The sequence below is a fragment of the Anabaena azotica FACHB-119 genome, from assembly GCF_014697625.1.
Taxonomy (GTDB): Bacteria; Cyanobacteriota; Cyanobacteriia; order Cyanobacteriales; family Nostocaceae; genus Trichormus; species Trichormus azoticus_A.
The window spans coordinates 1-57,671 of record NZ_JACJSG010000011.1 but is presented as its reverse complement, the minus strand read 5'-3'; the positions used below and the strand labels follow the sequence as shown (position 1 = coordinate 57,671).

At 41.6% G+C, this 57,671-nt stretch carries 42 protein-coding genes; 22 read left to right on the top strand and 20 right to left on the bottom strand.

The genetic code is table 11. From position 1 onward, the window contains the following. Positions 1–366 precede the first annotated feature (366 nt). From H6G83_RS09910 to H6G83_RS09875, 8 genes are all read left to right on the top strand, one after another. On the top strand, positions 367–912 hold the full coding sequence (locus H6G83_RS09910) for a hypothetical protein (protein ID WP_190470987.1): 546 nt from the start codon (positions 367–369) through the stop codon (positions 910–912). Positions 913–1,312: 400 nt separating this feature from the next. After that, on the top strand, positions 1,313–1,765 hold the full coding sequence (locus H6G83_RS09905; protein ID WP_190470676.1) for a hypothetical protein: 453 nt from the start codon (positions 1,313–1,315) through the stop codon (positions 1,763–1,765). Between the two features lie 328 nt (positions 1,766–2,093). After that, the gene (locus tag H6G83_RS09900; protein ID WP_190470673.1) at positions 2,094–2,417 is read left to right on the top strand and encodes a DUF6464 family protein; all 324 of its coding nucleotides are present in this window, start codon (positions 2,094–2,096) and stop codon (positions 2,415–2,417) included. A gap of 3 nt (positions 2,418–2,420) precedes the next feature. Beyond that, positions 2,421–2,564 (top strand): hypothetical protein, encoded by a 144-nt coding sequence (locus H6G83_RS09895; protein ID WP_190470670.1) that lies wholly within the window; start codon positions 2,421–2,423, stop codon positions 2,562–2,564. Between the two features lie 125 nt (positions 2,565–2,689). Next, positions 2,690–3,553: a Tab2/Atab2 family RNA-binding protein gene (locus H6G83_RS09890; protein ID WP_190470666.1), complete on the top strand. Its 864-nt coding sequence runs from the start codon at positions 2,690–2,692 to the stop codon at positions 3,551–3,553. 378 nt (positions 3,554–3,931) lie between these two features. Beyond that, positions 3,932–5,242: a TldD/PmbA family protein gene (locus H6G83_RS09885; protein ID WP_190470664.1), complete on the top strand. Its 1,311-nt coding sequence runs from the start codon at positions 3,932–3,934 to the stop codon at positions 5,240–5,242. A 175-nt stretch (positions 5,243–5,417) separates the two neighbouring features. Then, positions 5,418–8,138, top strand: a complete 2,721-nt coding sequence (locus H6G83_RS09880) for a chloride channel protein (RefSeq protein WP_190470662.1) — start codon at positions 5,418–5,420, stop codon at positions 8,136–8,138. A gap of 169 nt (positions 8,139–8,307) precedes the next feature. Continuing rightward, a complete protein-coding gene (locus H6G83_RS09875; RefSeq protein ID WP_190470656.1) occupies positions 8,308–8,955 on the top strand; it encodes a hypothetical protein in 648 nt (215 codons plus the stop codon). Between the two features lie 261 nt (positions 8,956–9,216). On the opposite strand, the gene H6G83_RS09870 is transcribed toward H6G83_RS09875, so the two are convergent. Both H6G83_RS09870 and H6G83_RS35255 read right to left on the bottom strand, forming a co-directional pair. Beyond that, positions 9,217–11,259: a serine/threonine-protein kinase gene (locus H6G83_RS09870; RefSeq protein ID WP_190470653.1), complete on the bottom strand. Its 2,043-nt coding sequence runs from the start codon at positions 11,257–11,259 to the stop codon at positions 9,217–9,219. 326 nt (positions 11,260–11,585) lie between these two features. Beyond that, positions 11,586–11,786: a zinc ribbon domain-containing protein gene (locus tag H6G83_RS35255; protein ID WP_313935700.1), complete on the bottom strand. Its 201-nt coding sequence runs from the start codon at positions 11,784–11,786 to the stop codon at positions 11,586–11,588. Between the two features lie 102 nt (positions 11,787–11,888). Here H6G83_RS35255 and H6G83_RS09860 point away from each other — a divergent pair, with 102 nt between their 5' ends. After that, on the top strand, positions 11,889–13,397 hold the full coding sequence (locus H6G83_RS09860; RefSeq protein WP_190470650.1) for an acyl-CoA synthetase: 1,509 nt from the start codon (positions 11,889–11,891) through the stop codon (positions 13,395–13,397). Between the two features lie 304 nt (positions 13,398–13,701). Here the strand turns inward: H6G83_RS09860 and H6G83_RS09855 are convergent, their stop codons facing one another. The 3 genes from H6G83_RS09855 to H6G83_RS09845 form a co-directional block, all read right to left on the bottom strand. Beyond that, the gene (locus H6G83_RS09855; protein ID WP_190470648.1) at positions 13,702–15,954 is read right to left on the bottom strand and encodes a DUF1796 family putative cysteine peptidase; all 2,253 of its coding nucleotides are present in this window, start codon (positions 15,952–15,954) and stop codon (positions 13,702–13,704) included. A gap of 720 nt (positions 15,955–16,674) precedes the next feature. Continuing rightward, entirely contained in the window at positions 16,675–17,397 is a 723-nt protein-coding gene (locus H6G83_RS09850; protein ID WP_190470645.1) for a molybdopterin-dependent oxidoreductase, read from the bottom strand. Between the two features lie 18 nt (positions 17,398–17,415). Beyond that, positions 17,416–18,003, bottom strand: a complete 588-nt coding sequence (locus H6G83_RS09845; RefSeq protein ID WP_190470643.1) for a cytochrome b/b6 domain-containing protein — start codon at positions 18,001–18,003, stop codon at positions 17,416–17,418. Between the two features lie 464 nt (positions 18,004–18,467). Here H6G83_RS09845 and H6G83_RS35245 point away from each other — a divergent pair, with 464 nt between their 5' ends. After that, complete coding sequence (locus H6G83_RS35245) at positions 18,468–21,347, top strand: hybrid sensor histidine kinase/response regulator (protein ID WP_242044516.1); 2,880 nt, start codon at positions 18,468–18,470, stop codon at positions 21,345–21,347. Positions 21,348–21,452: 105 nt separating this feature from the next. Here H6G83_RS35245 and H6G83_RS09820 read toward each other — a convergent pair whose 3' ends face one another. The 3 genes from H6G83_RS09820 to H6G83_RS09815 all read right to left on the bottom strand — a co-directional run bounded on the left by H6G83_RS09820 (position 21,453) and on the right by H6G83_RS09815 (position 24,039). Continuing rightward, on the bottom strand, positions 21,453–23,204 hold the full coding sequence (locus H6G83_RS09820; protein ID WP_242044515.1) for a sensor domain-containing diguanylate cyclase: 1,752 nt from the start codon (positions 23,202–23,204) through the stop codon (positions 21,453–21,455). A gap of 447 nt (positions 23,205–23,651) precedes the next feature. Further along, a complete protein-coding gene (locus H6G83_RS35865) occupies positions 23,652–23,777 on the bottom strand; it encodes a hypothetical protein (protein WP_277876302.1) in 126 nt (41 codons plus the stop codon). Between the two features lie 22 nt (positions 23,778–23,799). Continuing rightward, the gene (locus H6G83_RS09815; RefSeq protein ID WP_190470639.1) at positions 23,800–24,039 is read right to left on the bottom strand and encodes a hypothetical protein; all 240 of its coding nucleotides are present in this window, start codon (positions 24,037–24,039) and stop codon (positions 23,800–23,802) included. Between the two features lie 312 nt (positions 24,040–24,351). On the opposite strand from H6G83_RS09815, the gene H6G83_RS09810 reads away from it, so the two are divergent. Both H6G83_RS09810 and H6G83_RS09805 read left to right on the top strand, forming a co-directional pair. Beyond that, positions 24,352–25,665 carry an NAD(P)/FAD-dependent oxidoreductase gene (locus H6G83_RS09810; RefSeq protein WP_190470636.1) on the top strand — a complete coding sequence of 438 codons (1,314 nt, stop codon included), beginning with the start codon at positions 24,352–24,354 and terminating at the stop codon, positions 25,663–25,665. A 1,296-nt stretch (positions 25,666–26,961) separates the two neighbouring features. After that, entirely contained in the window at positions 26,962–30,129 is a 3,168-nt protein-coding gene (locus H6G83_RS09805) for a PAS domain S-box protein (RefSeq protein WP_190470633.1), read from the top strand. 148 nt (positions 30,130–30,277) lie between these two features. Here the strand turns inward: H6G83_RS09805 and H6G83_RS09800 are convergent, their stop codons facing one another. Next, complete coding sequence (locus H6G83_RS09800; protein ID WP_190470630.1) at positions 30,278–30,871, bottom strand: Uma2 family endonuclease; 594 nt, start codon at positions 30,869–30,871, stop codon at positions 30,278–30,280. A 590-nt stretch (positions 30,872–31,461) separates the two neighbouring features. Here H6G83_RS09800 and H6G83_RS09795 point away from each other — a divergent pair. Next, entirely contained in the window at positions 31,462–32,697 is a 1,236-nt protein-coding gene (locus tag H6G83_RS09795) for an LL-diaminopimelate aminotransferase (RefSeq protein ID WP_190470626.1), read from the top strand. Between the two features lie 444 nt (positions 32,698–33,141). Beyond that, positions 33,142–34,191 (top strand): histidinol-phosphate transaminase, encoded by a 1,050-nt coding sequence (hisC, locus tag H6G83_RS09790; protein ID WP_190470623.1) that lies wholly within the window; start codon positions 33,142–33,144, stop codon positions 34,189–34,191. Positions 34,192–34,419: 228 nt separating this feature from the next. Here hisC and acsF read toward each other — a convergent pair whose 3' ends face one another. Then, positions 34,420–35,496 (bottom strand): magnesium-protoporphyrin IX monomethyl ester (oxidative) cyclase, encoded by a 1,077-nt coding sequence (acsF, locus tag H6G83_RS09785; RefSeq protein WP_190470620.1) that lies wholly within the window; start codon positions 35,494–35,496, stop codon positions 34,420–34,422. Positions 35,497–35,858: 362 nt separating this feature from the next. Beyond that, positions 35,859–36,470, bottom strand: coding sequence for a DUF2996 domain-containing protein (locus tag H6G83_RS09780; RefSeq protein WP_190470617.1), 612 nt, complete (start codon positions 36,468–36,470; stop codon positions 35,859–35,861). Between the two features lie 566 nt (positions 36,471–37,036). On the opposite strand from H6G83_RS09780, the gene H6G83_RS09775 reads away from it, so the two are divergent. Continuing rightward, the gene (locus H6G83_RS09775) at positions 37,037–38,320 is read left to right on the top strand and encodes an ankyrin repeat domain-containing protein (RefSeq protein ID WP_190470613.1); all 1,284 of its coding nucleotides are present in this window, start codon (positions 37,037–37,039) and stop codon (positions 38,318–38,320) included. A 60-nt stretch (positions 38,321–38,380) separates the two neighbouring features. On the opposite strand, the gene H6G83_RS09770 is transcribed toward H6G83_RS09775, so the two are convergent. The 3 genes from H6G83_RS09770 to H6G83_RS09760 form a co-directional block, all read right to left on the bottom strand. Beyond that, entirely contained in the window at positions 38,381–39,382 is a 1,002-nt protein-coding gene (locus H6G83_RS09770; RefSeq protein WP_190470608.1) for an aspartate carbamoyltransferase catalytic subunit, read from the bottom strand. 159 nt (positions 39,383–39,541) lie between these two features. Continuing rightward, a complete protein-coding gene (gene mgtE / locus H6G83_RS09765; RefSeq protein ID WP_190470605.1) occupies positions 39,542–40,891 on the bottom strand; it encodes a magnesium transporter in 1,350 nt (449 codons plus the stop codon). A 568-nt stretch (positions 40,892–41,459) separates the two neighbouring features. Further along, on the bottom strand, positions 41,460–42,323 hold the full coding sequence (locus tag H6G83_RS09760) for a DUF6671 family protein (protein WP_190470602.1): 864 nt from the start codon (positions 42,321–42,323) through the stop codon (positions 41,460–41,462). A 352-nt stretch (positions 42,324–42,675) separates the two neighbouring features. Here H6G83_RS09760 and H6G83_RS09755 point away from each other — a divergent pair, with 352 nt between their 5' ends. The 5 genes from H6G83_RS09755 (at position 42,676) to H6G83_RS09740 (ending at position 46,507) form a co-directional block, all read left to right on the top strand. Then, complete coding sequence (locus H6G83_RS09755) at positions 42,676–43,476, top strand: SDR family oxidoreductase (protein ID WP_190470979.1); 801 nt, start codon at positions 42,676–42,678, stop codon at positions 43,474–43,476. A 97-nt stretch (positions 43,477–43,573) separates the two neighbouring features. Beyond that, positions 43,574–44,494: a TauD/TfdA dioxygenase family protein gene (locus H6G83_RS09750; protein WP_190470600.1), complete on the top strand. Its 921-nt coding sequence runs from the start codon at positions 43,574–43,576 to the stop codon at positions 44,492–44,494. Between the two features lie 167 nt (positions 44,495–44,661). Further along, on the top strand, positions 44,662–44,787 hold the full coding sequence (locus H6G83_RS35860) for a hypothetical protein (RefSeq protein WP_277876301.1): 126 nt from the start codon (positions 44,662–44,664) through the stop codon (positions 44,785–44,787). Positions 44,788–44,875: 88 nt separating this feature from the next. Further along, positions 44,876–45,838, top strand: a complete 963-nt coding sequence (locus H6G83_RS09745) for a DMT family transporter (protein ID WP_190470597.1) — start codon at positions 44,876–44,878, stop codon at positions 45,836–45,838. Between the two features lie 18 nt (positions 45,839–45,856). Further along, positions 45,857–46,507: an HAD family hydrolase gene (locus tag H6G83_RS09740; RefSeq protein WP_190470595.1), complete on the top strand. Its 651-nt coding sequence runs from the start codon at positions 45,857–45,859 to the stop codon at positions 46,505–46,507. Positions 46,508–47,133: 626 nt separating this feature from the next. Here the strand turns inward: H6G83_RS09740 and H6G83_RS09735 are convergent. The 6 genes from H6G83_RS09735 to H6G83_RS09710 form a co-directional block, all read right to left on the bottom strand. Then, positions 47,134–47,706, bottom strand: coding sequence for an ABC transporter permease subunit (locus H6G83_RS09735; RefSeq protein ID WP_190470593.1), 573 nt, complete (start codon positions 47,704–47,706; stop codon positions 47,134–47,136). A gap of 591 nt (positions 47,707–48,297) precedes the next feature. After that, positions 48,298–48,867, bottom strand: coding sequence for a TIGR04376 family protein (locus H6G83_RS09730; protein ID WP_190470590.1), 570 nt, complete (start codon positions 48,865–48,867; stop codon positions 48,298–48,300). A 283-nt stretch (positions 48,868–49,150) separates the two neighbouring features. Beyond that, complete coding sequence (locus H6G83_RS09725; protein ID WP_190470587.1) at positions 49,151–50,599, bottom strand: NYN domain-containing protein; 1,449 nt, start codon at positions 50,597–50,599, stop codon at positions 49,151–49,153. A gap of 63 nt (positions 50,600–50,662) precedes the next feature. Next, positions 50,663–51,505 (bottom strand): M15 family metallopeptidase, encoded by an 843-nt coding sequence (locus tag H6G83_RS09720; protein ID WP_190470584.1) that lies wholly within the window; start codon positions 51,503–51,505, stop codon positions 50,663–50,665. Positions 51,506–51,520: 15 nt separating this feature from the next. Beyond that, positions 51,521–52,204 carry a hypothetical protein gene (locus tag H6G83_RS09715; protein WP_190470581.1) on the bottom strand — a complete coding sequence of 228 codons (684 nt, stop codon included), beginning with the start codon at positions 52,202–52,204 and terminating at the stop codon, positions 51,521–51,523. Continuing rightward, a complete protein-coding gene (locus tag H6G83_RS09710; RefSeq protein ID WP_190470579.1) occupies positions 52,205–53,353 on the bottom strand; it encodes an AAA family ATPase in 1,149 nt (382 codons plus the stop codon). A 177-nt stretch (positions 53,354–53,530) separates the two neighbouring features. Between H6G83_RS09710 and mnmG the strand changes: the two genes are divergently transcribed. Continuing rightward, the gene (mnmG, locus tag H6G83_RS09705) at positions 53,531–55,453 is read left to right on the top strand and encodes a tRNA uridine-5-carboxymethylaminomethyl(34) synthesis enzyme MnmG (protein ID WP_190470577.1); all 1,923 of its coding nucleotides are present in this window, start codon (positions 53,531–53,533) and stop codon (positions 55,451–55,453) included. Positions 55,454–55,825: 372 nt separating this feature from the next. Continuing rightward, positions 55,826–57,208 (top strand): hypothetical protein, encoded by a 1,383-nt coding sequence (locus tag H6G83_RS09700; protein WP_190470574.1) that lies wholly within the window; start codon positions 55,826–55,828, stop codon positions 57,206–57,208. The last annotated feature ends 463 nt before the right edge of the window (positions 57,209–57,671 follow it).

Sequence of the window (57,671 nt, the reverse complement as noted above, 5' to 3'; positions counted from 1 at the left end):
TACTCACTGCTATATTAAAAACCTACACTTGTGAGGATGAGGACTGGGGGAGATGAGGGATCTAGGGGAGGTGGGGAGGAAATAATTACTCAGCATTGGCTCAACGCTCGGCTACCGCGCTTCAGCACTCAGAACTTACTAGTTAGCACTCAGCACTTCCTCATCCCCACCCATAGTAATTACCATGTATTAAATGTAACAGTTTTTCTCATTTATAATGCTACGTCAACAGTATATTACCGTAGCGATTCCTAAATTCCACAGTTTTTTTAGTTACTTATGCGGAGGATATTTTCCTGTAGTAAATGGTATCTTTTTATGCCATATGTTTTTCGGCAAGAGCTAGGGGAAGGAGTTAATACATTGATGATCGCTAATGATTTGAGTAAATTTGTTTCTTATTGCAAAAAAATTCAACCCCAGACTCAGGAGGACATCAAGCGGTTTTTTGAAGGGGTAATTGCTTTTCCTTATGATAAGGAACTTCTTTTGCAAGCTTACCTCTTTTTAAATATTAAAAGCTTGTTTCCCTCTTGTTATGAATTGCTTTTGTTTGAAAAGTCTCCAATTGCCGATTATACAGATTTAGGTAAGTGCGATTTCGTCTACCTGACATACCAAGGCAATTTGTTTTTAATTGAGACAAAGTTTATCGATACAGAAGCAACAGGAGCAACAGAAAGAAAACGCAGAAACAAGCACAGGAATAAGGTATTTGAACAGGTGATTACTTTAAAAAGTCGGTTTGGTGAATACTGGGATATACGCTCTGAACAGTTGGAATGCGGTGTTTTTACTACAGATTCAGAGATTGATTGGCGAGGTGATTGCGTCAATGTTGTGACTAAATCTATCTCTATAGATAATTTAGAAAGGTGGCGTAGAACTTATCAACGAAATAATCAATCTTAATGATTTTTAACTACTTGAGAAAAGATGGCGATGTTTACAACAAGGCTTGCGCCTACGCACCTGATTTTATCATACATAAACTTACTTTTGACAAAATTCTTCAACACAGACAAACACATCAATAGTGACCTGCGATCGCTCAAGTTTAAATATCTACCAGTCGTCTGATAGATTAAAATATCAATAAATCCTCAAACCTTGACTTTCAAAGGTTTTCAGCCTATCCCCTGTCTTGTGTTCCCTGTCCCCTGCCATATATGACTCGCTAGGTTTAGTATTTATAAAAATCTTCTGTCTGAATCACTGATTAGATGTACCAACTTTAACCTCCATAGTTTATAGTACAATTGTACTTGGTAGAGAAATGCCATTCAAACTAAGTAAGCTGGCGATAACATCTATGAAACAAATAGAACCTAGCTACAAGACTACCGTCTCCCTGCCATTAATGCTGCCGCAGGTAACAATGACGAACGCCATAGTACCGCTACAACCCCAGCCTGACAACTTGAACAGCCGTTGGGAGCGTTTAATTACCGTTGTGCAGCAAATCAATCAAATGGCAATAGAGTTAGAAGCCATGATGTTAGAACTCAAAACCATAGCCAGTACAATTAATAGTCAAGTTAATTCTTTAACTGATAATCAGCAGTCAGATATAAATATTTGTCAGTATTCACCTGTGAGCGTTCCTTTGGTGACACAAAAGCCGGATAAGACATTTATTTTAACAACAAGGAAAGTTGACTTATTCAAAGCAGAAAGAGAAGCCGCACAACTAGCACAACAACTGCGTCAGCTTACCCATAGGAAAAAGAATACATCAAAAAGAGCTAAAAAAATTAGACATTAGAAAAAAGTAGGAATTGGGTAGCTAGAGAGAAGAGGGAGAAAGGGGGAAAGGTTAAAGGGGAAAGGGAAGAATTTAAACTCTCTACCTCTTTCCTTTCCTGGGACTACTGACTATAAACTGTTGACTATGGACTAATGACAACTGACATACCAAGTGTAATCAACAAATCTTAAAGTTTTGTAGATTAAATGACAGTTTACCGCTAAAGCTGTAACAGTTATGCTGATGGAAGTCAGACCAGAAAACCCTTGCCATTCTCAGCAAGCAATAGGAAAAACTGCTGGTGGAGGCAAATAAGACGCAGCTTATAAAAAGAGGTTAACAGAAGGTGTTAAGAACACTTTTATTGATTGTCATTGGTTTGTTACCGTCCATGTACTCCTTGTGGGTAATGCGTAAAACCCAGTCACGGACAAGCTCACGCCTCAGACAAGCAGCCATAAATGTTTCTAGAGGGAGGCTACAGCAAAATCTCCGACCAGTAGAGAGCGATCGCTATTATTTAGAAGGGGTAGGCTATTTAATTGGCGACATCAGTTGTCAATTTAACGCTCGCTCCGGCTATCTCCGTTGTGCCGTTAATCCCAGCGGCCCTTGCCAGGGTTGCCGTTATTATGAACCCAAAGAGTTGGTAAGTAATGAGTGGGAGTAGGGAGTGAGGGGAGATGAGGGAGATGAGGGAGTGGGGGGAGATGAGGGAGATGAGGGAGATGAGGGAGATGAGGGAGTGGGGGGAGATGAGGGAGTGGGGGGAGATGAGGGAGATGAGGAGAAAAAACAACTGTCAACTGATAACTGATAACTGATAACTGACAACTGATAACTGATAACTGACAACTGATAACTGTCAACTGACTAATGACTAATCTTGGTAGAGTGAGAGTATAGACAAAAAATAAACTCGCCAGACATATACGGCAGAACATGGGCAGTATTTGGGAATTAGATTTTTACTCTCGTCCGATTTTGGACGCTAATCAGAAAAAAGTTTGGGAAGTTTTAATTTGTGAAAGTCCCTTAGATGTTCGTACAAACACGGATAACTTATTTCGCTTTGCAAAATATTGTCCTAGTACGGAGGTCAATTCAGTTTGGTTAAGGACGGCTATCCAAGAGGCTATTAGCAAGGCGGGAGAAGCACCAAACAAAATCCGCTTTTTCCGTCGCCAAATGAATAATATGATTGTCAAAGCTTGTGAGGATGCTGGCATAACAGCTGCGCCTAGCCGTCGGATTTTGATACTTCATGAATGGCTCAAGCAGCGTATGGAAGAGGTTTATCCCCAAGAACCGGGTTATCAGGGGGGGACAAATCCCTCGGTGCGTTTGGATAGTCCTTTACCCCAACGCTTACCTGATGCCTTAGAGGGGCAAAAATGGGTATTTGTCTCTTTGTCGGCTGCGGAACTAGCAGAAATGCCAGAGTGGGATATTGGTTTTACTGAAGCATTTCCCTTAGATTTGGCTCAAGTATCACCCCAAACTCGTATTCCTGGGGTGTTGATTTTCTCCCCCAGAGCCTTACCGATAGCAGGTTGGATGTCTGGGTTAGAATTAGCATTTTTGAGAGTAGATACCAGTCAAGGAACAAGATTAGTTTTAGAAACTGGGGCTACAGAAAGTTGGATTTTAGCCAATATCAAAAATCCCACCATTGTAGGAGAAGCTCAAGGTTTTGAAGCAGCTAAACAAAAAGCCAATGGCGTACACTTTATCGGCGTGCAGTCCGACCCGCAAGCCGAGTCTTTCGCTGGGTTTTGGCTATTGCAAGAGGTAGGTTTGCCTTAATCAGTTATCAGTTAACAGTTAACAGTTGTAGGGGCGGGTTCATTGAGTAATTCATGGTAAAAACAGATAGTTCTTTAAACCCGCCCGTACTTAAATACCTTGGTGAACAACCACAGCAATTGGTGGAATGGGTATTTTAGCGCTTGTTTATCCCCCACCATAAGCCCTGGCTGACTGATAACTGATAACTGATAACTGATAACTGATAACTGATAACTGATAACTGATAACTGTTTTAAATGCTGATAGATAGCCATGATTTGGGATAATTATCTGCGTCCGTCTGAAATCTACGCGGATATAGTTACCAATGATTTGGGATAATGATCTGCGTCTGTTGCCAGTTCAAAATCCACAGTCCACAATTCACCGAGGGTCATGGGTTCTGAAAATTTATCACAAGATACACTAGCAGAACATCTGCTGGAACTAGCTATGAAATCGGGAGCGGAAGCAGCTGAGGTGTATCAGTCGCGATCGCTTTCTCGTCCTGTTTTTTTTGAGGCTAATCGGCTCAAACAGCTAGAAACCAGCCAATCTGAGGGTACGGCACTGCGACTATGGCGCAAAGGTCGCCCTGGACTCACGGTAGCTTATGGTTCAGTAGATCCACAAGCGATGGTACAACGCGCTCTGGCTTTGAGCGAACTCAATCAACCAGAACCAGTGGAATTGGTGAGCAATTCTCAGCCATCCTACCCAGACTTGGGTGAGGCTGTGTCTGTAGAGGTTTTAGTCAATTGGGGCAAGGAAGCGATCGCTCTCATCCGCAATAATTATCCTGATGTACTCTGTAATAGTGATTGGGAATGTGATGTTGAAACTACTAGGTTAATCAACACCCAAGGTTTAGATTGTTACTACAACGATACCACCCTCAGTTGTTATATGTCCGCCGAGTGGATACGGGGGGACGATTTTTTGAGCGTATCTGATGGACAAACTCAACGTGATTATTTAGACCCGGAAAAATTAGCATATCAAATTCTCCAAAGATTGGTATGGGCTAAAGAAAATGTCCCACCCCCCAACGGTCGCGTTCCCGTTTTGTTTACCTCCAAAGCGGCGGATATGCTTTGGGGTACGGCACAAGCCGCGTTGAATGGCAAACGTGTACTAGAAGCCGCCTCTCCTTGGGCAGAACGCTTAGGAAAACAAGTAATTGCCCCCAGCCTCACCCTTTACCAAGACCCACAAGCAGGGCCTTACAGTTGCCCTTTTGATGACGAAGGTACGCCGACTAAATCTTTAGTGTTTATTGAAAAAGGAATACTACAAAATTATTATTGCGATCGCACCACAGGCAGAAAATTAAGTAATGGGACTACTGGTAATGGTTTCCGCCCCAGTTTAGGCAGCTATCCCACCCCTGGCTTATTTAATTTCTTGATTAAACCTGGTTCTGCATCCCTCAAAGAGCTGATTCAGAAAATAGACGATGGTTTAATTGTGGATCAAATGCTTGGTGGTAGTAGTGGTATATCTGGAGACTTTTCTATCAATATTGAACTAGGGTATAGAGTCCGAAAAGGTCAAGTAGTTGGTCGCGTTAAAGATACAATGGTCGCAGGTAATGTTTATACCGCCCTCAAGCAAGTTGAGTTAGGCAGTGATGCTGATTGGAACGGTTCTTGTTATACCCCGTCGTTGATAGTTGAAGGACTATCGACGACTGGGAGGAATAACTAGGGAGTGGGAAGGGGAAGGGGGAAAGGGGAAAGGGGGAAAGGGGAAGGGGGGAAAGGAACAACTGTCAACTGTCAACTGTCACCTGTAACCTGTAACCTGTCAACTGATAACTGATAACTGATAACTGATAACTGATAACTGATAACTGATAACTGATAACTGATAACTGACTATTATGTACTTTCGCGGCTGGTTGCAACCTAGACGGGGTTTAGCGATCGCAGAAGCTTGTATTATCGGGATTGTAGCTGCCTTATCTGCGGTATTTTTGAAAGTCAGTTCGGGATTTTTAGGGGCTTGGCGAGTTCATAGTTCTCACGTTTTGCCTGCATGGGTAGCCCTGCCAATTGTAGGTCTATGTTTTGGGTATTTGGCTGGTCTATTGGTGGAAAGATTAGCACCAGAGGCGGCTGGTAGCGGTATTCCTCAAGTCAAGGCTACCCTAGCAAATGTACCGACAAAATTATCTTGGCGGGTAGCCTTGGTTAAGCTACTAAGTGCTATTATTGCTTTAGGTTCGGGGATGACGCTGGGAAGACAAGGGCCGACAGTCCAAGTCGGGGCGGGTTTGGCATCTGGGATGAGTCGCTTAGTTCCCACTTCTCCCGACCACCGCCGACAAATGATTGCGGCGGGTGCGGGTGCAGGTTTGGCGGCGGCGTTTAATGCCCCGATTGCTGGTGTATTATTTATTATTGAAGAATTACTGCAAGATTTATCAGGTTTGACCCTGGGAACTGCGATTATTGCCTCATTTATTGGTGGGGTAGTCTCTAGATTATTGGGTGGTCGCAGTCTAGATTTAAACATAGAATTACTTTATTACTCCAGTCGTTTCTCCTTTCCCGAAATTCCCTTGTTTCTGCTTTTGGGCGTTTTAGCAGGGTTATTTGGTGCATTATTTAATCGTGGGATAATTTTTAGCATTCAGTTCTACCGCAACCTGCATATTAGCTTACCTCTGCGGGTAGCTTTGGCTGGTCTAGTATCTGGGATTGTGATCTCGCTGTTACCAGAGTCTTTCCGTGATAATGCTGGGTTAAGAGAATATGTGATCACTAGTGAACTAAAACCAACCTTTGCAGCGATCGCATTTATCTCTCAGTTTATCCTGACTTTGGTCGCATTTGGTTCTGGCGCACCCGGAGGATTATTTGCGCCTAGTTTAATTTTGGGTTCGGCTTTAGGGCATTTGGTAGGGGTATTTGCCCACTATGTATTGGGAGGTGGTTCTCCTGCTACCTATGCTTTAGCAGGGATGGGGGGATTTTTTAGCGCTGTTTCTAAAGTACCAATCACCGCAATAGTGATTGTCTTTGAAATGACCACCGATTTCAATCTGGTTCTACCTTTAATGATAGTGGCTGTGACTGCCTACTTGGTAGCGGATAAGGTAGTCCCCGGTTCACTATATGAGAAATTATTACTGTTAAATGGCATTACCCTCACCAAACAGGTATCAGTGGAAGGAATATTAACCCAACTGACTGCAAAAGATGTCATGCAGCAAAGGGTAGAAACTCTAGACGCAGATATCACCCTAGAAGAAGCCAAACAAGCTTTTGCCAATTCCCATCATCGCGGTTTTCCGGTAGTTGAAGATAATAAATTAGTAGGGATTGTTACTCAATCAGATTTAACAAAAAGTCTTAGTCGCCATCTAGAAGATAATGCTACTCTCACGGATATTATGACCGCCAACCCCATGACGGTGACACCTAGACAGACCCTGAGTCATGTGTTGTATTTACTAGATCGTTATCAAATCAGTCGCTTACCAGTTGTAGAAGGGCAAAAATTGATAGGGATAATTACCCGTGCGGATATCATTAAGGCAGAAGCAGACCATCTCAACGGTGGAAATACCCACCCAACTCCACAACTAGAACCATCTTATGTAGTTTACCAAACGCGAAGTCCCAGCATCGGCAGAGGTAGATTGCTAGTCCCAGTAGCCAACCCCGAAACCGCCGCCACCCTACTAAAAATGGCTGCCGCTATTGCCCGCGATCGCCATTATGAAATAGAGTGTGTGCAAGTAATGTTAGTCTCCCGCCACACATCCCCATCCGAAACCACCGTCAGAACCGCTAAAAGCCGTCGCCTTTTACGACAAGCAGAAGTATTAGCCAAAAAATGGCGCATCCCCGTCCATACTCAGATTAGAGTCGCCCACGATCCCGCCCAAGCAATTCTCGAAACTATCAAAGAACGACATATAGACCTCATCCTCATGGGTTGGAAAGGCAACACATCCACCCCAGGACGTATTTTTGGCAATACCGTAGACACCATCATCCGCCAAGCCACCTGCGACGTAGTGCTAGTAAAGTTAGGTAGTCAACAGTCAATAGTCAATAGTCCACAGTCAATAGTCAATAGTCAACAGTCAATAGTCAACAGTCAACAGTCCACAGTCAATAATCAACAGTCCCCAGTCCCCAGTCCCCAGTCCCCAGTCCCCAGTCCCCAGTCCCCAGTCCCCAGTCCCCAATTTAATCGCTGGTTAGTCCCAATGGCTGGCGGCCCCAACGCTAGGATAGCTATTAAATTGTTACCTGCTTTAGTGACATTGGGAAATGAACCGCAAATTCGGTTGACCAGGGTGTTTAAACCCTTTGACCTTCAACCAGATATGACAGTCTTAGAACAAGCCATCCGCCAATTAATGCGCCGCAGTCAATTAACTAGCACTGTAATTGCAGCCCCAGTACAAGCTGATTCAGTAGTCGAAGGTGTAATTAAGCTGGTGAAAACCGAATTTTATGATGTCGTAGTTTTAGGTGCTTCCCGTGAAGGCTTATTACAACAAGCTATCCAAGGTAATATTCCAGAGGCGATCGCTTCTGGTGTAGATAGTACCGTGATTTTGGTAAGAGGGGCAATTGACAGTTGACCAAAACAATTGTCAATTCGCAATTCGCAGTTAAATGTAATACCAATTTGAAACAAAAATGCGACAGATATAAATCAAGTTTCTTTCTAATTTTTTTCAGTATTTATACTATACTCTTTAAGTAAAAATCATTTATTATGATACAAGTAATGTTTCAGAAAGCAAATTCATGAGCAAAAAATGGAATGCTAAACAACTTGGTTTAGCTGTTTTACCTACCGCAATAGCTGTAGGCGCAACACTAGCTTCTACATCCCCTAGTTTCGCGCTAGATTATCAATGGGATGTTAACTTGACAAGTAATAATTATTCAGCTACAGGTTATGTAATAACCAATACTAACACTGCTAATGCCAATCTTTCTGCAAGCAATATCTTAGATTGGAAGTTTACTTTAAGTAATGGTACTGTATCAGATGTAATACAGAAAACTAACTCTACTTTGAGTTATACTGGTGGATTATTTATAAATGCTGCAAGTAACGCCCTTACTTTAGAGCCATCTATCTTATCACTACGTTCTATTACTTTTACAAGCCAGGTAAACAGCAATAGTAATCTCTACTTTGGTTATCCACTTACGAGCGGACTTATTCCTAATGTACGAATTGGGATTCTTAGTTCACTTAATATTAATGGTGGTACTGGTTTACTATATAGCTCAACTACATTTGCTACAGGAGGTACTCCTGTACCCTGGGATGTATCACCAAGTATGTTACCAGTGATCGGTGTACCCTTCTTCTTTGGATTGCAGAGCTTAAGAAAGAAGGTAAAATTTGCCAAGCCTGTCAAAATCAGCGAGACAGTTAGCTAACAATTCTAGATTGAGACTATTTCTAATTTACTTAATCTCAAAAAGTAATACTATTCAATGGTTCTAACTAGGCTAGAGCCATTTCTTTATGACAGGACTTTCGTACAGATATAGGACTTACGCAAGTGTCATAATTAAACTAACGCTAGGGTGCGTCAGACCCAATAATTTCGCACAAATTCAGGATTTTTTCACCTCTGACGCACCCTACCCCAGTCAATTGTTAATTGATAGCTTATTTCCACTGTCAATTATCAATTGTCAATTGTCAATTCTTCCCACAGACCAAATTTTAATCGTATTATCTTCGCTACCACTAACCAAACTCTCACCATCAGGAGTAAAGGCTACAGATGTGACGGTATTTTCATGTCCTTCTAGGGTGCGAATTTCTTCGCCTGTTGCTAAATTCCACAGCTTAATTGTCTGGTCGCGGCTGGCGCTGGCTAGGGTGTTACCATCTGGACTAAAAGCAATTGATGTGATTGTTTCTGTAGTCCCTTTTAATGTGCGAAGTCTCGTACCTGTGGGTACATTCCACAGCTTAATTGTCTGGTCACGGCTGGCGCTGGCTAGGGTGTTACCATCGGGACTAAAGGCAATTGATGTAACTGTTTCCCCATGTCCTGCTAGTGTGTGAGTGAGAGTTCCGGTTTCTAAATTCCAAATTTTGATAGTTTTATCAAAACTACCACTGGCAATATTTACACCATTAGGGCTAATGGCGACGGAACGCACCCAAAATGTATGTCCTGTTAGTGTAGTTATCAGCCTTCCTGTAGCTAAATTCCAGACTTTAACGGTGTTATCATCGCTACCACTAACTAAGGTTTTACCGTTGGGACTGATGGCGAGGGCATGAACTGCGTCGCTATGTCCTTCTAGGGTGCGAATTACTGTGCCGGTTTGCAAATTCCAAACTTTGATAGTGTTATCATCGCTACCACTAACTAGGGTTTTACCATCGGGGCTAAAGGCGACAGCATTAACTTTGCGAGAATGTCCATTGAGAGTAGAGATGTCTTCACCTGTAGCTAATTGCCAAATTTTAATGGTGCGATCGCTCCCACAACTAGCTATGATTTGACTATTCGGACTCACCGCGACGGAAACATACGGGTTTTCATTGTCTGGAAGTGTATTAGCTAAAAAAATGGTTCTCAATGTTGGCTTTTGCGGCTTGGTTATCACCATTTCATTAGACTTGTGCTGAATAAACCTGGAGGATAAACTGCTATAAATCCGCCGATACTGGCTAACCCAAGATTCGCTAAAACCAAACAGTAATATCAAAGCACTCAGTAAGACTATACTTCTGACTAATGTATATTTCTTTGGCAACTTAGATACATAAGTTGTCTGAGTTACAGTGATTTTTCCAGAGGTTTGACCAGCAGCTGGTAAGGCGAGGGGCTGTTTGGGGGTAATATCCTTGATGACTTCATCAGCCGAGGTGTAGCGGTGCTTGATGTCTTTTTGCAACAGTTTGTCCAGCACAAAATCCAATTCAGGCGTTAAGGGACTACGTAAATATTGCCGCCAATTAGACACCCAGCTATATCCATGTTCCATCCACAACTGGAAAGGCGAAACGCTAGTTAGCAGGTGAAAACAGGTAGCGCCCAATGCGAACAAATCACTTGCAGCATAAGCTTTGCCATCGCGAATTTGTTCTAGTGGTGAGTAACCATGTGAACCAATGGATGTGCCGAAATTTTGAGCTTTGGCTGTCAATTGTTTAGAGGAACCAAAATCTATCAGATTTAATCGCCCATCAGTGCGGCATCGGATAATATTTTCAGGTTTGATATCGCGATGGATCACGCCGCGATCGTGGATAAACTTGAGTACAGGGAGTAAATCTAGCAAAATCGCTTGAATTTCCCCTGGTCGATAGTTCTTACGCTGCTGCAACTCCTTTAAAAGATTTTGTCCATTAATAAACTGTTGCACCAAATACAGACAGTTATCTTGCTCAAAGTAAGCCAGCAAAGTCGGAATTTGCGGATGTTCACCGAGTTCTTGTAAGCGCTTGGCTTCCTCCGCAAACAATTCCACTGCCTTTTTTTGTGACCAAGTACCCTGAAATTTGGGTGCTAGTTGCTTAATCACACATAGTTCATTTAATTTATCTTTATCTTCTGATAGATAAGTTCTCCCAAATCCCCCTTCATCAGAAAGGACACGGATAACACGAAAGCGGTTTCTTAAAAACGGTACTAAGGTAGTACCACAAGTTTTACATGAGTTTCTTCCATCAGAGTTTAATGGATTTGGGCAATCTGGATTTAAGCAGCAGATCATGTTCTGACAGGCGCGGCTGCATGAAAATTTAGATGAACTTTGCTTCCAAATTCCCTTAATTAAGAGAGGCTCTCGCTGACTTTGGTAGAAACACTGGTAGGGGAATTGAAGGAGCCTTTATATTGTAAATCCTGGTAAATGCTCAACCGTCTTGCTTGATGCGGCAAAACTCAGAGAGCCAGATAATCAATTCTTCTCCAGATTATATAGTATTCCGAAGTGAAGTACCACAGGTTCCGCTACGCGGAACCTGTGGCTTCCTGTCCTGAACCAGTATCCCGGTTCATCCCTAGTCTTTCAACTAGCTGATCAGGCGTAGATTTCCCTTATTCCAAGGGGATTTTAACTTGCGAGAATAGCATCAGGTTGAGTGCAGCATTCACATCTCTGTCCCAGAAACTTTTGCATTCTGGACACTCCCACTCACGAATAGCAAGGGTTAAATCTTGCTTGATGTAGCCACAATTAGAACATCTCTTAGAACTAGGGAAGAACCTATCTACGTAGTGAACTTCACAACCATAGATATCTCCTGATCAAGAAGTTACAAAAGTTTAAATAAAATAGTTGAGATTGCTATATGCTTTCAGTAATTAGACTGAACAATAAGCATAAATTGGTAAAGAAAAGTGACTCTCCCTTTAATTACTCGTGCTGAAAAAAATAGCGAGAAAAGAGCAATTCTTACAGATGAAGGCGCATTTACTTATCAGGATTTATTGCACATTTCTAGTCAAATAGCAACAAATCTTCTGAATGGAACAGCAGATTTACAACAGCAGCGAGTGGCTTTTTTAATTCCACCAGGATTTGAGTATGTAGCCACTCAGTGGGGAATTTGGCGGGCGGGTGGAATAGCAGTACCTCTTTGTATTTCTCATCCAAGACCAGAGTTGGAATATGTGATTACCAATTCAGGCGCATCGATGATTATTGCCCATCCGCATTTTGAGGATATACTGAGGGCGATCGCAACTACTCACAATTTGCGATTTATCCTCACCACAGAACCGCTCGGTGATCATGTTGCGCCTCTTCCAGAAATAGATATTACCAGACGTGCCTTAATTCTCTACACTAGCGGCACAACAGGTAAACCAAAGGGTGTGGTGACAACTCATCAAAATATTCAAGCGCAAGTGACTAGCTTAGTTACTGCTTGGGAATGGACAGCGAGCGATTCTCCTTCGGAGACGCTACGCGAACGCATCCTACACGTACTCCCATTACATCATATTCATGGCATTATCAACGTCCTCACCTGTGCTTTATGGGCTGGAGCGGAGTGTCATATGTTGAGTAAATTTGATGCAGATGTTGTTTGGAGGCTAATTAGTCAGGGTGAGTTCACCCTATTTATGGCAGTCCCGACGATATACGTCAAGTTGATTGCTGCTTGGGAAAATGCTTCCCAGGAACGTCAAAAAACCATGACAGCAGGCTGTACCAAAATGCGGTTAATGGTTTCTGGTTCCGCCGCTTTACCAGTGCAAGTTTTACAGAAGTGGCAAAATATTAGCGGTCATTTTCTCCTAGAACGCTATGGAATGACGGAAATAGGTATGGCACTCTCCAACCCGTTACACGGTCAACGATATGCTGGGTATGTGGGTCAACCTTTGCCACAAGTGGAAGTGAGATTAGTGGATGAAGGTGGAAATTTAGTTCCACCAGGAACACCAGGAGAAATCCAAGTCAAAGGCCCTGGTGTATTTTTAGAATATTGGCAAAACCCCCAAGCCACCGCTAAAGCTTTCCAAGATGGTTGGTTTTGTACAGGTGACTTAGCCGTAGTTGAGAATGGTAACTACCGCATTCTGGGAAGGATGAGCGTGGATATCATCAAAACAGGAGGGTATAAAGTTTCCGCCCTAGAAATTGAAGAAGTGTTAAGAAATCATCCAGATATTCAAGAATGTGCTGTGGTTGGGGTGGCTGATCCTGAGTGGGGTGAACGAGTTTGTGCGGCGTTAGTGTTGCAACCACAGCGTCAGTTAACGTTAGAATCTTTGAGAGGTTGGGCAAAGGAACAATTAGCGGTTTATAAAGTCCCCACTAAGATTTTGCTAGTTGAAGAATTACCGCGTAATGCGATGGGAAAGGTGACTAAGCCGACGGTGGTTGAGCTATTTCGATAGATGTGGTTAACAATTCGCGCATTCGCGCATTCACGCATTCGCGCATTAAAGACATTTTGCCTACGGCACGCTACGCGAACAGTCGGGGATTTAAACCCCGACTGAAACTGATACTACGTATAGATGTAGGGGTCTTAAACCCTTTTATTTACGATAAAATATTTAGGACTGACGCAAGTGTCATCATCAAACTAACTGTAGGGTGCGTCAGCCTCAATAATTTCGTACACATTTTGTGGATTTTCCACATCTGACGCACCCTATCCCATGTGCCAGTTGCCTATGTCCTGATATTGATGAAACCTCAGTCCTTGGGTGGATTCGGTGGACACCAAAAGAGGTTTTTACTAGACACACCCAAGGATGTCAAAATTCCCCGGAATATGTCTGTGCAGTACATCCAATGTCCTAAATCGTCATACATCAGATCAGGATTAAACTCGTAATTATAATGCAGGACATGAGGGATGCCTAAAAACTCTTCGCTAGCTTGGGGAGATAGGAGCAATAGTTGAAATGGTTTGCCATGACATTGTTTTTCCAGTTTGTCAAGCAAATCAATTACCCCAGCGCGATCGCAAATCCCGGTGCGGACAAAAAGCGGGCGATCGCAGTTTTCTACTGTGTACCAAAACCGTTGGGAACGTGCTGTATAGCGATCGCGCATCCGTTCATAAACGGGAGACATATCATATATGGGGTTGTCTGTGTCTTCAACTTCATGAGCGAAGGATAAACCAGTCCATTTGCTATGGTAGATTCTGCCTGCATCTGCACTGTAATGGAGGAAGTCGGGATTCCACATATCATAGAAACGATTTTCGATGATATCGGCAATATCTGCAATCTTGGTAGTGCGGGTCAAATCAAAGGGAAAGGCGGGGCCGTCATACTCCATTTTATACAGCATCATTCGCACAGCACAGCGATCGCCCAGAGGTATAATCGCTATACGGCTGATGTCTGATAATTTACACTGATATTGGAAAAGCACGGCAGATTGTGCTGCTACTTTCACCCGACTTTCTAATCCATGATTGCCAATCATCATTGTACGGAATGGGGTATCGGGATGCAGAGGGTCTTCATAGACACCTGCTGGCATAGCTTTTAGTGCGCTCCGTACTTCCTTCCACATGGGATGGATATTATACTCGTGGTCTGACTCGTTGATTACCCAAAGGTGACGCTCGTCCTGTTGCAAAATTCCTAAATGCCCATCATAGTACAACACCTGGGAGTTGTTGGGTGCAAAGAGATTGAAGGCGGCTATGTATTCTACCTCAGTAGCCGGGGGTATTTCTAATGTTGTGATTAAAGCCCCATCTTCTTTTACAGCCAAGAAGGGGAGTATTCCTGGTTGGGGATTTTTAGCAATGTAAACGCCTGGGGTCAATTTGGCTTGACTTTGCAGTACAGTTTGCAGTTCTTGCCAATAGGGAGCAATGGTATAATTGGATTTTGATGGATTGCTGATTCGCAAACTCTTCTCTTCAATAGAAGTACAGACATAGAAGCCTGCATTATCAAGATAAATAGGAATTTCATTCGGTTCCCAGAAGTGGCGTGTTTGTTTGGCTAATTCTGCTTTGTCAATGTCAAACAGGTGCAAATCGATCGCCTCATACATGAGCCTATGACCGATACTGTTGGGGTGAGATGGGTCAAAAGATATCCCCTCTCGCCAGCGTCCTTGCCCATTATCTAACGCTTCCAGCCAATTCAAAATCGGAACGCCCCAAGTTAACATCCGATGGTTTGTTTCTTTTAATAGCCAGTGATGCTCAGGAGAATAGTCATTGTGAGGATAGACTCCCCCCAAAATCGGCAACGCTCCTAGTTTCCTGGTCATGTTCACAAGCTGCTGCAAGCCGCTTTCAAACCGTCGTTGTATTGCTCGTCGTTCGTGAGGAGGACAGGAAGCTAAACCTTCATTACCCAGCGACAAGGCGATAATTACCACATCCGGCTGTTCTGGCGTAACTACTGACCCAAAGCGGGTAATTGTCCGGCTGACATTGGCTCCCGCTTCCGATACATTTACTACTCTATGTCCATATTTTTCCTGCAAAGCTTGCTCTAGTAAGCAAACCCAACCTTGCAACAGCCAAGCTTTATAACCCAAAGCTACGGAACTACCAATTACCAAGATTTTTAAACCTTCAGACCTTTCTGGTGAAGGATTGATGACAGAAGTTGGCTGTTCCAGGTAGGCGAATGGATAAGGCTGTAAATAACCAAATGTACCATCATCCAAGACAATAGTACCCGAAGGCTGATGATTTATCGGTAGCCAACGGTTCGCACCTAAAGCTTCCCATTGGACATTACCTTGGGTATCGAACTTGACATACTTATACTCAATCTGGGTGTTATCTGATGCCAACAATGGCTCAAGATCAAATTCTATATCTACCCACCATAAAGGATAGCGATCGCCACTCGTGCGGAGGTGAACACATCTAGTAATATCCCACGATCCCAATTCGGGACTAGAACCGACTAGACCAATAGATTCACCAGTTTGTGTATATGCACTAACCTGGAATCGATACATAAATTTTTTGTTAGTTTTGTAATAATATGCCACAAGCAAATGCTAAATCCTACAGATGTTTTAACCGTATTATTGATACGTTTACCATCTGCCTTATGAATAAACTTGAGTATTTTTACGTATAAATATTTTCAACAATCAGATTTTGAGCTATAGCAGTCGTCTGATAAGTTAGGACATCATACAATTTTAAAACCTTTAATTTCAAAGGCTTTCAGCCCTGTTACCTGTCCCCTATCACCTGTCCCCTGCTATAAAAGCCAATAGAAGCACTTTAGTCTGGAAATAACGGTTTCAGCCTTGCGCCAATTCAGGAAATGCAAAAATTAACTACAGAAACCCCCCTCTATTTTGCTTAACAAAATTAATATAGCTTGCCATCTAATCTTATAACGACTTAAAAGTAATCCATATTCTACTTTTAATCTGCCCTTAATAATTATTACTAAATTTTAAATTGGATTTAACAAAATATAATCAATAAAATAGCCGATAAAAGTAGGGTGGGCATTGCCCACCAAAGCTGTGCTACTTATAGCAGATTGCAACCGATTAGAATACAGATTCATCTGCGTTCATCTGCGTACCCTTCGGGTTCGCGGTAGCGTTGCCAAGCATTGGCTTCTCTACGAGACGCTACCGCGAACGCCAACATCTGCGTTTAATTATTTTTCCTGTAACTCACGCTCGTTGAAAAGTGCTATATCTATTGTCTAAAATCTAAATTCCAGCAAACCATTCATAACCCTGATCCTCCCAATAGCCTTTAAATATAGATAAACTGCTAGTCAAAGTAATCTGAGTTACCCACTTACTCTGCTTATAACCTAACTTAATCGGCGAAGCTAAACGCAAAGGCGCACCATTTTCAACTGGTAAAGGTTCACCATTCTTTTCATAAGCCAAAAGTGTTTGTGGATGTAAAGCTGATGCAATATCCCAGCTTTCGTAGTAACCATCAGCCGATTTAAAATAAGCGTATTTGACAGTAGATTTTGGTTGAGCCAGGGCAATAATATCTCTTAACCTTACACCACCCCATTGCACGATCGCCGCCCAACCTTCTACACATATATGGCGGATAATCATCGAAGTCAAGGGTAAGTTTTGCATCTCTGCCATGCTAATATTTAAAGGCTGATTCACTTCTCCATCAACAATTAAACGATACTTTTCTATATCGATAATTGGCGTAGAACGAAAGCTATTAACTATTAACGCTTCTGGTTGAATTTCCTGAAATGAAAATTCTGGTACAAGTTTTTCAGGATTAAAGATTAATTTCTCTACTTTTTGATTAAGTGGTTGAGAAACTGCACCTACTAAATCTTCAAAAACGGGTGTCCCGCAGCCGCCGAGTAGCAAACTCATACTAGAAATACCAGATAGCTGCAAAAATCGACGGCGTGAGATTTGAGGATGACGTATATGAATTAAACTCATTTGCTAAATAGTTATACTTTACCAAAACATTGACTCTGTTAATTGCTCACCCCCAGCTTGTCGCCCTAATGCTGAGTGAATTATTGTAAATATAATCACTAGTGGCACAGAGGCAAAATGTACAATTCTTAATGCTTGCCAGTCGCCAAACATCTCGACAATCCAAGGAAATTGAGCAGGTTTATACATACCTATACCTGTAAGTATTGCCAATAGCGAGATCGGGATAATAGATGTATAAACAATTCGATGCCAAGCATAAATTAGACGCTTAGGGTTTTGGCTTTTTTGTAATGCTTTGAGGTCATTAGTACCAACAAACCGATGTCGCCAACGTCGGGTAATTAAAATATAAATTCCATACCATAAAAGATTGACAGAAAATAACCACATGGCGGCAAAATGCCAATGTCTACCTCCGGCTAACCAACCTCCTAAAGTAAATATGGGTGGGATGTGGAAACCTGCACGTCCACCAAAAACGGGATTTGCATTGTAGATTTGTAACCCACTGGTAAGCATGAGGAATAAGCTAATGATATTAACAGAATGAAAAATCTTTGCACCTAACGCTTGGTTGGGGAATTTTCTGGTTTTTGGTTGCATAAGTATCTTATCGTTCTCGTTCAACATCTCTCGGCTTATTTAGATTTATAACAATTTTGAATATGCTGATGGCTAATTATTTGACTTACAGCAGACTGCATATGCAAAAAGTTATGTACCAACATACCTTCAACACTGTAACCTGTAACCTGTAACCTGTAACCTGAACCTGATGTAATTTTTTGATTACGGCATACAGATATGTTAGTATGTTACCAAGCTGATATCAGATGCTTATAGAGGTTTGTCGTCAATGCGATCGCTTGGAATATAAAGCAGGCGATCGCATTTTGTATTCCAGCCCTCTCATGGGTAACTAATCTTGTCAACTATTGCCAAAACTAATGCGACCCCTTCATAATCGTTTACAAATATCCGCTAAGGGGACTATTCAATCTAAGGTATAGTGTTCAAATATCGTATATTTGATTTACTGCCCGTCGCTAATCGAACTTTCTAAAGCTATGACAGATGAGCAAAAGACCAAAGAGCAGCTCATGGAAGAGTTAGCGGTACTGCGCCAAAATTTTTCCCAATTAGAAAAGTTACTATCTCAGCAGCAAGCAGAAAGAGCGGCATTTGCGATCGCACAATCTACACTAGTCGCCCAACTACAAACCGAACTCACCCATCGCCAGCAGGCAGAAGCAGCAGTTCAACAAAAACAGCATTTTGTCGAGAAAATTCTCGAAACAACACCAGAAATCATATACATATACGATTTGATTGAACAGCGCAATGTTTATATCAATCACCGAATAAAGGAAATTCTTGGTTATAGCTCTTGTGCTGTTCAAACGATGAAAGAACAAGTCCTGCCAAATCTGATTCATCCAGACGACATTGACCGAGTTAACACACACCTAAAGTCTTTGCCAAGCTTGCAAGATGGCGAAGTAGTCGAAATCGAATACCGAATGAAGCATAGTGATGATGATTGGCGTTGGTTACGTAGCCGAGAGTGTGTGTTTACTAGAAATAGCAATGGCTTACCTGTGCAGATTTTAGGCACAGCTACTGATATTACTAAACGCAAACAATCCCAACGAGAAATTCACTTTCAAGCAGGTTTACTCTCAGCAGTAGAGCAAGCAATAATTGCTACCGACTTGCAGGGAGAAATTATTTATTGGAATCGATTTGCAGAAACTCTTTACGGTTGGTTAGCCGAAGAAGTAAAGCAGAAAAATATTGTAGATTTGATATCACCTGTAACTTCACTTGAGTACGCAACAGAGATTATGTCTCAACTACAGCAAGGTGAAAGTTGGACAGGCGAGTTTATTGTGCAACATAAAAACGGCAATGCTTTTCCCGTATTAGTCACCGACTCTCCCATTTATGATGAGCAAGGAACATTAATAGGAATTGTTGGTATTTCTAGGGACATTACCGAACAAAAAAATGCTATCACCAAGCTGCAAGAAAGTGAAGCTCGGTTGAAACTAGCTCTAGAAGCTGCCTGTATGTTTACTTGGGATTGGGATATTGTCAATAATCAAATAACCTACTCTAACAAAGATAATTTCATCTCTAAACTAGCTCCAACTTTTTCTCCAAGTACCTACCAAACTTTTCTTAATGGTATTCATCCTCAAGACCGTGAACGGGTAGCGATGGAAGTGATGAACGCCATCACCCAGAAAGCGAATTATGACACAGAATTTCGAGTCCTGATCGATGCAGAGGAAATAATTTGGCTAGGTAGTAAGGGTCAAGTATTTTATGACCAATCGGGAAAAGCAATACGCATGGTTGGCGTAGTCATGGACATTAGCGAACGGCAAGCCGCGCTGCGCGAACGCAAACAAGCAGAAATTAAAATTCACCAACAAGCCACATTACTTGATATTGCCACAGACGCAATTCTCGTACAAGACTTAAACAACCAGATTTTATTTTGGAATCAAAGTGCAAAGCGTCTCTATGGTTGGCTCGAACAAGAAACTATTGGACAAAATGCCATTAATCTTTTATTCAACACTGAAGAAAGCTTACAGTTACTTGAAAAAATTCATGCTGCATTAGCTGATAAAGGTTTTTGGCAAGGTGAAATCAATCAAATAACTAAAGACGGCAAGAAAATTATTGTAGAAAGTCGTTGGACTTTAGTCCGTGATGAACAAGGACAGCCTAAATCCTTTTTAGTAAGTAACACCGACATCACACAAAAAAAACAAATAGAATCCCAATTTCTCCGCGCTCAACGCCTAGAAAGTATTGGCATATTAGCAAGTGGAATCGCTCATGATCTCAACAACGTGCTTTCACCTATATTAATGTCATTACAATTATTAGAAAAAAATTTTTCTGACCAACAGACTCAGCAATTACTCAAAATCTTAGATACCAATGTTCAGCGTGGTGCTGATTTAATCAAACAAGTGTTGTCCTTTGCTAAGGGTGTATCAGGCAAACTAATCATTTTACAAATTAAGCACGTAGTTGCCGAAATTAATCATATTATCCAACAAACATTCCCTAAATCAATTAACTTTACTACAGAATTACCCCTAGATTTATGGGCTGTCTATGCCGACCCAACCCAGTTACAGCAAGTGCTGATGAACCTCTGCATTAATGCTCGTGATGCTATGCCTTATGGTGGTTCTTTAAAAATTATTGCGGCTAATAAATTTATTGATGAAATCTCTGCTCAAAGCTTCTTTGAAGCAAAGGTAGGCTATTATGTTGTAATTTCTGTGGTTGATACTGGTATTGGTATTGCTCCAGAAATCTTAGAAAGAATTTTTGAACCATTTTTTACAACTAAAGAAACTGGCAAAGGCACAGGGTTAGGTTTGTCAACGGTAATGGGAATTGTCAAAAATTATGGCGGTTTTATCAATGTTGAAAGCTCACTAGGTCAAGGTAGCCAATTTCAAGTATATTTACCAGCACTCACAACTACACAACAGCAACAACAACTAACACAAGACATTGAACTGCTCACAGGCAATGGAGAGTCGATTTTAGTTGTAGATGATGAACTCTCGCTTCAGGAAATTACTCAGATATCTCTTGCTGATTATAACTATCAGGTATTGACCGCCTCTAATGGTATCGAAGCGCTTTCAGAGTATGTCAAACACAAAGATAAAATTAGTGCAGTGCTAATGGATTTAATGATGCCTGAAATGGATGGCATTACGACTATTCGCGCCTTGCAAAGAATTAATCCACGTATCAAAATCATTGCTACCAGTGGGCTAGCAACTAATGAAAAAATAACTGAGGTTTCTAGCATTGGTATTAAAGCATTTTTACCCAAGCCCTACACATTATCAGAACTGTTAAAAATTTTATCTTTAGTATTAAATGAAAATGAAAATATTAGTGATTAGCCCAAAACCATGTTTTGGGCGTTGCATATTTAATGAAGTGAAAAGTCAGGCATATTTACGGCATGATTTGACCTCAATTCCTCCCTCCATACTGCAATGCCAAATTTAGTGATGGGTGCTTGTGTACACAGCAACCTGATTCTTAAAAGTTCGCTTTGCCTCAAGCATCGCCTGATTTGCTCGATGCAGTAAATCCTTTACTGTGATCCCAGGCTCGGATATAGCTATGCCAAAAGAAGCGGTAATACTTGCAAGAATCTGATCCCCATCCTCCACTTGCATTTGAGAAATCTCTAGCCTAAGTTGTTCTACTCGCTCAGTGAGGGTTTCCTGTGTAACATTAGGCATAATAATCACAAATTCGTCACCACCCCATCTACAAGCAATGTCAAAGGAGCGAATAGATTTTAAAAGTTGCTTCGCTAATGCCTTGATAGCAATGTTGGCAGTTAAATGCCCATAGCGCGAGTTGTACCCTTTGAAATTATCGATATCAAGAAAAACAACACCAAGGGTCTGTCCCAACCGTTCAGCCTCCGCTAATCTCTGCTCTGTGATGGTTTGCATATAGCTAGGATTAAATAGTTGGGTCAACCCATCACGTAAGTTATCATGGGTTAAACGTTGTTTCATTAACAGATTATTCAGCGCTAAAGCTAAGTATTTAGCAATTATCTCAGCAATTTGTTGTTCTTCTGCGCCTATTTCTTCAAGAGTATGGATATGTAAAAAACCTAATACTTCAACTTGTCCTAATAATGGGACACATAAATGTGAGCCGCTAATAGGCTGTTTTAAATGGCTACAAATCAACCCCATGTTATGAGGCGATAACAAGTTTAATTTCCCTCTCCGTAATGCCCAACAATCAGATTGCGAAAATACTTCTTTACTTTGCTTTTCTCCTCCCCAAGAAGTCTTCATCTCCACATAATTTTTGGAATTAGCAATTATATTGATACAACCACTCATACTAGGAAAAAGCTTAGTACAAGTCAAAGCCACCACTTGATAAACTTCATCTTCAGACTCGCAAGTATACAGCATATTCACCATATCTGACAGATATGTAACTTGCTGATTTTTGGCTTCTAATATTAAAGTTTTTTGTTCTAGTTGCCGACTTAAATCGACAATCTGTCTTTGTGCTTCTACAGATTCTGTAATATCTATGCTAATTACGCCGATGCGACGTTCTCCTGTTGTATGGTCGTTAAAGGGAAATTTAAATGATAGCCAGTAATATGGTTGTTTACTACCCGGTATCTTTACCTCTTCAATTAACTTTAATGGGCGTTGACTCTTCAAAACAATTTGGTCGTTTTCCATGACCTGCCGCCCCTCTTCTGGATCGGGCAAAAATTCTCTATCCGTTTTTCCTAACCATTCAAGTGGGCCTACCAAAAACTTAGATTGTATTTCTTGATTGTAGTAAATTACTCTAGATTGTTCATCTTTGATATAAGCTCCAAATGGGCCTTGGTCTAAAAACAGGTGCTGCATCTGCTGGCTACGTTGAAGTTGGCGGGCATCTTCTTGAAATTTGGCAATTACCTCTACAATTTGATAAGCGGTTGGCATCAACCAAATTAAGGTAGACAAAGAAATAAATGCCATGATGTTGAGTACGCCTAAGTGCAGCAAAGACATTTGCATATGCGGCTCAAATATCGCTAAGACATGATGAAATCCACAAAACAAGATAAATGCACCTGATAAGAAAAAGGCTAACCAAAATTGAGAAGGCACATTTGCTTTAGTTCTGCTAAATAAAACTGCTATGACTATGGGGATACCCAAGTATGAAAATGCAGTAATGCTATGAGCAATTATGTAATTCCAGTAAACAACTTCCATTAGTAATTTAATATAGCTGTACTCTTAAGAATAACTCTGGTGTTCTACAACACCTTGTTAATTATTTGACTCTTCTATATATATATTATGAACTTCTGAGCATGATTAGGCATCGGTATTTGAATAGCATCCACTCAAATAGCTTTGCAAATATTTCTTTGGATTAAATAGCTATCTATCTATAGACAGATGTATTATTAAAAATAAAAATTAGCCCTAATTAATACTAATAGTTTTCAGCTATGCAGTGGCTGAAAAAAAGTTACCTTGAACACATTGACCAAGCCCTTCGGTTAGGAAACAGGGTGAAAATCTTACCCGAAAACCTGGTTATGATCTGTCTAAATTTTTTATAAAAGAAAAAAATAAGTAAGTTGTTCCCATTTAACTTACATCACTAGGGCGGGCTGTTCGGCTCACCCTACAAGAGTTTCATCTAATTTCAATTTATGGATGAATTTGGTTACGAGTAAACAAGCACAAGAGCGATCGCCGCCACAATGCCCACATCACAAAGTTTAAGGTAATTTTATTTACAATATATAAATAACCTCTTAACAAAGAGGTTGGCATTAGTTGCAAATTAAATTCACGCTTATTTATTAGTTTTTTCGGAATCTGAGATTTTATCCTGCTTCACTTTTTTAATTAATTCTATATAAATATTAATTTCACTCACTTCTATATCATGTTCAATTCTAGTTACCCTCCAATTTTCTCTATTAAGATATATTTCTTCTCCCACCCTGGGAACAAATTGTAAATCATAAAACTTTTTTAGATAATCTTTTTGTTTCTCTTCCCATAAGATAACTTTAGCGCTTTCTATACTCATTGCTGCTCCTATTTTGTAACTGAATGAAAATCCGTAACTTCATTACCCTAATTCAGTAAGTTTATCTTACTAACTCCATTCAAGAGCGTAGCGAAGACCACAAAATAGAGCAGGGTGTTATGCGGAATATTGTTTTACTTTAAATTTAAAATTTTTGGATAAACAGGAGTTGGTAAATGTAAATAATTCTGTGCGATTACTTACTTTCATGATTTTTTCAATTGTTCTTAATTAACGGCAACCCATATCATGATTCTGCTACATCTTTGTTAATAAAAGTTATAGTTTTCTTAACAGAAGGAAATATTTATTATGGAAGTTGCGCTTGGTAAGAATAAACCACATAATGTTGTTATCATTGGTGGTGGCTTTGGTGGACTATACACAGCAAAAAATCTCAAGTCAACAAATGTAAATGTTACTCTCATCGATAAGCGTAACTTCCACCTATTTCAGCCACTTTTATATCAAGTAGCCACAGGAACGTTATCACCTGGTGATATTTCTTCACCATTGCGATCTGTCTTCAGTAAAAGCAAGAATACAAAAGTTTTGTTAGGAGAAGTGAATGATATTGATCCAAAAGCACAACAAGTGATCATGGGCGATCAAGTTGTCAATTACGATACATTAATTGTGGCTACAGGTGCTAATCATTCCTACTTTGGTAAAGATAACTGGCAAGAATTTGCTCCGGGCTTAAAAACTGTTGAAGATGCGATAGAAATGCGTCGCCGGATATTTGGCGCATTTGAAGCAGCAGAAAAAGAAACTGATCCCGAAAAACGCAATGCTTTTTTAACTTTTGTGATTGTGGGTGGTGGCCCCACTGGTGTAGAATTAGCAGGTGCGATCGCAGAGTTGGCATACAAAACTCTCAAAGAAGATTTCCGCAACATCGACACCTCAGAAACGAAAATCTTACTATTACAGGGTGGTGAGCGCATCCTCCCACATATCGCGCCAGAGTTATCCGAAGAAGCAGCCATATCTTTACAAAAGTTGGGCGTGGTTATTCACACCAACACGAGGGTGACTAACATTGAAAATAACATTGTTACCTTCAAACAAGGGGGAGAAGTGAAAGAAATTCCCTCACAAACTATATTATGGGCAGCAGGTGTCAAAGGCTCCGCAATGGGACAAATCTTAGCCCAACGTACAGATGTAGAATGCGACCACGCAGGACGTGTAATTGTAGAACCAGACTTGACTATCAGGGGTTATAAAAACATATTTGTAGTGGGAGATTTAGGCAACTTCTCTCATCAAGATGGTAAACCCTTACCTGGCGTTGCACCCGTAGCCAAACAACAAGGAGAGTACGTAGCTAAACTGATTAAACGTAGGCTTAAAGGTCATACTTTACCACAATTTCATTACAATCATGTGGGTAGTTTGGCCATGATTGGGCAAAATTTAGCTGTTGTAGATTTAGGCTTAATTAAACTTACAGGTTTCCTAGCTTGGGTATTTTGGCTAGTCATTCACATTTACTTTCTCATAGAGTTTGACACTAAATTGCTAGTGGTGTTTCAGTGGGCATGGAACTATATTACTCGCAATCGCCGCTCCAGATTGATTACAGGTAGAGAAGCTTTTGTACAAGTAAAAACTACTAATTAATAAGTAGGAAGACACAAATAAACTGAACTACAAAAGTTCTAGTCAAAAAGCTAAAAACCTCTTCCCCTCCTTGGGGTAAGGCTGTTTCATTCCTTTGGAGCAGGATTTTGTCAAGAGTATCAGCCAAAAATTTGAGAAAGTGGGCAATCGAAAAATTATACCGATTCAAAAAATCTTGGCAACACAACCATTATCGGTAGGGGCGTACAGCTAGCTGTACGCCCCTACCCACGTATTTGTCGCTTTCTTTTTTCAGATATAATTATGATAACTGTTTAAGCGGACATGATATAACTTGTGATGCGCTAACTTTCCAAAAGTTATAGCTACAAAAATTGCGATCGCCTCGACGAACTTATAGCGGTTTTCAAGTCAGTGAGGTACAGAAAAAATGATTGAACGCAGATGTTGGCGTTCGCGGTAGCGTCTCGTAGAGAAGCCAATGCTTGGCAACGCTACCGCGAACCCGAAGGGTTCGCAGATGGACGCAGATGAATCTGTATTCTATCCGATTGCAATCCGCTATATTCCAAAAACTGACCTCACACAAACTTGCGTTGCGCCTTAAATAACCTACTACATCGCCAAAGAATGAAAAAAATACCATATCTGTGAATTGACTATTTGGCTCAAGGCGTTAGTTCACAGTCGATTTCTCTTTACACGCACAATAATATAATGTTATACTTTATACGTAATTTTTTAGAGCATTTTCACGTATGATTTTTTTAAATATTGATACTTCTCACCTCTCTACTTTACTTAAGTAATAAAAGTATAAAGTGAAACTGATTAGCTTTTACCTAATTGTTAGAGCTATAGCAGTCGAAGCATAGGTTAGGAAATCATACAATTTTAAAACCTTTAATTCCAAAGGCTTTCAGCCCTGTCACCTGTTCCCTATCACCTGTCCCCTGCCATACCTGTGAGATTTTTTTCACAAAAATATCTCTTTGACTGTATTGACAAACAAGTTATTTATGTATAATAAAGCATCCATATATTTAATAGGTTAATAGCAGGTTATGATCCAGCCCCAAGGAGAAACTTGACCATTAACAGAAGGGTGAAAGCTTGATCTAATTAAACAGGTGAACAAGTAGCTCTTGGAGAGATTTATGGTGTGAACAAAGCCAGTAGCAACAAGATTATATTACCAACGCCACGCCTGATGTGGTTTTGTGGCAAGCAGCGTCAGAGTTCGCATCAAGTATTGCGTTTCATATCTACCGAATACTTGAGATGGAATCTCAGGAGCTAATTCCTAAATTGTTCACGACTAGCTAGGAGTAAATCATGAGATTGGTCAGCAAAACTAGCGTTACGAGTGTTTCATCATACACGGTGCTGATTGTAGAAAACGTCTCCGCAGACCGGGAATTGTACCGCCGTTGTTTGCTCTCCGATCCCAAATGCTGCTATACCTTGCTAGAAGCACATTCCGCCACCGACGCTATGTTGATGTGCCAGAACAAGCAAGTTGACGGAATTTTAGTTAATTATGGGCTACCGGATGTGATGGGGCTGAAATTCGTGCAGGAATTGCAGACCAGATTTGATGGTACTCATCCCCCTATAGTCATGGTCAGCAGTGATAGTGACCCGTCGATCGCTGTGCGTGCTATCAAGCTAGGGGCTGAAGATTATTTAATCAAGCAAACCTTAATCCCAGAGCAGCTTCAGTTATCAATGCGGAGTGCGATCGAAAATGCCCGGTTGCGACTTGATTTGCAGCACCAAGAAGAGCGGTTTCGCATTTCTATTGAAAATATGCTAGACTGTTTTGGTATATGCTGTGCCATTAGAGATCACACAGGACAGATTCTCGACTTTCGGATTGACTACTTAAATGCGGCCGCTTTAAAAACCCATCAGATGAGTGCAGATGACATTGGCAAAAGTCTCTGCGAACTCTTCCCAGCTTATAGAGAAACTGGGCTGTTTGAAGAATGCTGTCGGGTTGTGGAGAAGGGAGCAGCGCTGGTCAAAGAAGAATTAATTTATGCAGATGTGTTAGGGACTCAAGGTCTCACCCACGCTTATGATATCCGCGTTAACAAGCTTGATGACGGACTAGTGCTTTCCTGGCGTGATGTCACCGATTATAAACGCTCCCAGTTGGAGTGTAAACGCATTGAAGCCGAACTGAGCAAACGCGAAGAAGTCTTGAATCTGTTTGTCAAATACGCGCCTGCGGGAGTAGCAATGTTTGACCGACAGATGCAGTATGTATTGGTGAGCGATCGCTGGTTGACAAGCTACGGGCTAGAAGGTGAAGATATTGTCGGACGCTCCCACTACGAGATATTTCCCGAAGTCCCTGAACAGTGGCAACAAATCTACCAGAGTTGTTTAGCAGGAGCCATTGCCGCCTGTGAGGAAGATGTCCTTCCCCGTGCCGATGGCTCAATTGATTGGGTGCGATGGGAAATTCATCCTTGGTACACAGACACCTCAGAAATTGGTGGTATCATAGTTTTCTCAGAAGTAATTAGCGATGTCTTCGACGAGCTTCGCTTACGCAAACTCGCCGAAGACCGATTGCGTGAGAGCCAGGTTCGCTGCCATACCATCGCCCAAGCAGTGCCGAGTCTGCTGTTTGAGACAGATGCAGCAGGTGCAAACACCTGGACGAGTCAACAATGGTGCAAGTTTACCGGACAGACACAACAACAAGCCAGAGGTCAGGGTTGGGCAGAGGTAATACACCCCCAAGACCTAGCGTTAAATCTAGAACAGTGGCATCAATCATTACAGAACAGTATACCCTTTGAAGTCAAGCAGAGGCTACGACGCTTTGACGGTGAATATATCTGGTTTCTTGTCAGGGCCTTGCCGATGCGCGACCAGGAAAACAATGTAGTTTCTTGGGTGGGTGCAGCAACAGATATAAACGATATTATCCTCGCCAAGACAGCCCTAGAGGAACGCGAGTCCACCATTGGTCAGCAGTTGGCGGAACTGGAAAGTATTTATGCTACCGCTCCGGTAGGGTTGTGTTTTCTCGATAGCAACTTGTGTCATGTCCGGATCAATGAGCGTTTAGCCCAAATCAACGGTGTGAGTGTGGCTGATCATCTGGGGCGTACTGCCCGCGAATTCATCCCGGAACTCGCACACATCCTCGAACCGTTACATCAGCAAGTGATGCAAACTGGAGAACCTATTCTCAATATTGAGATTCATGGAACCACCAAAGCACAACCTACAACAGAGCAAGATTGGATTGCCAGCTATTATCCACTCAAAGATGCCACAGGTCAAGTCTTGGGTATCAATGTGATGGTGCAGGACATCAGCGATCGCAAACGTTATGAACAGCAATTACAGGAGTCTGAGAGACGATGGCAATTGGGAATGCAGGTTGCAGGCATTGCCCTAGCTAGAGTAGATTATATCACCAATACCGTGCAACTTTCCCCAGAAGCGGCGGTTTTATACGGGCTTTCCCCTGAGCAATTGGTGGTGACGCGCGATCGCTTCCATGCCACTTTTCATCCCGAAGAATGCGTCATCATGTCCGAGTTAATTGAACAGCTATTTGATCCCCAAGGAACAGGATGGTTTACCCATGAACACCGCGTCGTTTGGGACAATGGCGAAGTGCGTTGGCTCAATGTACGTAAGCAGGTGTTCTTTGAGCATTTTGGTGACTCACTACGCCCAAGCTATGCAATTTTAGCGGCACTTGATGTTACCGAACGCAAACAAGCCCAAATCGAACGTGAACAGCTTTTAGCTCAAGCCCAGGCTGCCCGCGCCGAAGCCGAAGCCGCAAACCGCTCTAAAGACGAGTTTGTGGCTTTGATAGCCCATGAGTTACGCTCTCCCCTCAACGCAATTACAGGTTGGACACAGCTGCTACAAACTCGTCAGCTTGATGCCGCAACAACAAAAAAGGCATTGGAAACTATCCTGCGGAATACTCAGGCACAGGTGCAATTGATTGAAGATTTATTCGACGTTTCCCGCATGGTGCGCGGTACGTTGCAGTTAGATTTCGCATTGGTTAATTTAGTAGATATTGTAGAGACGGCTGTGGAAACCGTCCGTCCCACTAGCGAGGCAAAGTCACTGCAAATAGAAACGCAACTACAAGATGTTGCCCCTGTTTGGGGAGATTTTTCTCGCTTGCAACAAGTTATTCTAAATTTGCTCACAAATTCCATCAAATTTACCCCAACTGGGGGACATCTGCAAATCCGGCTCAATGAGTACAACTCACAGGTTCGCATACAAGTGAGCGATACTGGACAAGGTATTAGACCTGAATTTTTACCCCATATCTTTGAGCGATTTCGCCAGGATCAGCACAACGTCACAGTGAAACAAGGTTTAGGCTTAGGGCTAGCGCTTGTCAAATATATTATCGAGCAGCATGGTGGTACAGTCACAGCCGAAAGCTTGGGTGAAGGGCAAGGCTCAACCTTTACCGTATTACTACCACTGCCGCAGCAAGATTAGGTAGGTGACAGTTGACAGTTGACAGGTGACAGGTGACAGGTGACAGGTGACAGGTGTTATTCTCCCCAGATCCCCCAGCCCCCACTCCCCACTTTGATATAGCTGAAACTGCAAGCTAGATACGATTAATTGATCCACTGATGCGCTATCAATGTTGATTGCGAATAACCTGTTGAAATTCAGCCACTGCATCATACTGGTCAGGCATAGCAATATAATCTAATAACAAAGCTGGGTCTAAATTGGGAAAAAACCTACTGCGATTTACTTCCTCATACTCACCACTGTCGTTAAGACTGAATATTTTTAATGAATTAGATTTCCAAAACCAAACTTCCGGCACTTTTTTGGGTTTGTATAATTCTTTTCTATTAATAGTCCCACTGGTGACAATAATTTCTAGAACGATATCAGGAATTTCTTTTTCTGTGCCGATGCTGTAAGATTCATCTGGTGTGCCAGAAGCATAACCAGGTTCCTCAAGGGTGAAACCACCACGGGCATAAAAGCGGATACCTAACTCTCTCATGTAAGTTTCTAGCAACAATCCGAGAGTTCTTTTCACTTTCTCATGTTTATCGCCTACCGGGGACATGATTTCCAACACTCCTGATAAATAAGTTAGTTTAACGCTGTGGTTGTCCTGAAGATGTCCTTCAATACCCTTGAATTGCTCCCAGGAAACATCTTTGAGCGTTACTAATTTTTCTTCTGTGGGCTGGTCTACAAGTGGGATGCTCATAATAACGCTGCCTTAACAAGAATTGTCTGATGTTTACTAATTTTACTTCTAGTAGGGAGTGGGGGGAGATGAGGGAGTAACCCACCCCTAGCCCCTAAGAGGAGGGGAAAAAGGAGGGGGAGAAAGAGTTTTCACGTCATGTGGAAAAGCTAACGCTAGACCTAACCCCCCAGCCCCCTTCCCTACAAGGGTTGGGCAGGGTGGTTTCATACAATCAGAGAAAAAACTCGTCTGTTTCAAAGCCTCTCCCCCCGTGGGGAAGCCAGTTGCGTGGGCGGGTTTCCCGACTTGAGCTTGCCTGGCGTGAGAGGTTTGGAGAGAGGGCAAAATCTCTGCTACAACACCAGAAATCAGAACTGATAAATTTTTCTTTTTCTGTATGAAACCACCCTGCTTTCCTACAAGGGTTGGGGGAGCAATTAAAGCTTCTCTCCTTGTAGGGGAGAGGAATGAAAGTGGGGTTTTCCATATCCCGTGAAAAGTCAGGGGGGGTTGGGGTGTTCACTGTTAAAAATTGCTTTGAGAAAGGGAAAACATTGATAACTAATTCACAGTAAGCTGTTTTATCTAGGGATTTTTTCAACTTTAGTATGGCAACGATTAACGATAACTATCTCAAACTGAAAGCAGGCTACCTATTTCCCGAAATTGCGCGGCGGGTAAATGCCTTTGCGGAAGCTAACCCGGATGCTAAGATTATTCGCTTGGGTATTGGTGATGTGACAGAACCCTTGCCGGAAGCTTGCCGTACTGCCATGATTAAGGCAGTGGAAGAAATGGGCGATCGCGCTTCTTTTAAAGGTTACGGCCCAGAACAAGGTTATGCTTGGTTGCGAGAGAAAATTGCTAGCCAAGATTTCCAAGCACGGGGTGCAGAGGTAGATGCGTCGGAAATCTTCATTTCCGACGGTTCTAAATGCGATACAGGCAACATTCTCGATATTTTTGGCAATAACAATACTATTGCTGTCACTGATCCTGTTTATCCAGTATATGTAGACACCAATGTTATGGCAGGACATACTGGCCCTGCTAACGACAAAGGCGAGTTTGCAGGTTTAGTTTATTTACCTGTCACCGCCCAGAACAACTTCACTGCGGAAATTCCTTCCCAAAAGGTAGACTTAATTTATCTGTGCTTTCCCAATAACCCCACAGGTGCAACCGCCACTAAAGAACATCTCAAGGCGTGGGTGGATTATGCTAAAGCGAATAACTCAATTATTTTCTTTGATGCTGCCTACGAATCATACATCACCGACCCGACTCTACCCCATTCTATCTATGAAATTGAAGGGGCAAGAGAAGTGGCGATCGAGTTTCGTTCCTTCTCCAAAAATGCTGGCTTCACCGGGACTCGTTGCGCCTTAACTGTTGTCCCCAAAACCCTAACAGCCAAAGCCGCCGATGGTTCTGATGTGGAACTGTGGAAATTGTGGAACCGTCGCCAGTCTACTAAGTTCAATGGTGTATCTTATATTGTCCAACGGGGAGCGGAAGCGGTGTATTCAGAAGCAGGAAAATCACAAGTCAAAGCGCTTGTCAACTTCTATTTGGAAAATGCCAAAATCATCCGTGAGAAACTCACAGCCGCAGGACTATCAGTATACGGTGGTGTCAATGCGCCTTATGTTTGGGTAAAAACCCCCAATGGACTTTCCAGTTGGGATTTCTTCGACAAGCTACTACAAACCGTTAACGTAGTGGGAACCCCTGGTTCTGGCTTTGGTGCGGCGGGTGAAGGCTACTTCCGCATTTCTGCATTTAACAGTCGGGAGAATGTAGAAGAAGCAATGAAGCGAATTACCGAAAAGTTTAAACTATAATCATCTACGGTGGGCAATGCCCACCCTACAAATACTGATAGGACTTACGCAAGTGTCATCATCAAACTAACTGTAGGGTGCGTCAGCCCCAATAATTTCGTACAGATTGAAGGATTTTCCACATCTGACGCACCCTACCCTATGTGCCAGTTGCGTATGCCCTGACTGAGATGTTTCTAGAAATCGAATTTTTATATGGGAAAAGACTTGGTTTGTCACCAAGCCTTAAGTAGAAGTAGAATCTATCTGAATAATTTAACTCTTTCAGCTTACGAGTTCATCACTCTCTGGATAGTATTTAAGTCTGAGGAAATGTGATATTAAAAACTTTTATTTTTTACAGATATTTGTAGTGAATTATCAATTGGTCTTATAATTCCTGGCGCATAGCCGATTGATTTGTCAAGCCGTCCAAGAAGGACGGGGTTTCTACCCATTTTTCTGATGAATAATTACTTTCGGTCTAATGTAGAGGCTATGGCTAGCTATGTCCCTGGTGAACAGCCACCACGGGGTACACAGGTGATTAAACTCAACAGTAACGAGAACCCTTACCCCCCTTCGCCTGCGGCGTTAGCAGCACTCAAAGATATTGATAGCGAATGGTTACGGCGATATCCAGAACCATTTGGCGGTGAGTTTAGACAAGCCGCAAGTAAAGTTTTAGGTGTTCCTGATGATTGGATTATTGTTGGTAATGGTAGTGATGAAATCTTAAGCATAGTCATTCGCGCTTGTGCTGAACCGGGACGAAAGGTGGTCTATCCTATTCCTACTTATGTACTTTATCGTACATTAACCGAGATGCAGGCGGCGGACATTTTAGAGATTCCCTACAAAGAAGACAATGTTTTACCTGTGGCGGAATTGATTGCCGCTAATGGATGTGTGACATTTATTGCATCACCCAATAGTCCTTCTGGTCATGTTGTACCCAATGATGATTTACGCAAGTTAGCTAGTGAATTATCTGGGGTGTTAGTTATTGATGAGGCTTATGTAGATTTTGCTGAAGCAAGTGCTTTAGATTTGGTTCAGGAATATGAAAATGTGATTTTGATTCGCACGCTGTCTAAGGGATATTCCTTGGCGGGGTTGCGTTTAGGGTTTGGGATAGGCAATCCTCAGTTATTGGACGGATTGTTGAAAGTGAAAGATAGCTATAACATTGATGCGATCGCCTGCAAAGTTGCTACAGCCGCCATCAATGACCAAGCCTATAAAAATGCTTGTGTAGCCAAGGTTAAAGCATCAAGGACTCAGCTAGCAACAGACTTGACAAATTTGGGTTTCCGTGTATGGGACTCCCACGGCAATTTTTTACTCACCCAACCCCCCGCAGGAAACGCCGAATACCTCTATCAAAAACTCAAAGAACAGAAAATTCTCATCCGCTACTTCAAGCAACCAGGACTAGAAGATAAACTACGCATCACTGTCGGTACTGATGAGCAAAATCAAATTTTGGTACAGACATTAAAACCCTTACTTTAACGTGAGTTCGACCAGCTTTGTTTTGACCTCACCCCCGACCCCTCTCCTTCGAGGAGAGGGGTCGGGGGTGAGGTTTTTCGTTTCTCCTCCCTCTCCTCGTAGGAGAGGGAGGTTGGGAGGGAGAGGTTCATCGAACTCATGTTACTTTAACCTGTCCCCTGTCCCCTACTATAAAAAAGTGGCTCTGTATAAAACAGAACCACTTAAATATTGTCTAAATTTGAGAACTTAACGCGCTGCACCTTGAGCGGAAACAGCATCAATTGGCTTCATTAAGTACAGGCGCAATAACTGCCAACCAGTGGAAACCAATACTGGTAATTTTTGGAAGAATTGCAGGAATTTTGGTGTTTTGGATTCGGCGATCGCCGCTAACTTTTCGTTATTCTGGACACAGATATCCAAACGCTCGTAAAATTCTGGACTATCCACATCCAGAATTACAGGGAAGACTCTACCTGCGGTTTCGTTGGTCTTCTTAATTACATAGATGTCATATTCCCGCGCATCTAAACCGATAGAAGCGTAGAAGTCTTTACGCTGAATATCGTTGAGATACATGGTGGCAAATACCGACAACAGGAAGAAGCGACTCCATAGTTTCGCCCTCCAGTCGTTCAACATTTGCGGCTGGGATTTCATAATTGCATCAAAGAAATCACCGTGACGGTTTTCATCCTGACACCAGTTTTCAAAGAAACGGAAAATTGGATAAATTCTGTCTTCAGGATGCGCTTCTAAATGGCGATAAATGGTGATATAGCGCCAGTAACCTATCTTTTCTGAAAGATAGGTCGCGTAGAAAATAAATTTTGGCTTAAAGAATGTGTAATTGCGGCTCTTGGTTAAAAATCCTAAGTCAAGAGACAGGTTAAAATCTGACATCGCTTTGTTCAAGAAGCCAGCGTGGCGTGCTTCATCCCGTGACATCAGGTTAAAGCATTCAGCCAAAACGGGGCTTTTGTCTTTCAAACGGCGACCGAGTTCCTTGTAAAGCAAAAAGCCGGAGAATTCTGCCGTACAAGACCGTTCTAAAAATTCCACGAACAAGCGGCGAGTATCCCCGTCAATGTGATCCCAGGATTGTGCAAACTCGGCATCCCGCACAAAGTGATGACGGTTGTAGTCAGCACGGAACTCTTCGAGAATGGCTCTCAGCTCGTCTTCGTTGACGGAGATGTCCATCCGTGCCATCTCATCAAAATCAGTGGTGTAAAACCGGGGTGTTAATAGAGTTTCCTTGGCCGGGACTTTAATTCCTGGCCGTATTTCTTCAAAGCCTGGCTTTTTTAGGGAATCTACCATGTCCTAACTGCTCTTTTGTTTTTATTATCTTGACCACGCCGTGAAAGCTAAAGGTTATGCCCTCACAAGACGTAACAGCAGACAATATTGAATTTGTATAAATCTCAGTCTACCAAGGTGTAGAGGCAAACTGGTAGAGAAAACGTTAAGAGTTGCAACAATTTGGGAGGGGGAAAGGGGAAGGGGGAAAGGGGAAAGGGGAAGGGGGAAGGGGGAAGGGGGAAGGGAAAAGGGAAAAGGGAAAGGGGGAGTAATTATTTTCTCCTCTGCTCCTCTGCTCCTCTGCTCCTCTGCTCCCCTGCTCCCCTGCTCCCCTGCTCCTCTGCTCCCCTGCTCCTCTGCTCCCCCATCTCCCCACTCCCTTAATTCCTACCTAGCCATTTTTGACCATTCAAGCGATAGACAAGACGAGATACCAACATATCAAGGGTAATTTTCCGCTCGTCAATTAAGAATGATTCTAGAGTGCTGGGTCTTCTGCCTTCATTGCAGGAAAAGCCTTTTTTGCCCTGGATGTCTTCATCGGGGAAATAGACATTAAACTGGCGCTGGCCGCTTTGCCAACTGCCAATTACTTGCCAGCATTCTTCAGAGGATGCTATACCAGCGATGGGTAGCTTTTGCTTGGCGAAGGAAAGCTGTAAATCTTTCACTCCTTCTGAGGCGATCGCTTTTTGCAAAGCTGGCAAATAATCTTGCTCCATGAACTCTACAAATGGCTTGTCTTCCACTGCTGGGGCTTTCTCTTTTTTTGCGGCTTTGGCTGCGGCTGGGGCAGGTTTTTCTGCTGGTTTGGCCGCGTTAGGATTAGTTTCTGGGTTAGCCGTTGCGGGATCTGGCGTATTCGCGGTAGGAATGTTTGTCGCTACTGCTTCGCTAGTGCTGGGGGCGTTTTCTTCAGAGACAGAGGGCGCTTTCTGTTCAACGGTGCTAGGGATCGCGTCTGCTTGATTTTGGTTATTTGGGTTTGCCATTGCTCAGGTCTATCCTTTGTCTAACTGGAAAATAAGGGTTAGAGGCGCTTAGGCTAGAGGCTGGAGAAGTGACATTTTTATCACTTCGTTGTGTATTTTATTACATTTCCTCTTAGCTTGTAGAGTGTTTGCTGACCTCTAGGTAACAAATTACCTTTATTTTGACATAGGATTGGCGCTCAATAGTTATTAAGGGAATTTCTCACAAAGTTAGAAAAAAATATTATTTAAAAGCTGTCAAAAAATCTATACAAACTGATGGTAAATATAGACAAGATACAAGATTATACAAAGTAATGGTGATTATATACAAGATAAGGTGTATTTATATGCCGAACACTTAGCAATCATATATAGCAGGGGACAGGTGACAGGTGACAGGTGATAGGTAAGAAAGCTTTTCGTTGTAAGGATTTTATGATTCATAAATGTCCGCGCCCTATGTGGCGATCGCTATATTTCGGCTAGTGAGGTAACGAAAATCGGCGAGTATCTTGCCAAAGTACCTAAAGCATCTGAGACTTAATTCTGGAACTAGATATTTAACTCCCTATTGGGATTTATACATGAGTGATCACAACGAGATTTTATTGCTAAAGGCTGCGAAAAGTGGCGATATCAAAGGTCTGGGTGCGCTGCTGGCGGCTGGTGTTAGGGTGGATGGGTGCGATCGCGATGGCACTACGGCGTTAATGTTTGCTGCTAATCTCGGGTATACGGAAATTGTGCGATCGCTCCTCGATGCTGGGGCAAATGTGAATTTGAAGAGAAAGCGCTATGGTTTGACGGCTTTGATGTTGGCTGCTATTGCTAAACAAGTTGACATTGTACAGCTATTAATTTCTAGAGGCGCTGATGTAAATATTACCAATGAAGATGGTAGTACAGCTTTAATGGCAGCAGCTTTGAAGGGTTATGTAGAAGTGGTACGGGTTTTATTAGCTGCTGGTGCTGATGTTAATATTACTGATAAAGATGATGACAATGCTTTAAAATTGGCTGTCAAACAAGGACAAGCTGCTGTAGTGGAGTTAATTCTACAAAGCGGTGCAGATGCTAATACCCAAGATGAAGTAGGGGATACGCTGTTGATGCTAGCAGCTGATTTGGGACATTTGAATGTGGTGGAAGTGTTGCTAGCTGTTGGGGCTGATGTCAACCAAGAAAATCAAGATGGTGGGACAGCATTGTTAGCAGGTGTAGCAGCAGGAAATGGAGCGATCGCAGAAATTCTACTAAACAGAGGTGCAAAAGTAAATCACCAAGACCAAGATGGTGAAACAGCTCTACACTTGGCTACGGTGGAAGGCTACGTTGATGTGGTACAAGTGTTACTTAACCACGGTGCAGATACGCAAATTAAAAACAACTTGGGCGATACACCGTTATTAGTAGCAGCATTGCAGGGACATCATCAGATAGTCGCAACATTACTGGGTTCTGGCGCAAGTTTAAATGAAAACAATCTAGGTGAGACAGCTTTAACCTTAGCAGTATCTCAAGGTCATACCGAAACAGTAAAGATATTATTAGACTACGGTGTTGATGTTAACATTCCCGCAGGCGATGGTAAAAGCCCCTTAATCAAAGCTACAGAACGTAATCATCCAGGGATAATTCAGTTATTGTTGGCGAAAGGTGCTAATGCTAATTACCAAGACTCTGTAGGCGCTACAGCTTTAATTTGGGCTGCTTCTGGTGGTTACAACAAAGCAGTGCAAATCTTGCTGGAAACTGGGGCTGATACAAATTTAAAAAACCGTGGTGGTTACACAGCTTTAATGATTGCCGAGTTTAATGGCTTTAGGAGTATAGTTCAGAGTTTAAAGCAAGCTGGAGCGCAAGAGTGATAGTAATTCGTAATTAATAAATAATCCTTCTTTACTCAGTACTCAGCACTCAGCACTTAATTAGGTTTTACCGCTACCTATTAGGTACAATAAAGCCATGCGTACAGCTACGCCACTGGTGACTTGAGACTGAATCAAACTAAATTCTGGGTCATCCATCAAGTCGGAACTAATTTCTACGCCACGGTTAACTGGGCCGGGGTGTAAAACTTTGACGTTTGGCTGACATCGTTGGAGTTTGGCGCGGGTAATGCCAAATAATTGGTGATACTCGCGTAAACTGGGGAGTAAATGGGCTGTCATGCGTTCTTTTTGCAGACGCAGCGTCATGACAAAATCAGCATTTTGCAAAGCTGGTTCTAATTCCCAATGAATAAATAGTTGACCAGGGGGTACTGGTTCATCCTCAAAAATGTACTCGGCAAAGAATTTAGGTAATAAAGTTGGTGGTGCGGCTAGATGTACTTGTGCGCCGCTAGCAATTAAACTCCAAATATTCGACCTGGCTACACGGGAATGGAGGATATCACCAACGATCGCAATTTTTTTCCCTTTTAACAATTCCAACCTGGGATTAGCTGGGTCAATTAAACTACAAATGGTAAATAAATCTAACAATCCCTGAGATGGATGTTCATGTTGACCATCACCCGCATTGAGGACGCTAACACGTACACCTAAACGATCCATTTCTTGAGCGATCGCATTTGGTACGCCTGCTTCCTTATGGCGGATCACCATAATATCAGTTCCCATCGCTAAATATGTCTTTGCTGTATCAAGAATTGTTTCTCCCTTGGTCATGGAAGAAGTAGATGCAGCAAAGTTTAGTGTATCCGCACTTAAACGTTTAGCAGCAAGTTCAAAACTGCTACGAGTGCGGGTAGATGGTTCAAAAAATAGATTCGCCACCACCTGTCCCTGTAAAGCTGGTACTTTCTTCGTCCGCCGCGATAATACCTCTTGAAAACTAGCAGCAGTTTGTAAAACAATATCGTATTCAGCCGCCGTGAAGTCAGCTAAAGAAAGTACGTGATGACGAGTCCAAGTCGAGGTAGGCATAAATCAATGGTCAGTTGACAGTTGACAGTTGACAGTGGACAGTTGTCAGTTGTCAGTTGTCAGTTGACAGTTGTCAGGTTATTTCCACTGTTCACTATTCACTGTTCACTATTCACTGTCAACTGTCAATTGTCAATTGTCCATTGTCCCCAATACCCATCAAGCTGCTAAATGAAATACATTCAAGGCTGTGGAAATTAGGGTGAGGAAGGTTAAGAAGCCGATGGTGTCTAGCATTGTGGTGACTAAGGGGCCGCTAACTAGGGCGGGGTCTAGTTTGAGGCGTTTTAATGCCATTGGTAATAAAGTACCAAGTGTAACAGCCACCATTGTATTAGTTGCCATGACTGTCCCAGCAATCACAGCTACCCATCTTTCTTGGGGTTTAGCCCAAATTAAGGACAGTCCAAACATAGTGATAGCTAAAACTACCGCCGTCCCTAAACCTGCAAGAATTTCTTTCCGCAGAATTTTCATCGTGTCTTTAGGTGTGACTTCACCTATACCTAAACCCCGAATGGTAACTGTTAATGCTTGGATGCCAACAGTACCGCCTGTATTCGAGAATATTGGCATAATCACGGCTAAGACTGGTACGGCAGAAATGACTGATTGAAAGGGGGCGATCGCACTGGCTGCACCAATATACAATGCCATTATCCCCAACAACCAAGGTAAGCGGTTGCGGATGGTGAGTAGGGGAGGCGATAAGGCGGCTTCATCACCGCTTACACCGGCTAACTTTTGAATGTCTTCTGTGGCTTCTTCTTCTAAAATATCGACTACATCATCGATGGTAATAATACCGACTAATCGCTCTTCCCTATCAACTACGGGGATAGCAATTAAGTCATAGCGCTTCATGACTTGTGCGACTTCTTCCTGGGGTGTATCGGTTCTAACTTTAACTACGCGATCGCTTGCTATATCACGAATCAGCACTTCGGGAAAGGTGAATAACAATTGCCGCAAAGATACCACCCGCACTAGTTTTCGGTTGTCGTCGGTAACGTAGGCGTAGTAAATCGTTTCCTTGTCTTCGTCTTGACGGCGAATTTTGCTGAGGGCTTCTCCTACTGTCAAGCCTTCGCGTAACCGGACGTATTCTGTCGTCATCACCCGCCCGGCTGTTCCTTCGGGATAGCCGAGAATGGTGGCGGTGGCTTGTCTTTGTTCTGGACTGAGTTCTTTCAATAAGCGCTTAATTACCCCAGCCGGCAGTTCATCGAATAATTCTGCCCGTTCATCAGGACTCATCTCTTCTACAAGTTGCACTACTTGCGCGTCATGCAGGGAATTAATAAGTTCTTCTTGAATTTCTGTGGGTAAATATTCAAATACGTCAATTGCTTGATCTTTGTTGAGGAGACGAAAAGCGATCGCTCTCTGCTTTTCTGGCAATTGTGCAATATACTCTCCTACATCTACGGGTTGTAGCCGATTTAAGTCCCATTTCAGCCGATTTAAGTCAGCTACATCCAGTGCATCGCGAACATCCTGTGTGAGCATGATCCTACTTACCTCCTATTGTCTCCCCCGCGCTGGGAGACAAGCTCACCAAGCTCAGGGGAGGATAATACTGCCGTCTTGTGGACTTTTGTCCATAAAATTTCAAAAATTGAACTCGATAGTAAACTAGGGCATTACTAAGCCTTCATCCTAGCTCGGAAATTGGTTTTCCGATAGCTTTGAGATGAAATTGTGCCAAATCTAGAAGATGCACACAATCTTCAGCTAAATATTACCTTAATGCTTGCTAAGTTAATGTAAATTTTACTACTGTTGCATTTTGTGTCAAGTCGTTCCTAAGATTTACTTTTAAACTTCACAAATTCAAAATGTCTATGACCTAAGTAGCAAGACTTTTCAGCTACACTTGGAAGTCCAAAAGCCGAAGTCTAGTATATACACTTAGTATTTTTATGGTCAGCAGATACAATTGCTAGGTTGACTAAACTAAGTAGGTAATATCAAGCCAAATTGTATAGCTGTCGCCAGATAGATGAGGATATAACTTATCATAGAATTTTGCTCATTAACAAGGCTTTCAAACCTGTCTGCTGTTTCTTGCTATAAATCAAGGATTACAATACATACATTGGGCTGGATTGGCAAACTCTATACCATTAGGAAATAACTTTTCTTGCCTAAAACTACATTTTTTACATTGGTAAATCACTTTCAGCGTTAAGGTGGTTGGCATCTGACATAGCTCACATGGTAATCCCTGGATTTTTTCAGTTATTTCCCATCCAGGGGTATGACATTGCGGGCAACAACTGCTAATTTTATTGAGTAAATTCTGAGTAGCTTTGGCGATATTGTTCATGCGGGTTGGGTTGTACATTGCCCGCATATCTGTCTCAATATTTATTTTTCCATCGGTTGAGTTTTGCAAGGCAAACTCAACAGCTTCTATTAAATCTGACTCTTTGATAATACCTTTGATTATCTCATTACTTCTTTTTCGGGAATGTTCAAACCAGATAACTAGACCATGTTCAGGAAACCCTACTTTTTGAGCAAAAATGTATGCCTCATCTAAATTTTTTATAACTTGATGGCTAAAGTTTGTATCTGTAGAAAATTCTTCACCAATAATTTCCAGGTTGTTAACTTTATCTAAAAAAATTACTATTTCTCTATTAGAGTAGATGTAGGGTACTAATGGATGAGGCGCAAAACTACCTTCACTGGCGATCGCTAAACTTTCTCCTGTTATTTCTAAAGCTTTTTCAGCTTTTAATTTAGCTGCTTCTATTTGCGTTCCAGTGCGTTTTATTTCCCTAGTAAATGTCCCAAAAATATCTGTATTAAAATCCGGCGGGACTATAATTTTCATGCCTAACTCCTGTTCTAATAGGGGAGCAATTACTTTTTCTTTTTGGTGCATTGTCGCCAATACAGCCAGGCGATCGCTAAATAATTGCTGATAATTCATTGTCTGCCTATCCCTGTTAGTTAAATATCTACATTTTTGCCATTTTAAAACAGCTAACTCTTCTAATTTTATAAATGGAAGGAGGAAGGGGGAAAGGGGAAGGGGGAAGGGGGAAAGGGGGAGTAATTATTTTCTCCTCTGCTCCTCTGCTCCTCTGCTCCCCTGCTCCCCTGCTCCCCTGCCTCCTGCCCCCTGCCTCCTGAAGATACAAATCTTTGATTAGGGTGCTTGCTTGTTAATGGTTGTCTATGATAGGTTCTTATAACTCTTAAATACGTTAACTCTACCGATTTACCGTATTTTAGATTTGATTGTGCAAATCACTGTAATCCTCAATGCTTGGCAGTTACCTATGAGCTTAGAACTAAACCTGACGGGTAAAACAGCGATAGTGACGGGAGGAAGTGCGGGGATTGGACTGGCGATCGCCAAAGCTCTTTATAGTGAAGGGGTGAATGTAGCGATCGCAGCTCGTAACCCAGAAAGGTTAGAGAATGCCGTTAGTGCTATCCAATCCTTACCCACACCAGGGGCAAAAGTAATCTCCATCAGTGCTGATTTAACTCAAGCCGAGAGTGTTGAGCAAGTCGTATCAACCACCTTGGCGCAGTTTGGGCAGATTGACATCCTCATCAACAACGCAGGTTCAGCTCGTGCTGGCTCATTTCTAGACCTGAGTGATGAAGTCTTTTTAGATGCTTGGAAGCTAAAGTTACTCGGCTACATTCGCTTGGTTAAAGCCGTTGTTCCCCATCAAAAAGACCGCCGTGATGGACGCATAGTCAATATTATCGGTGGTGCTGGACGTACACCCCGCCCAGGCTTTCTTCCTGGTGGAACAACAAACGCCGCCCTCCTCAACTTTACCAAGGGCATTTCCAAAGAACTAGCCGAGTACAACATTCGCATCAACGCCATCTCCCCAGGCGCTACTGCTACCGAACGGGCTGAACGTTTAGCAGAACAAAATGCCCAAGCCCGTGGGATCACAGTTGAGCAAGCTAAGGCAGAAACCTTACAAGGAATTCCCCTCAAGAGAATTGCCCAGCCAGAAGAGATTGCTGCATTGACACTATTTTTATTGTCCGACCTCGCAGCCTCAATTACAGGCGCAGAGATTCTTGTTGATGGCGGAAGTACACCGGGGGTTTAACTCAGTTGTCAGTTATCAGTTATCAGTTGTCAGGTTATTTCCACTGTCCACTGTTCACTGATAACTGTTCACTGTTCATTTAAGGAGAAATAAAAACATGGGTTCACAATATTTTGATATCAAACCAATTGCTGGACGTATCGGTGCAAAAATTATCGGTGTTGACTTGAGTAGCAATTTGAGTGACGAAATCATCAGCGATATCCGCAAAGCTTTAGTGAAATACAAAGTTATCTTCTTCCGGGGACAGAACCTTGATGCTAAGGGACAAGTGGCTTTTGCGCGTCGGTTTGGTGAAGTGACTACAGCACACCCCACTGTACCATCATTGGCAGATAACCCAGAGGTTCTTGATTTAAACTACGGCAAAACGGTGGCGCGTGCGAATAACTGGCACACTGACGTTACTTTCGTAGACCGCCCACCATTGGGTTCTGTATTGCGGGCGCTAGTTATTCCCCCAGCAGGCGGTGATACGATCTGGGCAAACTCTGTAACAGCATACGCAGATTTACCCGTTCATCTGCGTAATCTTGCTGACCCACTCTGGGCAGTACACAGCAATGCTTATGACTATGCAGCAGCAGTAGTTGACGTTCCAGAAGAAGTGAGAGCTTATCGAGAAGTTTTTACCTCGACTGTGTACGAAACTTTACACCCAGTTGTGCGAGTGCATCCTGAATCTGGGGAACGTGGACTATTTATTGGTGGTTTTGTCCGCCGAATTCGTGGGTTATCTCAAGATGAGTCCAACGAGATTATCAAACTATTACAAGCTTACGTCACCCGTCCAGAAAATACGGTGAGGTGGCGTTGGCAAGAGGGTGATGTCGCTTTCTGGGATAATAGGGCTACTCAACATTATGCGATCGCCGATTATGGCGACCAACCCCGCCATGTTCAGCGTGTGACTATCGTCGGTGATGTTCCCGTCGGTATTGATGGTAAGCAGAGTGAAGCCATCAAGGGCGACTCTTCTTTATATAACCGCCGCGAACCAGAACCAGCTTTAGTTTAGGGACTGGGGAAAGGGGAAGGGGGAAAGGAGAAAGGGGAAAGGGAAAAGACTATCTCCCCTGCTCCGTTCCCCTCCTGGGAGGGGCTAGGGGTGGGTTGCTCCCCTGCTCCTCTGCTCCCCACCACACATCAATGATCTGTAAGGGCGCACAGCTGTGCGCCCCTACTATGCACTACCTGATTTTTTTGATTGATACGCTTGTCAATTATGGTCTTTTAGGGGATGAAACAGCCCTGCTGCGTTGGGCAGTGCAGCGCCGTATCATGGTGTTGGTGGGCATTGCTTACAGGTAGTTAATAATAATTAGTAATTCGTAGTTAAAATTCCTATTACGAGTTATTTCCTCTTGGGATAATAATTCCGAATTATCAATTATAAATTATGCTGACAGTTTTACTATCTTCCTTAGTTTTGACATTACATAACGTCACTGTACGAGTTTTGTTTTCTGAACATCTCGTATTAGGTTTATTTGTATTAGGTGGATACGTAAAACCAGATTTACAAAATTCTTTCCTGCTGATGTTTATGCGAATGCTGCTAGTGGTTCCGCTCATGGCAACTCTAGCATTTAAGTTATATCCATCTGCTGGAAGAGAATTTCAAGACTTGTTCACCAGGGAACGCTTCGATGTTCTCATACAAGCGTTTGCTTGTGGAATATTGATGTTTGTCTATATTGCTGCATTGTATGTTGCTATTGGCTTAATTCCTACAGGAATTGCATTGACTCTATTTTTCACCTATCCTGTATTTACGGCGCTGCTGGCTTGGAAATTTTTTGGCGATCGCCCTACGCTTTTCCGTTGGTTAGTCATGGGAATTATTCTCATAGGTGGTGTTCTGACAATTCCTCAGTCCTCTAGTAATTACAGCAGTAATACCATTGCGATCGGCATTTTCGCCAGCCTTAGCGCTGGGGTGGTGTACGCCTTCTATAATGTCATCGGTCAAAAATGTATGGAACGATTCCATCCAGTTCCATTTACTTGGATTAGTTTTGCCTCTACACTGCTGCTTTCTGGTGTTAGTTTACTGCTTTTTTCTCCTGCTAATTCCCAACTTGACTGGACTCCTCTATGGATTGGTAGTATTTTTTCTGGTATCGTCAGTTTTATCGGACACACTCTAAATAATTTGGGGATTCGCACGATTGGGGCGACAAAAGCTTCTATCATTGGTTCTAGCAGTCCAGCATTGACGGCGTTAGTGGCATGGGCAACAATTAGCGAAAGTTTAAACCTGATTCAGAGTTTGGGAATTGGTGTTGTCACTTTGGGAATTGCGTTGTTAAGTGGAGAAGGTTTTTTGCGTCGGCGTAATTCATCAGAAGGAGTTAATTAATTATGCAAGTGATAAATTATGTCGGTCTGTGCTATTTTATTTGATTTGGATGGGACTTTGACTGATCCCAAGCTGGGAATTACTCGCTGTATTCAGTATGCTCTTGTAGAATTGGGTTATCCTCCACCGGAGGCTGAGGAGTTACTTTGGTGTATTGGCCCTCCTATTCAAGAGAGTTTTTCTCAGCTACTCCAGACTTCTGATCATGGTGTGTTGAAGGAAGCGATCGCACTGTATCGCCGTCGTTATTCTACAATTGGATTGTGGGAAAATACTCTTTATCCTCAGATTACCGAAACAGTTAAAGAGATTCGTGTTGCTGGTTACAAAACATTTGTAGCTACTTCTAAACCACATATTTATGCGAAGCAAATCATTGAATATTTTGGCTTGTTGTCACTTTTTGATGGTGTTTATGGTAGTGAGTTGGATGGGACAAGGGTTGTAAAAGGTGAGTTGATTCATTATATTTTAGTAACCGAAAATTTACTATCTGCTGATGTGGTGATGGTGGGAGATAGAAAACATGACATGATTGGAGCCAAGCTGCATAATATAACTGCGATCGGTGTTACCTACGGCTATGGAACAGAAGAAGAATTAAAAACTCACGGTGCTGATAAAATTGCTCATTCTCCCGAAGAAATTCCCGGATTAGTTGTTGTTTGATAACTATTAAAAATCAATATTACAGATAAAAAGATGTTTTAAGTAAGCGTGAGTTTATCAAATTGGTAGATATTAAAATCTAAATATGTAGTAAAAGATAAATGGTTATCGCTGAGGGCTGATACTTGTAAAATGCCTGATGGTAAAATAGTTGAGCCTTTTTATGTACTCGAACATTCCATTTCGTGGCAATTTATTTTGCATATTCTTCATTTGTCAAATAAGTAGAATAGGGTAATACCATTTCTCTATGAAGTTGAGCTTAATATTGCTTTTTATAACTCACGCAAAGGCGCATTCGCGTAGCGTCTCGTAGAGAAGACGCAAAAGTTGCTGTAATTATATTAAGCTCATTGTTAGAGAGATTTGGTATAAGTAATTTAAGGTTTGTAGTCAGGAGTTTAGTTTTAACAGTGAACAGTTGTAGGGGTGGGTTCATTGAGTAATTCGTGGTAAAAACAGATATGTTTGTTAAACCCGCCCCTACTTAAATACGTTTGTGAAACACCACAACAATTGGTGGATAGCTTTGGTGGCGCTTCTTTCTCCTCCACGATACGCCGTTAAGACTGATAACTGATAACTGATAACTGATTTAAAGAAAAGGCTAAAGCCTTTACTACGAACTATGAGGACTTTTTACTATCTGTTACCATCTGAGTCAGAAGAGAACCTGTGTAATCAATAAATTGATCTAGTAGAAATCCGATAATTCCAATGGAAATTATGCCATTTATGATGGCATTAGTATTACCTGACCTATAACTATTCCACAGTATACCACCTAGCCCCCTTGAGCCTAATAACATTTCTACTGCAATCACTGTGAACCATGCCGCCCAAATCCCAACTTTCAACGCATGAGTTGTGTGAAAGATAACTGCGCGAAAGTTATTATTTTGTCTGCGGAAATGTTGTATACCTATGGCAGTGTTGATGATAATTGTCCAGAGGCTAGCAAAAAAGATGACTATTGCTACTGCTAACTCGTTCTGTTGAAAAATTAAAAGTGTCATGGGCAGTATAGCAATAGGTGGTATACTATTTGGTATCTGAAATATCCGCCGCATTAATTGATATACAGTGGCGTTGATACCTATAAGATAGCCAATGAAACTGCCGACGATAGCGGCTGGAATATAGCCTACAAATAGTCTCTGTAGACTAGTCAAAACGTCTAAAAATATACTTTGTTCCATGCCTCAGTTCTTATTTGAAACGACTAGAAAATACTGCGGCAAGCAAAAAATGGTTAATCTAGCAGAGGATAGGTGAAAGGTAACAGGTTTGGAGACCGATTGCTATCTTTATTTTAGGGTTGGTTTTTGTCCTAATCTATCCGACGATAGCTATAAATGGTCAATCAAGTTAAATTAAAGAGTTAATTTAAATATATCAGCAAATATAGTTTACTCTCAATAAATAAATAAAATCTAAATATTTAGATTTTTAGAAAAAAATGTATCTCAGGAACATTTATAATTATAAATTTTGTCAAAGATAACCTCTCATGGTGTTGGCGATGCACTGCCCACCCTACAAATGCTGAGTTAGAAATAAAAGTGTATCAAAGGAACATTTATAATTATAAATTTTGTTATTTAATACACATAATTAGTGAATAATATCATTAGTAATTAGGACTTACGCAACTGGCATATTTTTTCTGTAGGGTGTGTGACTGGCGATAATATTTGAACGTAGTAATGAGACTTGTAGCGTCACGCACCAACCACCAATTGTGACACTTGCGATAGTAGGGTGGGCAGTGCATCGCCAATACATAATACTTATTTACCTAGATTACGCTTCATTTGCTCTAATTCATCTTCGGTTTCCCAACGCCGAAACTTTTCTTCTAAGTCATCAAAACTACTAGAACTGGTGGTATTCCACCAACCGCTAGTTTCTATACGCTGTTGGGTTTGAGCTTTGGCGCGTGCTGTCTGTGCTTGTGCGGCTTTGGTTTGCACTTCTTGCCGCCTAGTTTGTATCTTACTGAGTAGTTCTTTGGATTGTGCTATGCGTTCTTTTAGCCCTTGCATATGTCCCCAAAGCTGATTACCTTCGCGCAAGAGAGCGGCTTCTCTCTCTTGGGCTGGCCCGACTAAATCTTGCCTACCAGCGTTTTTGGCTTTTTCGACGCGGATGTGCCAACGCTGGATTTCTTGCGCTGTGGCGAGAATGTCTTCTTGCGATCGCTTCTCTTGTAACTGTAAATCTGCTATCAGTTTTAATGTATCTTCCTCTTGCTGACGCAGTTGTTCTAACAGCGCCTCCAACTCCAAATGTGGATTATTACGCAAGAATTCCTCTAAACGGTTTTCCAGAAACCGACTCAAATCATCAAATAAGCCCACTGTCAGAACTCCAGAGGTTAGATGCGTTACTTCTTTATTGTAGTATTATCCTCTGGAGGGAAAGCAAATTGTGTAAATATAAGATTTACACTTAACTTTTAAAATCCCCGTAGGGTGGGCAGTGCATCGCCATATCATAGTTTTGGCGATGCACTGCCCACCCTACAAATACAGAGATTTGTTTAAGAATTAAATCAGATTTTCATAGTACTTACATTGTTGTATTTGTAACTCAATTTGCCTCATCTATACATACAGTAATCAATTTTGGTAAATTTATTGCTTATTTGCTGTTTTTAGAGGGTGCAACAGTATTAGCAGATAGATGTGTTTTTAAACTTAACTTATTGTTATTATCAGATACGCATATATCTGTTCCCTCAACTACCTTTTTAAAGAAAGTTGATAACTTTTTACAATTTTCTTCTTTTTTCCTTTTTTCATCAAAGTTAGGAATTTCCGCTTTTAGCAAGGTATGAACTTGAGCGATAGGTATACCATCTTTCTCAATTTTATTTTCTTTTTTCAACCTCTGTATAATTAATTTAGTTTCCAGAAAAATGTCATCACTGGTATTTTTGACAAACTCATTTGCACTACTGATTGGCAATTCATCAGTTTTCGTTTGCAGAGAAGGTAAAATTATAAAATAATCACAAATAGACTGAAAAAATCGGTTAATCTTTCCTTCGTAACCACAACCGATAACTGTCTTTCCATATTCATGCAGCTTTTTTGCTAAAGAAGCAAAGCCGCCATCGCCTGATACAATCACAAATACTTGTATATGAGGACGTAGCGCTACTAATTCCATCACATCAATAGAGAGTTGGATATCTGCGGCATTTTTATTGTGTCCAAAATCAAAAATTTGAATTGCTGCAACACCAAGTTCTTGAATTTCATCTTTCAAAAGCTTCAGCCTGCTTTCACTCCAATCTGCGTAAGCACATTGAATAGCTGGCTTTTTAAAACTAGTAATTTTTTTTAAATTATCTTGAATATTTTTAAAAGAAAAACTTGTTTGAGAATTAGCTTTACTTATATTTAAATTTTCAATATCATAAAAAATAGCTGTATTAAAAGCGCTATTTTTGGATAGATTGGCGAATTGACAATTACCTATATTACTTTGAGTCTGGTTAATTTTCTGAACCTCAATCATTAGAGATTGTATTGCATCAGTTTTGACAAAATTAAATTGTTGCTGTTTTAACTCTATTAGTTCGTTTTTCAAACTTTCGATTTGTTGTTCTGCTTGTTTTAATTCCTGTGGTAATTTAGCAAATATATTATTGAAATAATTCAGGCTTTGATGTGCTTGATGTTTAAGTTCAGCAATAGTTATAGACAAAAGATTTTGACGTTGTTGATAAGCTGCTAACAAGGATTGCTGTATCTGATACCAATCTTGAGGAAAAGTCTCATAAGTATAAACTTGTAAAGCGGTTTCATAGCCTGCGATCGCAATTTCTAAGTTAGTAGTAAAATTACCAAGTTCCCAAGAGTGAATAGCCTTACTAAATTCATAAATAACTTTAGCTATATTCATAGCTGTATTTGGTCGATGTTTAAACTGTTCAACAGCCCATTTTCGCAATGTTAAAGCCAAATTTTCATCAATTTTATTTATGTTATTAGATAAAAGCGTGTATAAACTCTGTTTCTGATGAGTTGCTTTTAACAGTTCAATTAATAAATTTTGATACTGTTTATTAACTTCACTTGACATAGCTATGTCCCTTGAAAATATAATTTTGGTTTAGTATTCCCAAGTTTGCATCGTCTTTAACAGTTAAATGGGTGTTAACCAATAACTGATTCCGCGAACAACCTTATTTTTCAACCCCAAAGTTGGTAGATTATCTGCATTCACACCTAGATAAGTCCAGTGTGGTACATCATTCTCTACAGTTTGAAACCAACCATTATCATAAAGAGCTTGTCTTTGTTTTGCATTAGATACTCGTAAATCAATTGCTAATCCCCAAAGATGTTGTGATGCTCCCGGTGGTGCGACTACTCCGAGAATTGCTGTTTCTTTACCTTCGCGGACTTTATCTAAAGTATTGCGATTAGCATATTTTCGCCAAAATCTTAAATTAGTGGCATAATTACGAGTACAATCACTTGCGCCATAGCCAGATTTGAGGGGGATATTTTGTTGCGATCGCGCTTTATTTAAAGCTGCTGCTGCGGATTTTTGCAGATAACAATTGTTAGTTCCGGTGATTTTATCCATCGCTAAGGTACTTTGAAATGCTTGCGTTTCTGGCTCATTGTTGAAAACTACTTTAGGTGGAAATTTGACTGTTGGATCTGGATCTATAAAGGCTGCACCGTAAGCACGAAGCAAGATATACTCATAACTACCTGGCTGGGGAACTGTGGGAAAATGAGTGGCGATCGCACTTAAAAATCGCTCTTGCTCAGTCTGGGGAATATTAGGGCTAGGCGTTGGTAAAATTGGTTTTTCATATAGCTCATAACAAGCTACAGTACCGTTAGTTACACAAGCATTTAATGTTTGGTTATTGTTCATGCTAGTAGAATAATTAATTTGGTTACTAGCAACTAATGTAAAAATAATCAAGATAAATAAAGTAATAAATTTTAATTCTTTTTTAATTACTTTCATTGTATGGAATTAGCTTTATATTTTACTTTTAATAATATTACAGAACTGAATAAAGCTTTGAAAACTAAGCAAGTGAGTTGGGTCATTTTGCACCCTTTTCATGAGTTCTTGCAAATAATAAAGTTTCAACACATCACCTGGATTGGATTTAGAGTAACTAATCTTTTTAGCTCTGAATAATTCTATTAAATAGTCTTCATGAAACTGTGCATGAGTAGAAAAATCAGGATACTTACCCATCAACTCAGGACAATTAGCTGATACATCGTAATAACGTGTATATGTTAACAGTGGGTTATCACTGGGATTTTTTGTATAAATCTTTTTATTACCCAAACACCATGTTTCAAAACAGCGATTTTGGACAATTATCACAATTTGAGCATTTGTTAAAGTATAATTATCGGTAATTAATAAGTCATTAATTTCTTGTTTTCTGTATTCGACAGTAACTTCCTCTGCGTCTAAACAAAGGACAAGATAGTTATAATTACCGTTGTCATTAATATCTGCGATCGCATTGGGTAAATGCTCGTATATTATTGATGGATAACCATTAGCACTAAATAAATAATAGTTGTTATTGACCACATCATTATAATTACTAACACGCTTAAGGTCTGGTAGAAGATGAGCCAGCCAAGCTGGATATACTTTTCTCTCTGTGCTTTTACCTTCTACAAGAAAGTAGATATTCATTTAAGCAGTAATTCCTTCTCTATATTCATCCAAATTAATCAACTGCATAAATGCTTGATGTCTAGATTGACCAAGATTAAAATCTTGAGCATTTCTGGCGGTCACTACACCACCTTTACGAGTGACAATCTTCCAATGCTCCATACTAATGTTGTTAATAATGTATGGATGATGACTAGTAATTATAAATTGCAATTGCCTTTTTTCCGATAATAAATTGCTTAAAATATCAATGCAGTTAATGCCCAAGCTATTTTCAAATTCATCAATTAGAATTACAGTCCCCTCAGCAGATAGATATAGTTCGCTAATATGTATCAACGTTCTCAACATTCCCGAAGAGATTCTTTCTTGAGTTATCCAATTACTTACACCTTTTTCCTTGATTTTAATAATAGGAAATCCTGAAAACTTTGCTTTATGAGCGTTATCATTATCAGCTTCTAGTTTTATATCTTCTACCTGACTAAATATATTCATAAAAGAATTCTTAATTTCATTAAAAATTTCTAAATTCAAGTCATAAATTAATGCTAGTTTTAAGGCAATAGATAAACTGCTTTCTTGAATCTCAACAAGAGATGAGCATTTATTTACAAATAAATCTTTATTTACTATAAACTCAAATATATCATTGCTAGAAGGATTTTGATTTAATTTATTGCTATAAAATACTTTATTAAATCCTTCTCTTACAGGCAGTATATCGTCTTCTTCCCCTAATATTGCAATACTACTTTCAAATGGTGACAACTTAGGAAGTTCTTGTCCTTTAAAAGTAATTCTATTTTGATGCCTTTCTATAATTGTCTTATTATTTTTATATAAAAATTCTCGATTTAGTTTATATTTTCTCTTTGACGCAATTTCATTACTATCCTCAGTTTCAAAAATAAATTCATTATCTGTCTTTTTCTCAAATTCGCCACTCCATCGATAAAGATGATTATCAGAAGTAAAAATTACATCCCATTCTAATCCATTTAAAGAATCTCCTTTGGCAATTTTTTTTAAATTCATAATAGAATTTAAAATCTGTGTCTTACCAACACCAGACACTCCTACTAAAAGGTTAAGATTGGAAAAATATATATTCTCATAGCGCCATTCAAGATAATGGTCGTGGTAGGTGATATTGTTAATTTGCATAAATTATTATTTTCATAAAGGAATAAATGTATATTATAACATTCAACATTTTACGGATGTATTTATAGATATTTCTACGATATCTAGAAGTTTTCAATCTATATAAATACATCCCTGAAATCACTGGCTGGATAGGTTAAAATCGGATATAACTCTCAGCTTGTTAATCCTGTACATATGACCATGCACAATTCAGTAGAATTTCAAGATACTTTTGATGTCATTGTCGTCGGTGCAGGTCACTCCGGTTGCGAAGCAGCGCTTGCTACTGCCCGCCTCGGTTGTCGTACCCTGCTACTGACTCTCAACTTGGATAAAATCGCTTGGCAACCCTGTAACCCGGCTGTGGGTGGGCCTGCTAAATCTCAGTTGACTCATGAGGTGGATGCTTTGGGTGGGGAAATTGGCAAGATGGCAGACCGCACATACCTGCAAAAGCGCATCCTCAACTCTTCACGGGGGCCGGCGGTGTGGGCATTACGCGCCCAAACTGACAAGCGGGAATATGCGGCTGTGATGAAAAATATTGTCGAGAACCAAGAGAACTTGAGCATCCGGGAAGCGATGGTAACGGACTTGGTTCTAGGTAAAAATGACGAAGTTATTGGTGTTGAAACTTATTTTGGCGTAGCTTTTGAATGTAAAGCTGTAATTTTAACTACAGGTACATTCCTGGGTGGAAAAATTTGGGTGGGGAACAAGTCGATGCCAGCCGGACGTGCTGGGGAATTTGCGGCTGAGGGATTGACAGAAACTCTCAATCGTTTGGGATTTGAAACTGGGAGGTTGAAGACTGGGACACCTGCACGAGTAGATAAGCGGTCTGTAGATTACAGCAAAATGCAACTCCAGCCAGGGGATGCAGAGGTGCGTTGGTTTAGTTTTGACCCGGATGTGTGGGTGGAACGGGAACAGATACCTTGTTATATGACCCGCACTACAGCCGAAACCCATCGTCTAATTCGGGAAAACTTGCACCTATCGCCTGTGTATGGCGGTTGGGTGGATGCGAAAGGCCCCCGTTACTGTCCCAGTATTGAAGATAAGATTGTCCGTTTTGTTGATAAAGACAGCCATCAAATCTTTATTGAACCAGAGGGACGGGATATCCCTGAGTTGTATATCCAAGGGTTTTCTACAGGGTTGCCGGAAAATTTGCAACTACAGATGTTACGTAGTCTCCCTGGGATGGAAAATTGCGTAATGTTACGGCCAGCTTATGCGGTGGAATATGACTACTTACCCGCAACTCAGTGTTATCCGACGCTGATGACTAAAAAGATTGCTGGCTTGTTTTGTGCTGGACAGGTGAACGGGACTACAGGTTATGAAGAGGCGGCGGCGCAAGGAATTGTGGCGGGGATTAATGCGGCGCGGTTTGTCAGGAATCAGGAAATGATTGTGTTCCCCCGTGAGCAAAGTTATTTAGGTACTTTGGTGGATGACCTTTGTACAAAGGATTTACGCGAACCTTACCGGATGCTGACCAGCCGTTCCGAGTACCGTTTGCTGTTGCGTTCTGATAATGCTGACCAGCGCCTAACACCCTTGGGACGGGAAATTGGTTTGATAGACGATCGCCGTTGGCAATTATTCACCAGCAAACAGGCACAAATTACCGCCGAGAAAGAACGGCTGTATGGTACGAGAGTGAAGGAAAATGATGATGTGGGGAAAGCGATCGCTCACAATACCCAACAAGCAATCAAAGGTTCGATTACCTTGGCTGACTTGCTGCGTCGTCCAGGCTTCCATTATGTAGACCTTGATAGATACGGGCTAGGAAATCCCGACTTGACCCAAGCCGAAAGAGAAGGCGCAGAAATTGACATCAAATATTCCGGCTATCTCGCCAGACAACAAAGCCAAATCGAACAAATCGCCCGTCAAGCCCAACGCCCATTACCAGGGGATTTGGACTACACAAAAATTGACACTCTCTCCAAAGAAGCCAGGGAAAAACTCAGTAAAGTCAAGCCTCTAACCATTGGTCAAGCCGCCCGCATTGGTGGAGTAAATCCGGCTGATATTAACGCTTTATTAATTTATTTAGAATTGCGTCAAACCAAGAACCAGACAGGATTAGCGGCTTTAACTTAACTTCATCTTCATGAAGGGTGAGTATAGTAGAAGGAGGGATGGGTATGATAGATGACAAGCGCTTATAACTGGCATCATCAACTGATCCCCGTTTGACGTTGGATTTAATACACCAAGGATTTTTGAGCATGAGAAATCAACTGTTTGAAGGGGACAAATCAGTGGACAGTGGACAGTGGACAGTGGACAGTGAACAGTGAACAGTGAACAGTGGAATAACCTGATAACTGATAACTGATAACTGACAACTGACACACCCTTCTAAAGCGCAAATTCTCATTGTCTCAGTCCTAACTTAATTTAAAAAAATCCTGATTCCCAGGTAGTAGGGGCGGTGTTGCCCCATCCTGGCTACTACCACCCAAAATGCTTATGTTACAAAAAGTTAGCACCCATCTAATTATTCCAGAGGCATCAGAAGACTTAATTGTTAATGAGCCTTGGTCAATAGAATTTTACGCTGATGGCTTGATGGATGAGCTATTTGCTGATCTTGACGAGATTCTGGATGTCCATCTACCTCGCCTAACCAATACCAGAGGTAGACAAATGCGCCCAGCATCTCCAGTCAGCAGGACGAAAGAAACTGCCGCCAGCGATTGGTTCCTTAGTTCTAACGACTCGTCACATCAACAAAGTATAGAATATGAGCATCTGCAAACAGTAGATGTGCCGCAGATTGTTTTACCCAGCACCCTGAACCGGGTGCAGACTGTAGCCCCTGTTATTAGTAAGGGCGGTAAGGTTGTAGTTGAGAGTCAATCTGCTAAACCATTAGCTAAAATCGTTCAACAATCTCAACTTGGGCTGGGTAAACTGCTGATTGTTGGGACAACGATTGGTGTAGCGATCGCAGGTGTATTATACATAGTGCAATCTGGCTTATTATTCCGCCTCACTGCCAGACTCACCCAACCAGATATCTATGTACCCCAGGCGCAATTAACTCCCCAAGTAGATATGGAGGGAGACTTAGCTAACTATATGCTAGGAGCGTTGGCAGTTATAGATAAATCCAATATTCAGAATCAGCAACCAGTCCGTGCAGATGTTGGTAATAGGGTGGCTTATAGCCCTACAGCTTTGGCTTTAAACAACAATCAGCCACCTGTGGGTAATCTCCCCTCTCCCGTCATAGCTAATAATACACCACCAGCACCAAGCCGTCCCAACGTTGTCGAACGGATTTATATCCCTGTCTATCAAGCGCCTTTGCCAATGCGCTACGCACCACCACCAATTCCTGGTGTTGGTTCTCCCTTACCACCTATCGCTAATAATTCTGCGACAACCCAACCGAATATAGTGAAAGATACCTTAAAGCAAGTGCAACCAAGCACCAAGCCTGCAAGCGTCAATATGTTAGCTTCGGCTGTGCGTTCAGAACTCAAACCCGTACCTGTACGTAATGCACCAATTAACGTCCAGCAGACACCGAAATTATTGCCTACATTGCCCGTTGTCCCATTTGGTGCTAGCCTACCACAACAACCTAATACTGGTGGCGAAGCTGTACCTGTAGCAGCAGTTACAGTTAACCCTCCTGCACCCGCTCCTACCCATACTTTAGAAGGTTTAATGGAGTTGGGGAGTAAGTCTGTTGCTTTGTTTCAAGTTAATGGTGCTAGCCGTCGCATCAGCATCGGTGAAACTATCGGTGCTAGCGGTTGGACTTTGGTTGATGTTAATAATGGCGAGGCTATTGTTCGGCGTAATGGTGAAGTGCGATCGATTTATGCGGGACAGAAGCTTTAGGTATAGCAGGTGACAGGTGACAGGGGAGAGGCTATGATTTATCCATGCCCTCACCTATGTGCCGACTGCTTTTTTACTTAAAAGCTCACGCAGAGGCGCAAAGTTGCAAAGAAAAATTAAAGCTAATTCTGCTTTTCGTGTTTTGATTGAGAAAGGCTAAGAATGTTATTGGTGTTTGGCGATCGCTTCTATCTGGTTCGGCTTGAGTGAAATTACTGGAGAGCGATCGCTAATAACATTTTATCTTCAGTATTATCCACAGTTACTCTACATCATTATTTGACAAACATCAAGAACTTTTTGAAAAAGCTTACGGTCACAACGTACACTGACCGATAATCCATGCAGCGCAAGCCCCTGGCTTTTAGACATGGGGTAAGCGATGGCGCGATTTTAATCGCCGTCAAGTATTCTTTTGGTTTTGAATATACTCCTTAACTGCCTCTAGTGGCGCGCCTCCCAC

Bases quoted from the DNA above. Each gene is read 5' to 3' on its own strand.
- H6G83_RS09910 (WP_190470987.1), top strand. From the start codon at position 367: ATGATCGCTAATGATTTGAGTAAATTTGTTTCTTATTGCAAAAAAATT.
- H6G83_RS09905 (WP_190470676.1), top strand. From the start codon at position 1,313: ATGAAACAAATAGAACCTAGCTACAAGACTACCGTCTCCCTGCCATTA.
- H6G83_RS09890 (WP_190470666.1), top strand. From the start codon at position 2,690: ATGGGCAGTATTTGGGAATTAGATTTTTACTCTCGTCCGATTTTGGAC.
- H6G83_RS09885 (WP_190470664.1), top strand. From the start codon at position 3,932: ATGGGTTCTGAAAATTTATCACAAGATACACTAGCAGAACATCTGCTG.
- H6G83_RS09880 (WP_190470662.1), top strand. From the start codon at position 5,418: ATGTACTTTCGCGGCTGGTTGCAACCTAGACGGGGTTTAGCGATCGCA.
- H6G83_RS09875 (WP_190470656.1), top strand. From the start codon at position 8,308: ATGAGCAAAAAATGGAATGCTAAACAACTTGGTTTAGCTGTTTTACCT.
- H6G83_RS09870 (WP_190470653.1), bottom strand. From the start codon at position 11,259: ATGATCTGCTGCTTAAATCCAGATTGCCCAAATCCATTAAACTCTGAT.
- H6G83_RS09855 (WP_190470648.1), bottom strand. From the start codon at position 15,954: ATGTATCGATTCCAGGTTAGTGCATATACACAAACTGGTGAATCTATT.
- H6G83_RS09850 (WP_190470645.1), bottom strand. From the start codon at position 17,397: ATGAGTTTAATTCATATACGTCATCCTCAAATCTCACGCCGTCGATTT.
- H6G83_RS09845 (WP_190470643.1), bottom strand. From the start codon at position 18,003: ATGCAACCAAAAACCAGAAAATTCCCCAACCAAGCGTTAGGTGCAAAG.
- H6G83_RS35245 (WP_242044516.1), top strand. From the start codon at position 18,468: ATGACAGATGAGCAAAAGACCAAAGAGCAGCTCATGGAAGAGTTAGCG.
- H6G83_RS09820 (WP_242044515.1), bottom strand. From the start codon at position 23,204: ATGGAAGTTGTTTACTGGAATTACATAATTGCTCATAGCATTACTGCA.
- H6G83_RS35865 (WP_277876302.1), bottom strand. From the start codon at position 23,777: ATGCCAACCTCTTTGTTAAGAGGTTATTTATATATTGTAAATAAAATT.
- H6G83_RS09815 (WP_190470639.1), bottom strand. From the start codon at position 24,039: ATGAGTATAGAAAGCGCTAAAGTTATCTTATGGGAAGAGAAACAAAAA.
- H6G83_RS09810 (WP_190470636.1), top strand. From the start codon at position 24,352: ATGGAAGTTGCGCTTGGTAAGAATAAACCACATAATGTTGTTATCATT.
- H6G83_RS09805 (WP_190470633.1), top strand. From the start codon at position 26,962: ATGAGATTGGTCAGCAAAACTAGCGTTACGAGTGTTTCATCATACACG.
- H6G83_RS09800 (WP_190470630.1), bottom strand. From the start codon at position 30,871: ATGAGCATCCCACTTGTAGACCAGCCCACAGAAGAAAAATTAGTAACG.
- H6G83_RS09795 (WP_190470626.1), top strand. From the start codon at position 31,462: ATGGCAACGATTAACGATAACTATCTCAAACTGAAAGCAGGCTACCTA.
- hisC (WP_190470623.1), top strand. From the start codon at position 33,142: ATGAATAATTACTTTCGGTCTAATGTAGAGGCTATGGCTAGCTATGTC.
- acsF (WP_190470620.1), bottom strand. From the start codon at position 35,496: ATGGTAGATTCCCTAAAAAAGCCAGGCTTTGAAGAAATACGGCCAGGA.
- H6G83_RS09780 (WP_190470617.1), bottom strand. From the start codon at position 36,470: ATGGCAAACCCAAATAACCAAAATCAAGCAGACGCGATCCCTAGCACC.
- H6G83_RS09775 (WP_190470613.1), top strand. From the start codon at position 37,037: ATGAGTGATCACAACGAGATTTTATTGCTAAAGGCTGCGAAAAGTGGC.
- H6G83_RS09770 (WP_190470608.1), bottom strand. From the start codon at position 39,382: ATGCCTACCTCGACTTGGACTCGTCATCACGTACTTTCTTTAGCTGAC.
- mgtE (WP_190470605.1), bottom strand. From the start codon at position 40,891: ATGCTCACACAGGATGTTCGCGATGCACTGGATGTAGCTGACTTAAAT.
- H6G83_RS09760 (WP_190470602.1), bottom strand. From the start codon at position 42,323: ATGAATTATCAGCAATTATTTAGCGATCGCCTGGCTGTATTGGCGACA.
- H6G83_RS09755 (WP_190470979.1), top strand. From the start codon at position 42,676: ATGAGCTTAGAACTAAACCTGACGGGTAAAACAGCGATAGTGACGGGA.
- H6G83_RS09750 (WP_190470600.1), top strand. From the start codon at position 43,574: ATGGGTTCACAATATTTTGATATCAAACCAATTGCTGGACGTATCGGT.
- H6G83_RS35860 (WP_277876301.1), top strand. From the start codon at position 44,662: ATGCACTACCTGATTTTTTTGATTGATACGCTTGTCAATTATGGTCTT.
- H6G83_RS09745 (WP_190470597.1), top strand. From the start codon at position 44,876: ATGCTGACAGTTTTACTATCTTCCTTAGTTTTGACATTACATAACGTC.
- H6G83_RS09740 (WP_190470595.1), top strand. From the start codon at position 45,857: ATGTCGGTCTGTGCTATTTTATTTGATTTGGATGGGACTTTGACTGAT.
- H6G83_RS09735 (WP_190470593.1), bottom strand. From the start codon at position 47,706: ATGGAACAAAGTATATTTTTAGACGTTTTGACTAGTCTACAGAGACTA.
- H6G83_RS09725 (WP_190470587.1), bottom strand. From the start codon at position 50,599: ATGTCAAGTGAAGTTAATAAACAGTATCAAAATTTATTAATTGAACTG.
- H6G83_RS09720 (WP_190470584.1), bottom strand. From the start codon at position 51,505: ATGAAAGTAATTAAAAAAGAATTAAAATTTATTACTTTATTTATCTTG.
- H6G83_RS09715 (WP_190470581.1), bottom strand. From the start codon at position 52,204: ATGAATATCTACTTTCTTGTAGAAGGTAAAAGCACAGAGAGAAAAGTA.
- H6G83_RS09710 (WP_190470579.1), bottom strand. From the start codon at position 53,353: ATGCAAATTAACAATATCACCTACCACGACCATTATCTTGAATGGCGC.
- mnmG (WP_190470577.1), top strand. From the start codon at position 53,531: ATGACCATGCACAATTCAGTAGAATTTCAAGATACTTTTGATGTCATT.
- H6G83_RS09700 (WP_190470574.1), top strand. From the start codon at position 55,826: ATGTTACAAAAAGTTAGCACCCATCTAATTATTCCAGAGGCATCAGAA.